We start from the raw sequence: 57,671 nt of genomic DNA on the forward strand, positions 1-57,671 counted from the left end.
ATATGATGAAAATGATTTAGAAATTGAATTCAAAAATGGATTTAATAAAATAAGATGTACCACTGAAGATCACAAAACACCTTTCGAAACGATTCAAAATTTTACATTTTGTAGCTTTAAAAGGCAGTCCGAATAAATTTATAAAGTTTTGATAGAAACATTTTAATTGATTGTCTTTAAGAAAGGAATATCATAAAATGTAAATTCTCATTTTTAATAAATTATAATTTTAGATTATAATATTGAATTGTTTATAGCTAAAGAATCTCAGTCTAAGCATTATAGAAAAGAAAGATTTGTAAAAATTCATTTTAGATTATTTTACGATTGATTCTATTGTAACAAGATTTTATTATTACTTTTTCTTTGCAAGACTTCCGCGCGGTGAATTACCTTCTAAAAGTACCGTTTCAGAATGAAGGAATAATGCCGCTTCAGCTGAATCTTTAACTTTGACAGCAGTTCGTTCTATCATTTCAGATTCAAAATCTTTCAAAATAGTATTTCTGAGTCCATCTATTTTCCATTGAGAGGAAGATTCACACTCCTTAGTAATGACTCTTGCCAATGCTAATGCATCAAGTAATGCTTGGTTTGCACCTTGTCCCTTGAATGGACTCATAGGATGTGCAGCATCGCCTATTAAAGCACTGTTTCCAGCATTAAGTAGTAAATCTGAATCGAGCAATTCTCTATCGTATGCAGGATAACCAGAGATTTGATTGACAGAAGTAGCTTTCAATATCTCAGGAATAGGAGCGTGCCATTGACATCTCAGTATTGCTTCTTCTTTTAGTGATTTTTGTCCTTTAGCACTTAAGTTTATCGCTTGATTTTCTGTCATTGGAAAGCTAAGCTGCCACATAACAGATTCTGAGTCGTAAGGCATTATATATATTCGTTCGCTTCCATTGGCAGTTTGAAATACAGTAGCAGAATCAAGTAACGAGCTATTTGTATCTTCGATTGCTGTTAAAGGACAAATTCCTAAAATCACAATACAGTTTAGATATCGTAGTGGAGTAGTTGTTTCTCCAATTAATAATTTCCGTACGGAACTTCTAATACCATCAGCACCAACAATTAAATTAGCTTTTGTATTTTTCACTACGCCGTCAACAAGGAAAGTTAATTCCATCGATTTATCTGGAGCTTCTTTGAAATCTATGAGTTGGTGATTCCATTTAATACTTTCTTGTATATCTAACTGTTCTAGTAAAGCCTTTCTAAGTGATTGACGAGCAATATGTATATTAGTTCTTTTTTTCGAATTTTTAACATCTCCGTCTAGCCATTTTCTAACTCCCCATTCCCCCAGAACATCACCATCCGTATTATGTACAATGTGCTTTGTCGAAATTACTCCTTCAGACAGCGACTTTATTCCTAACGCGTTTATTGTTTTACTAGCTTGCTGTAAAGTGAGGCCGTAACCCTGAGATCGCGAATCAAAATCTTTGTCGCGCTCATAGATTGTAAAAGGAATTCCTCTATGTAAACAAGCTACAGCTAATGCTGCTCCACCAATTCCACCACCAATTATTGCTATCTCTGGAAATTTATTTTTATCTTGAAGAGGATATTCTGAACTGGGAACAATACCAAGTCCTGAACAATTTGTGCAAGTATATAAATGTGCTTTGGGAATTTTTGGAAGTTGGGCAATTTCTTTACTTTTCTCAAACTGTTGCAAAGTTAATTTGTACTCGTATTGCATCTTCTTGCTGAGGCCATGGCTTTTTTTACCTTGTCCTTTACATTCCTTGCAAACATTCCATTTTGTTTCTTGCATTTTTTCCACTTCCACTAGAACTATTTCTGTAATAATTAAATATGATATTTGATACAGCAAATTTAATTCAAAAGTACAGTTAGATAGTATTAGAACGACTAAATTTGATATAAAGATAAACTTCACATAATTAATTGCTTCTAAATAAAAAAAGACAAAACAGATATTTTCTATTTTGTCTCTCTTGAAATCTAAAACTATTCGATTACAAAGTTATTCTTTATAAAGCCTCAAAACTTCAACGAGCTCTGGGATAGACTGTATATTTAGCTTTTCAAACAATCTATTTTTGTACGTGCTAATAGTTGATGAATGTAGATTTAACGTGTTCGAAAGTTCCTTTAAAGGTATTCCTTCCACTAATTTATTAGCAATTTGTAATTCTCTATTTGATAATAATTCAATAGGAGTACTATTTGTAGGACCATTTAAAGATTCTGAAATCATTGCATCTTTCACTTCTTCAGAAATATAACGTCCTGAAGTCAGCATAGCATTCAAAGCTTTCTCAATTTTAGCAGAGGAAGATTCTTTATTCAAATAACCATCAGCTCCCAATTTTAAATAGCGCAACGCGTAAATCAGTTCATCTTGGGAAGAGAAAACAAGTATTTTAATTTTTGGCTGTTTCAATTTTACATAATTGACAGCCTCTTGAAATGAGCCATTAGGCATATTAACATCTAATATAAGTAAATCATAAGAATCGTTAGAAATAGCAGTGTACAATGATTTATAATCATTTACTTCAGACAAGTGAGCGTGAGGTTTCAACTGTCTGATTACATGAAGTAATGCCATTCTTACAATTTCATGATCATCCGCAACTAGAATACGATCAATTTTTTGCATATTTTATTATTTATCGATTTGGGGTAGATAAATGGAAACTGTTGTTCCTTCGTCCATTTTGGACTTAATTACAATTTTACCATATAACAAAAATACAAAACTTTGAACGATTTTCAAACTTAAACCTGCACCGATTTCGCCCATCGTTCCTGCAAACACAGAACTTTCGAAAGAAAAGATCGAATCCATATTCTTTTCATTAATTCCAATGCCAAAGTCTGTTATCGATAAGATGAATTCTCTATCGCTTTTAGTAACATTTAGAATTATTTTGCTCTCCTTATTCGAATACTTAATGGCATTATCAACTAATTTGTTAAGTATAAAATGGATTAAAGTGCGATCAGTTATTAGTTCTAGACTACGATCACCTTCAAATTCAAAATTTAATTCTTTTGCAGTAATTTTGCTATCTTGCTCTTCCTGAAGTTGTTCAAACAAGTTGAAAGCATTAATATTTTCATTTTTAGGTTTGAAATTACCATACTGCGTTTTTAACCAATCACTAGTATCTTGAGCCGTATTGAAATTCTTTGTAGCGTCTTTTTTAATTTGAGGCAACATTTTAAAAAGATCTTCTTTACCAATAATATTATCGTCGTGAGCTTCGATTATCCATTTTAAATTGCCAAATATTTGCTTAGTATCATGAGAAATCAAAGAAATCCAACCTGTCAAAAGATTATTTTCGTTTTTAAGTTTTGTGTTTTCTAGTTGTAATTCTTCAATCGTATTGATCATTAGTGCTTTTTTATTAATTTTTAATTCGAAAAGGGGACTGCAAATTTAGTTATTTTTTACTCTTTACCAATCCACTTTTTTAACATCGTAGCTAAAGTTAATTTTAATAAGGGTTTAGCTAAAAAATCATTCATTCCTGCTTGGACACATTTTTCTTTTTCACCGGGTAAACTTCCTGCTGTCAAAGCAATTATAGGAATCTCGATATCTTTCTCTAAACTGCGTATTAATAAAGTTGCATCGATTCCATTCAATTGAGGCATTCTAATGTCCATTAAAATAAGATCTAAACTTTGTTTTTTAAACTGTTCAACCGCTTCTTCGCCATTAGAAGCTTCAATGATGTTACAATTGGGAATTAATTCTTTCAGATAACTTTTAGTTAAGAACATATTAACTGGATTGTCTTCAGCGACTAATATCGTTACTCCGTATTTTATAACATCAGATTGCTTTTCTTCAATCTCAATAGCTTCTTCCTCAATTTTACTATCATTTTTAAGTTTAGAAAGTACTTTGTACATTAAGTTCATTCTAATTGGCTTTACCAATCTATTATCTACTTCTAACTCTTCACAGGCTTCCTGAAGTGTTTCATCGTCAGAAGAACTGTAGAGTACAATAAAAGGAGCATTTTTATTTAAATCTTTAATTTTTCTGATCGTCTCAATACCATCCATGACAGGCATATGATAGTCCATGATAATTACGTCAAACTTGGTTTTTTCCATCATTGTAAGCACTGCTTGCAATCCGCTGTTAACTTCAGTAACTGCTATTCCTTTTATTTCTAACATTCGACGAAGAATCATTCTATTGTTGTCATTATCATCAACAATTAGAACGCTTTTTATTCCGTCAAGCTCCATCTTAAATTCTTCTTTTTCAGTGTCGAAATCAATGTCGAAAAAGAAATTACTTCCTTTGCCTTGTTCACTTTCTAACTCAAGCGCACTGTCAGACAATGCTAGAAGTTTGTTCGAAATTGTTAATCCTAATCCTGTTCCACCAAATCGCTTAGTAATACTTGCATCTTCTTGAGAAAAAGCATTAAATATTTCTTGCTGCTTATCAATATGAATTCCTATTCCAGTATCACGCACGCCAAATCGCATTTTTAATCTACTATCGCCTAAGTCGTCTAATACTTTAACGTATAGTTTTATTTCGCCTTTTTCAGTAAATTTAAGTGCATTACTCAAGAGGTTTACAAATATTTGCTTGAGTCTCATACCGTCTGCCCAAATATATCTTGGTGCCGTTTGGTCAATATCGATTAGCATTTCAAGACCTTTTTTATTGGCACTGTAAGAGACAATATTGAACGCTTCAGAGATTACTTCTTCTACATCAATTTTGTCGATGTCTAATTTCATATGGTTCTTTTCCATTTTCGAAAAATCCAATATGTCATTAATTATGCTGTACAGTGAAATACCAGATTGATTGATAATTTCTAAATATTGTCTCTGAGTGTCATCTAAATTAGTTCCTAAAGCAAGCTCTGTGAAACCAATTATTCCATTCAATGGTGTACGTATTTCGTGACTCATATTAGCAACAAACTCAGATTTAGCTAAATATGCTTCTTCGGCATCTTCCTTTGCTTTTCTAAGCTCTTCATCGATTCTCTTGCGTTCCGTAATATCAATTACGTTAGAGAAAATTTGCTTATTACCGTTCTGATCTTCATCTAGAGAACACATAAAATACCAAGTTGATTGCTCACCATCTTTTTTGATGATTTCCATTTCACCGGCTGCGTAACCTTGTTTTTTAATTTCACTTAAAAAGAATTCTATTCTATTATGTCTTATTGGATCGATAAGATCATAAAGCGATGACGTACTCATTTCTTCTTCTGAAAAACCTGAAGCAATTAATCCAGCCTTGTTTACTTCGATAAAATTTCCATCAAGGTCTAAAACACTTAATATTCCACTAATATTTTCAAATACTTTCCTGAATTTTAATTCACTTTTACGTAACAACTTTTCTTTTTGTACATATTCGGTAACATCTCGTCCTATAGTATATGCCACGTTTAAGTCAAGATCAGACGAGCAAGTCCATTCAATCCATTTAATTGTGTTGGATTTCGTAAGATAACGATTAGTGAAATTTTGAATACGTTCGCCCTTGTTAAGAGTGCTCATTGCATTTAAAGTTTCTTGTTTATCCTCGTCAAATACAAAATCTATAAAATTAGCTTCCATAAACTCTTCGCTTTCCCAACCAAGTGTTTTTTCGAAAGCTGGATTGATTTTTATAAATTTGCCGTCAAGGGAAAATATTCCAATTAAGTCATCTGCAAACTCAAATAAATGATCTTGATTAGTTAAACGCTGCTCTTTTTCTTTGATTCTAACCCAACGATTTAGCTGTTGGATTGATTTGTCAAGATAGATTTTGTTTTCTGGCGTAAGAATACGCTCTTTAGTATCAAAAATATTTAAACTCCCTATAATAACATTATGAGAATCCGTTATTGGAAAAGCAGTGCTGAACTTGACATCTAAAGCACTTGCTTCATGAGCAGTTTCTATTTCATAATCATCACTTGATATTTGATCGAATTGTTTATCAAACGGCCAAATTTTCTCTATTGAATCATCATTTGTTGCAATTACATACGATTTGTCATCGCTAAAAAGCGTCACAGTACATAAGGCTACGTCAGTCATACTAACGATTGAAAATATTAAAAAATCAAATGCTTCACCATAGCGGTTTTCAAATATGCTTAATTTATAGGTATTGTATTTTATAGTGGCGTTATGTGAATTTTTAATTTTTTCCATGACTTTAAATTTTTAATTACAAAGCTGTAAAGCTGTAAATTATATTAATACCGTATGTTTTCTTTTGCTGCTGAACTAACGACTGCGCTGACTCTGGTGATATTGTATAAATAACATTTAAATTCTTATCGATTGCAGGATTCCCTTTATCTATTAATTTTCTAGGAGTGGTAGTGAGTGTTTGTTTTTCTTTATTTCCTTCAACGCTAATTTGCAGTATAGATGAATTTAAAGTCGATTGAACACCATTAGAATTAAAGTAATTTGCAGCAGATTTTACATACAGTTCATATTTTTCATTATTAGAAACCCGTAACTGATTAGGAATAGTTTTGCTTTGTCCTTCATTATATTGCTGCATCGTATTGAATGTAAAATTCACCTCAGAGTTTCCTCCAGGAACCGAAATTTCTGATAATGCAGGAACTACTAATGTAACTTCAATTTCTTTTTCTGAATTAACTTTATTAGCACTTTTGGCATCAAGTACAATTTGAAAAGTATAAGTACCAGCTTCGAAAAAGTCATTTTTAAAATCTTCAGAACTAATTGTTAGATTTAGGTCGAAAACGCTTCTATTTCCACGCTCCACTTTAAAAGCACCCTCTGCAGAGTGATTAATAAACTTCTCAGTAATTAATTTGGAATTTATTTTTGGGTTGCTACTACCCAATTTTACTGTTGAAATAGTAAATTTTCCATCTTTTCCATCTAATGGTTTAAATGTAAATTCCTTTTTTCTACTTTTTGCTGCTAAAGTGAAATCAACCGTATGGCCAACTTCCATTGCACCAAGATTTACAGAAAGTTGTGAACCAGAACGGAAATCATTTAATGAGTTAATAGTAACATTTTTACTGTCAGCACCTGAAATCCACTTAATCTCTTCGGGAATGGAAATAAAAACATTAAAATTATCAGGACTAAATTGGATTGCATACCAACCGCTACGACCATAATCCTGCACTACTTCTAGTTTATATTGCCCTGCATGAAAGGTATTGGACTCAATTTGTAATGACGGTACTCGAAAACTAAAATTTATATCTCCTTGATTATACCGAGAGCCACTACTAGGTTGATACCATGTTTGAAAAGAATTTGTAAACCATTTATATCCCGGCAACACGTCCCCTGAATCAAATGGTGGGGTTTGGTTTCCAATCTGCGCTAGTTGCCATTGAAGAACAGATGTTGGTAATTTAAAATCACCAAAGGAAGTATGCTTAAAATTTTCACCTGAATCAGACCTGATTTTTGGATCTATTCCGCCCACTCGCCATGACTTATTACCTTGAGTATTCATTACATTTTGAACTGTTACAAACTCAGATCGATTAAAAATAGAGTTTCCTGGAATTGTGATTCTAACATCTTGCGCGCAAACAGACTCTGTACCTATCAATAAAAAAAATAGTGCGAAAAATAATGTATATAGTAGTTTCATATCGTACGATTTAAAATTTCTTGACTTTGATCTGTCTGTCTTTTTTCACGTAATTGAAAAGAAGCGTTTCAGAATAGTCAGCATTGTTTAATTGTATTGTTTGAGATGACTTAACATACTCGTATTTATTGTTTTCTATAAAAATACGGTAAGATCCATTTTTTAAATAGAATTCAAATTCATTATTTTGGTCGACCGCGGTGTACGTTTTTTGTCCTTTATCATCTTCTGCATAAACTACAATCCCACGAACATCTGATTCTAAATCATCATAAGTTTGCTTCACTTCAACCAGTTTACCTTTAACTTTATTATTCTTTCCTAATCCTATTTTTAAATTTACATTTTTACCAACTAAGATTTCAGGATCTTGCATCAAGCGAACTCCCACACTTTCATTCACTCGTAACTTATAAGTTCCTTTTGGCACATTTCTAAAACTTACTTTGCCATTTTTATCGGTTTTAGCAACATAACTATCCAACTTTATAATTTCTTCTGCCATTAAATTTTCTCCTTTATCTAATATACCATTTAAGTTTTTATCTTGAAAGAATTGTAAATTAATAGTGTGATAACTTCCCGAATCGCCATTCGAAAAATATTTTTTAATACCAACTTTATATTGATAATTATTCCCTTTAAAACTATTTGCAAGTAAAGATTGATAATTGGAATAGTTAGCATAACCTGTAGCGGCCCAACTTTCTGTTATTTTATATTCAATATTTGCGTTAGCGTTTTGATTTATATTATTGTAAAGTTCAGAATAATAAAGTCCTGCTGATAAATAGCCTTTGATTTTGTTTTGTAAAGCCGAAAAGTTATACGAGGAGTAAGCACTATAGTTTATAAAATTATCACTGCTTTCTGAAAAATAATTTAAATCATAAATGGTATTAGGATTAAACTGTGCTGTACCATTCAAAGAAAAGTTTTTAAAACTGTAGCTTAAAGTTGTTTTAAAACTAGAAAATTTATAAAGCGTTTTTAATGCTTCAGAGTAGGAGTACTCTGCCGTTAAATTAATTCGATGCGATTTAATTGCAGTACCAATATCTGTTCGAAATCGATATGATAGTATTCCTTCATTGATAAGGTTGTTAATATTCTTTTGTTTTTCTACTTGCGGGCTAAAAGTAAAATTCCAATTATTTTTGGAAATTTGATATCCTAACTTTAATCCATGCGTACTATAGAAATTATAGGAATCAAATAATACTTGTCCATTATTGTCTGTCACCACTTGATTGTAAAGATATTTTGGTTTAGACTGTGAATTTTGATATTGTAAAAATAAGCGCTTTTGTTCTGTAAATCGATATCCAATATTCTGATAGGTATTGACTGAACCTCTATTCATTCCTACATAATTACTTGACGCAAAATTAGAAAGCGAATTTAAATCCCAACGCTTATCTCTGTAGTCATAATTAATACTACTCATAAAACCAGCTTCTTTATTGTCGTTTAACGCACTTTGCTCATGACTTAGTCCGGTTTCAATTCTGAAATTATGATTTTCAGTAATTTGAAATCCAGAGCTATAGTGCATTATTTGCGAATCAATCGACAGTCTAGGATCGTGATCGAATAAATAAGATATTTTACCATTAAAGCTGTTGTAATCACCAAAGCTGTATTTTGCTCCGATAGTTTTTGAACTTTCAAATCCGGTAGTGTACGTACTATATATATTGTAGTTGTTGTCAACAGCTAAAACTTCTAAATTTCTTTTAGAACCTAAATTTGCTAAAATTTTAGCTCCACGACCAGAAACGGAGTAATCATAATCGTTGCCATAAATATTTCCTAATCTGATTGAGGACCCTTTACGTTCTATATCAAGATAGGTGTCATACAAGCTAAATTTATTTTCACTGTTGTAGTAATCAAACGCAGTATTAAAAGTGCCTCGAATTTCGTTTCCTAAATTAATTTGGGTATTTGCTCTCAATTGAGTGTAATCAAAACCACTGCTCAATTGATTATAAGCTAACTCCATGTAATTCTTGTCAGTGGCAACGTTTGAATTACGCATCAATTGTGTGCTATTAGATAAAACCATTATCTTAATGGTATTGACATTAATTACTTTGTTTTTGTTAACATCAGTGACTTTAACTTGTATGTTGTAATTTGGAAAATATACATTTTGCTGGCGCATTGACAGTTTTAATTCAACTGTTTTTTTTTCCTTCCCTTCTAAATTTAAAATTATTTGACGTTCTAAAAGTTTTAGACCCGCGAAGTCAGAATCAAATTGCAATTGTACGGATCGACTTGCATAACCCGTATTTTCGACAAATAATGAAATTGTAGATTCTGGAATCAAGGGATTAATGTAATTCTCTTGAGTGATTGGATATATAATTACATCTTCTTCCTCATTTATTTTTCTTTGAAAACTTGCTCCTATAGTTTTGCTCTTTTCATCATCTAAAGAATAAGAAAGTTCAAATTTAATTTCGTTGGAGCTCATCTTCATAAATGGAGTACTAGCGATAAACTTAACAAATATTTTTTCAGTTTCGCCAATGCCAATAACTGATGGAGTTTTAGGCATCAGTAAAATTCCAGGATAATTTGCACTAGCAATTAAACTGCTAATTTTCATTTTCGTTTTCGATAAATTTTTTATGTACAAAAAATTAGTGAAAGTTTTGCCTTGCGTGACTTTAACAGTGTCAGCTTCAAAATAAAACTTAACCTCATTATCTAAGGATTGCCCAAAGATATTTGTAGAAAACATAAATAGTATAAACAGTAGCAATGCAACCTTTCTTGATAGAAAAGATAATATGTTAATTGAAGATTTCAAAAATAAAACTTAAAATTCAAAAGATTTTTCACCAATTCGTAAATCATTCGAACCTGCCATTTTAACAATGATTACTCCTGCATATTTTCCTTTAATATTTTCTGGTAGCTTGTGTGTGATATTTTGATAAGTTCCTGGCATCATCGATAGATTTATCGGAGTCAACTTAATTTCTTCACCAGTATCCATGTTTGTTAGTTCTAACTCTACTGCAGCATCATTTACTACTGAACCGTCATTAAAAAGGCGGATTGCTACCGCTTGAGAATTATCAACCTGTTTTGGCATCGCTTCAATGCTAATGATATCTACGCTGACTGACTTGCTAGCGACAGGAGTGTAATAAACGTGAAGTCCAAATTCAAATAAGGCAATAATTCCTATTCCCTTATCTAATTTTAACTCATCTTTTTGCTTTCCTATTTGTGTGAAAAATAGCATAGAATTTGTCATTTCTACTGTCGATGCATTTGCTGGAATTTTCATTGTAACTAGCACTTCCTGCGTCGACTTAGCAGGTAAATTAATGTTTTTTTCAAGAGTAGAAATCCAAGCCGAATTGGTTTGCTTTAACATTCCTGGCTCAAAGTAGACTTTAGTTCCATCTTCTTCACGATTCCAGTCTTTTACATTTATATTGAAAATGTAATCATTTGCAGATCCGTTATGAATCACAACATTTTGAGTTACTGTTTCACCAGGATTCCCTGTAAAGAATAAGCGAGTAGGTGACATTGAAACTCCTTGAGAAAAGCCAATTAAAGCGAAACCTTGAATAAATATAAAAGTTAATGCAAATTTAAAGTAATTGTACATTTGGATTTGGGATTAAATTATTATTTAAAAAGTTTTATTAAGTAGGTGATAAAAACTTTTTGAAAGATGCGTTTTACAAAGCACTTGCAGTATAAGTAACCGTTTGAGTATAACTTCCTGCTGGTTTACCTAGTATATCAGTAGATGATGATTTTGCTTTTGGAATTATATAATCTAAATCTAATTGTAGTTTAAGTCCTAAAGCGGCTGAACCTACTAGAACTTGATCTGTTGTAGAAAGTATAATGGGAGTTGATTTCCCCATCAAAGTTGAAGACTCATTTCTTTGTATGGTGATAACATTAATTGGAATTTGGTTAATTCCATTTTCAAAATATTCTCCATTAGCTCTCACTTTAACATCAAAAGCTTTGCTGAAAGTAACTACTAAGCTTTTTGGTACAGTAGCTGTCTTTTGAGAATTGTAGTCTGAAACAGTTTCGTATCTAAAATCAACAGCACCACCATTTGCAGCGCTTTCTGAGTCAATTGATAGAACGTCTGCTAGTGTAATATTAACTTTAGTTGCTACTTCCTGCGCTTTAGCAAAAGATGTAGTTAAAAATAATGCACTAATAAATAATACACTTAAAGTTGAAGATTTAAATGGTAAAAGTAAAAACAAACTTTCTTGAAATCTTTGTAGGTAGGTTTTCAAAATGTTTTTCATAATAGGTTAGTAGTTTGTGGTGTTTCTACAAATTTCAATTATATTTTTCTTAAAAAATTTAATTGTAAAAATATAATCGTAGCAAAATAGACATTATTTAAATATTCTCCTAATTCAATATCATAAAACTATGAATGGTATTTGATTATAAAGCGGTTGCAGTAAACTTTACTCTTTGTGTATACGTTCCAGGTGCTTTACCTAAAAGTTCAGTTCGAGCTTTATTTGCGGGAATTGAGTAATCTATGTTTAAAGTCCTTTGAGCTCCTGGATTTGCATTTCCAACTAATATTTGTTCAGTGGTTGACAAAGTAATATCATTTAGCGTGCCAATCATAGATCCTCCGCTAACAGCTTTAACTTGTAAAACTCCCACCGGAATAGTGCCAGCTTCACTTATAAAATTTTCTCCTTCTGCTTTTACTTTTACATCGAAGTTATTTGAAGAAGTCACTACTAAACTATTTTCAATTGTTAGATTTTTATTACTATTATAATCGCTAGCAGTAAAATAATTGAAATTTACTACTCCGTCATTTGCTATGCTTCCATTGTCAATAGAAATAACTTCCGCCAAAATTATATTCACGGTTGTAGTTACTGAAGTCGCACTTGATTGTGCGATCAGATTAGTACTTCCTGAAATTAATGCTATTAAAAATAGTACAGCATTAAAGAATTGTTTTGTCATGAAATTTATTATTACTCTTCGTTTCTTTTGAGCACTGCAAATCTACGTTAGGGTTGAAGATATGTTTGTAGTCAAATATGTATAGTAAAGTAGTTTAATCACTACACAGCTTTTTACACATATTTATAAATCAAAAAAGCCCTCAACACTTTGTATAGTGTTGAGGGCTTTTGACAATTTTTATTTTTAATTACAAAGCTGTTGCAGTGTAAGTTACTTTTTGAGTGTAAGTTCCAGGTGCTTTTCCTAGTAACACTTGTGAAGCTTTTTCAGCTGAAATAGAATAGTCAATGCTCAGTGATTTTTTGGCTCCTTTATCAGCGATAGATACTAATTTCTGATTAATTGTACTTAAAGTTATTTCCTTAAAAGTTCCATTCATTGTTCCACCTTCAACTACTTTAATTTGCATTACATTCACTGGGATAGTATTAGTGCCATTATTGAAGTTAATACCATCAGCTTTAACATTTATATCAAAATTTCTTGATGAAGTTACAATTAAACTATTTGGTACTGTTACATTTTTAGCTGTGTTGTAATCTGTAGTTGATGTATAATTGAAATCTACAACACCTCCAGCCGCTACACTTCCTTCATCAATTGAAATAACTTCAGATAATTTTAAATTTACCGTAGTTGTTGCAGGAGCAGAATTAGTTCCTTTTTGAGCTTGTGCATTTGTAGTTCCGAAAACGAATGCTCCAAGAGCTAGTGCTGCAATAACGATTTGTTTTTTCATGATAATATAGATTTGGGATTTTATATCTTTTTTGTTTGTTCCTTTTGAACATTGCAAATGTACGTTGGCTTTACAAATGGCTTTGTAGTGGAATATGGAAATGCATGTAGTTTAATCACTACACAGCTTTTTGAACTATTTATAAATCAAAAAAGCCCTCAACACTTTATATCGTGTTGAGGGCTTTTGATATCTTTTAATTTGAATTACAAAGCTGTTGCCGTGTAAGTTACTTTTTGAGTGTAAGTTCCAGGTGCTTTTCCTAATAACACTTGTGAAGCTTTTTCAGCTGAAATAGAGTAATCAATACTTAAAGTTTTTTGAGCTCCTATCGTTGCTTTAGTTACTAGAACTTGATCAGCTGCAGATAATGTGATGGTATTAAAAGTTCCATCCATCGTTCCTCCAGATACTGCTTTAATTTGCATTACATTAACTGGAATAGAATTTGTTCCATTAACAAAGTTATCACCATCAGCCTTTACTTTTACATCAAAATTTCTTGATGAAGTTATTTTTAAACTATTTGCCACTGTTACATTTTTAGCTGTATTATAATCTGTAGTTGTTGCATAATTAAAATCTACAACACCTCCAGTTGCTACACTTCCCGCATCAATTGAAATAACTTCAGCTAATTTTAAATTTACTGCAGTTTTTACACCGTTAGAATTAGTTCCAGCTTGAGCTTGTACATTTGTAGTTCCGAAAACGAATGCTCCAAGAGCTAATACTGCAATAATTATTTGTTTTTTCATGATAATATAGATTTGGGATTTTATATCTTTTTTGTTTGTTCCTTTTGAACACTGCAAATCTACGTTGGCTTTACAAATGGCTTTGTAGTGGAAGATGGAAATGCATGTAGTTTAATCACTACACAGCTTTTTGAACTATTTATAAATCAAAAAAGCCCTCAACACTTTGTATCGTGTTGAGGGCTTTTGATATCTTTTATTTTGAATTACAAAGCTGTTGCCGTGTAAGTTACTTTTTGAGTGTAAGTTCCAGGTGCTTTTCCTAATAACACTTGTGAAGCTTTTTCAGCAGAAATAGAGTAATCAATACTTAAAGTTTTTTGAGCTCCTATCGTTGCTTTAGTTACTAGAACTTGATCAGCTGCAGATAATGTGATGGTATTAAAAGTTCCATCCATCGTTCCTCCAGATACTGCTTTAATTTGCATTACATTAACTGGAATAGAATTTGTTCCATTAATAAAATTATCACCATCAGCCTTTACTTTTACATCAAAATTTCTTGATGAAGTTATTTTTAAACTATTTGCTACTGTTACATTTTTAGCTGTATTATAATCTGTAGTTGTTGCATAATTGAAATCTACAACACCTCCAGTTGCTACACTTCCCGCATCAATTGAAATAACTTCAGCTAATATTAAATTTACTGTAGTTGTTGCAGGAGCAGAATTAGTTCCTTTTTGAGCTTGTGCATTTGTAGTTCCGAAAACGAATGCTCCAAGAGCTAGTGCTGCAATAACGATTTGTTTTTTCATGATAATATAGATTTGGGATTTTATATCTTTTTTGTTTGTTCCTTTTGAACACTGCAAATCTACGTTGGCTTTACAAATGGTTTTGTAGTGGAAGATGGAAATGCATGTAGTTTAATCACTACACAGCTTTTTGAACTATTTATAAATCAAAAAAGCCCTCAACACTTTGTATCGTGTTGAGGGCTTTTGATATCTTTTATTTTGAATTACAAAGCTGTTGCTGTGTAAGTTACTTTTTGAGTGTAAGTTCCAGGTGCTTTTCCTAATAACACTTGTGAAGCTTTTTCAGCTGAAATAGAGTAATCGATACTTAAAGTTTTTTGAGCTCCTATTGTTGCTTTAGTTACTAGAACTTGATCAGCTGCAGATAATGTGATGGTATTAAAAGTTCCATCCATCGTTCCTCCAGATACTGCCTTAATTTGCATTACATTGACTGGAATAGAATTTGTACCATTAACAAAGTTATCACCATCAGCCTTTATTTTTACATCAAAATTTCTTGATGAAGTTATTTTTAAACTATTTGCTACTGTTACATTTTTAGCTGTATTATAATCTGTAGTTGTTGCATAATTAAAATCTACAACACCTCCAGTTGCTACACTTCCAGCATCAATTGAAATAACTTCAGCTAATTTTAAATTTACTGTAGTTTTTACACCGTTAGAATTTGCACCAGCTTGAGCTTGTGCATTTGTAGTTCCGAAAACGAATGCTCCAAGAGCTAGTGCTGCAATAACGATTTGTTTTTTCATGATAATATAGATTTGGGATTTTATATCTTTTTTGTTTGTTCCTTTTGAACACTGCAAATCTACGTTGGCTTTGCAAATGGCTTTGTAGTGGAAGATGGAAATGCATGTAGTTTAATCACTACACAGCTTTTTGAAATATTTTTAAATCAAAAAAGCCCTCAACACTTTGTATCGTGTTGAGGGCTTTTGAAAAATATATTTAGGCATTTTTCTGCTTTACCTTAAATGAAAAACAGTTTGCTGCACTTCTCAAAAATTTATCCCTTAAGGTTTTAACTTTTAAAAAGCAATTGGTGCAGCAAGGCAACTATCAGGAATGTCAAAAGCTTTCACTAAAGCGACGGCTTCTGGTCGAATATCCCAACACAATTGATTGACCATTTTACGAACAGCTTTTGTTTTAACGGCTTCCATATAACCGTCTTCCAAATACCATCCTTTATTTTTTTCAATTTGTGAAAGCGCATATAGTTGGTATACTTTTACTAATATTGCCTTCACTTCTTTATCAGCAATTGTTTTGATAGCTAATTGAAATTGCTCTAAAACTATTCTTTCTAGATATGCTTGTGCTACATCAATCATTTGGTGCTGCACTACATTAAAAGCATCGTAAGGTTCAAGACCGTCATCAATAAGTTTCTTTAATCGTTTTGCGGCTGATGCCAGAGTTGTTTTTTCACGATACTGAAAAGCACTTAAATGAAAGTCTTCATCCATCAAATGTTCTGCATCTGTTTTGCGTGTTGCAATAGGATTTTTTTCAGAAATAGCAGTTTTTGCGTTTTGATAAACATATTGAATAATTCCCATTGCATCCATCTTTCCAAATGATTTTCTGAATTCTGATAAGCGGTTTTTAGCAACTAATTGCATCAAAACTGTATTATCACCTTCAAACGTGGTATATACTTCAGTATCATTTTTTAGAGCATCAATTCTGTTCTCTGATAGATAAGCTTTTCCACCGCACGCTTCTCTACATTCTTGTAAAATGGCAGTAGTACTCCAAGTAGAGTACGCTTTCATTCCCGCCGCCAATGCTTCAATCTCAGGCATCTCAATTTCAGTTCTGACCATGAAACGCTTCGTAACATATTTCAATGCAAAATGAGTAGCGTATGTTTTTGCTAGTAATGGTAGTAATCTTCTTTGATGAATTCGGTAATTTAATATTGGCACTTCTGAACCACCTTCTGGACCGAATTGTCTGCGTTTATCACTGTATCTGATTGCAATTGCTAATCCAGATTTGGCTGCAGCCAAAGCCGATCTAGGGATACCTATTCGACCACCAACTAAAGTACCAAGCATGGTAAAGAAGCGTCTATTATCACTAGGAATTGGACTTTCAAATTCTCCATTTTCGTTTACAGAAGCAAATCGGTCAAGCATATTCTCTTTTGGAATAACAACTTGATTAAAACTAATTGTTCCGTTGTCAACTCCGTTCAATCCCATTTTTAAACCACAATCATTAATAGTTACTCCTTTTAAGACAATACTATTGCTATCTCTAATAGGAACTATAAATGCATTAACTCCATAATCTGTTTCGCCAATAATTAATTTGGCAAAAACTGTCGCCATTTGGCCGTGAACAGCAGCATTACCTATATATTCTTTTTGAGCTTTTGGATGCGGAGTGTGAATTGTAAAAGTCTTTGTCTCATGATTGTATGTTGCAGTAGTTTCCATTCCTTTAACATTCGAACCGTGATTAGTTTCCGTCATTGCAAAACAACCAGGAAGTTTCAAAGAACCAATATCTCTTAAATACTTAGCATAATGTTTTTCTGTTCCCAAGGAGTGAACACTCATTCCCCACAATCCAAATTGAACTCCAAATTTAATTACTAAGCTTAAGTCATGATAACTTAAGGTTTCCATTATAGCAAAATAATCAGCAATATTATCGCCTCCACCATATTCAGTGGGATAGGCCATATTTCCTAAGTTTTCTTTTGCCAAAATTTTACACCATTCAAATACTTTTTCCCGATAAACGGCGGTATCGGTAGAGGTTTCGTAAGCAAATACCGGTTGGCTAATAATTGATTTTACCTTTTTTATTATAGGAGCTTGCTCGCCATCTAAAATTTCGGTTAATTTTTCTATTTCAAAACTAGAAGAAGCTGCTTGATTTGAAGTGAAGCTGTTTGATTCTTTACTGAAATCAGCAATAATTTCGTCACCTGAAAATCCTAAATCATTTTCAAGTTTTAGAAACTCAATATGATTATTTTTTATCGCTTGATTGTTATCAGAAAGTAAAATTGCTATCTCTGATGTTGATTTTACAGTTGGATTTAGGCTAAGGACTGCTTCTATTTCGGCTTTCCAACTGTTTAAAACAACTCGAGAGGGAGGATTTTTTGCATCTAATTTAGATAGCATTAATTCTTGATCTTTTTTAGACAACCAACTCTGTGATGTTATAAAATTCTTCAAAGTCGAGAATTCTTTTTCGGTCAATAGGTCGTCTGACCAAACGAGATAAAATAGTGGTATGAAAGCTTTTAATGTTGAATTTTCCATGGTGAACAAATTAAATGTAAATCTTAAGTTTGCTCAAGATAACAAAATATAATTTGCTTGAATTCATATTAACATCATTTTCACTTTCGATTAAGCAAAAAAATTAAGTGGTATTGATCTACATAAATAATTTGTAAAAAACACTTAATCTAATGTTAGCGCTCCTAAAATTTCTTCTGATAAAAACGGGCCGCCAGGATATCTAGCGGTATAATCTAAATTCATCCATATTTGGCCACGTTCGTCTACATGATAAAAGAGCTTTTTGTCGCGGCTTTCGTTTGGGAACAATATGTTTTTAATTAGAAAATTGACTTTTTCTAAGTCCGCGTGGGAACCTATTAAGATCTCAGGGTAGATGTGCCCTTTAGTATGTATCAAACGGGGAGTTCCACCAATTGCTCTAACACATGCGGCCATCAAGATGGAATGGTCATCACAATCACCAGAAAAATATAGTAGTGATTCAGTTGCAGTGGCAATATAATCGCCAGCTTTTGGGTCACTTACATAGTTCCATCTGCTATTAATTTCCTTAAAAACGGCAAAACACTGAATTATGGTGCGGTATTCAGAATAACCTTTTAGATCTTTAAAATATTTTGATGTTGCCATCACAGCAAAATTTCGAACTTTTGGATTTTGGTATTCTATTGCATTTATAATTTTTGATTTATTTGGAAAGGGCAGAAGTTTAGCTATAATAATATCCTGCGGATACGGATTATATGACATGCTATACATCATTGAATTATAATCGTCATATACATTATTAAATCCATAATTACCTATCGTTGAACCGTAACCCAAAACCAATAAGTAAACGATGATACAAGGAATAATAAATTTTCGTAATAGTCTAAGAATGATTTGAATAACCACAATCATTACTATAAAGAGAATAACACGATCAATGTTTAAAAACCAGTTTGGATTTATTAAATTTTGATGTAATATGATAAAAAGCGGGATGGCTATCAAAATATTCAATACAAAAATAATAACATCATCCCATGGTTTTTTGACCTGAAGTTTTTGTTTTATTTCTTGAAAATTGATGTTTTCGATTTTTATCATAAGCAATAATAAAAACAGTAATCTACACTGTTTTTACAATATCCTCAAAAGTACCTTTTTTATCTATAATTTTAAGTTGAAGAAGCTGATTTTGAACTTTGTTTAACATTTGTGATGTTAATGATTTTTGCGACCAATGCGTTAACGAAAGCCATTCTTGGATATCTTCTGTTTTCTGATTGTAATTTGATGCCAACGATTTATCAATACTTGGGATATCTTTAAACTCTTGAGTTGTCTGATTTATAACAGAAAGAATTTTTGAGATAATTGTTGGGTCAGTTTCTAAAACTTCATCACGAACTGCAATTACAAAGCATGGCCAAGGCGTAGGACAATCATCAATTCGTCGGAAAGTACCATTATCCACAAGCGGTTTAGTCATAAAACGTTCCCACATAAAATAATCTGCGGTTCCGCTTGTAAGTGCTTCGACTGCGCCATCGATAGTGTTTACAATTTCAAATTGTAAGTTTTCTGTTTTCCAATTTTGGTTATCCGCATTTACGTAAGCCATTAATTGCGATCCAGAACCCAAACGAGAAATAGCCACTTTTTTATTTTCTAAGTCAGCTAGCGTTTTATAATCAGATTTAGCATGCACGTGAATTCCCCAAATTAAAGGGCTTTCAACATACACCTGTACAATCTTGCTTTTATTTCCTGCAACAATATCTTTTACAATTCCTTCTGTTAGGATAACAGCGATATCAGTAGATCCATCGCGAAGCATTTGGCACATTTTTCCTGTTCCTTCAGGAACATCAGTCCATTGCAAATCAATATTTTCTTTTTCGAAATCTTCATTATCTATTGCTAAATGCCAAGGAAGATTAAAATGTTCTGGTACTCCAGCTATTTTTATTGTTTTCATAGTATTGCTTCATTTTTTAATTCAAACCAGTTCCATAACACTCCATTTTCGAGATAGTTCTCGGTGATTTTCATGCCAATCTTTTTTAAAATTGCATTGGAAGCAGCATTTTCAGAATGTGCTGCTGCCATAATTGAATTTAGTTTCATGGTATTGAAACCGTAATCAAGCCAAGCAAACGCAACTTCAGAAGCATATCCTTTTCCCCAAGCGCTTTCATTGAATCGGTAACCGATATCATAAAAGTTTATTCTATTGTTTAGTTTTTCAGTATTATATTTCAATCCAGCCCAACCAATTAATTTATTACTTTCTTTTTCAATAACTACAAATCTTCCAATTTTGTTCTTGACGTATTGAGTTCTAATCATATTAATATACTCGTTGACTTCATCAATAGAATTCATTGGTTTATTCCACAAATATTTATGAACGTTTGGATTACAATCCATCTCGAATAGTGCTTCTGCATCTGATAATTTCATTTCCCGAAGCAATAGTCGGTCCGTCTCAAGTATTAGATTCATATTTTTTAAAATTATTAGGATGTATTTAGCGATTTTTTAGCCCTGATCGCAACGGCATCCTTTTGTACTCCGGCTGAGGAGTGCAAAAGATACAGTGAAGAGCAGGAAATAGCTTCCAAAAAAAAATTTAAGCTTGCGCCAATTTGTCTAAAGTATAAGCAATCAATTCGTCGACTGCTTTGTATGGATCTTCACTAAATGTTCCCGAAGCACGATTAGCAATTATCGCATTTAAAGAAAGTGCATTATGTCCTAAAAGTGCTGAAAGTCCGTATATAGCGCCAGTTTCCATTTCGAGATTGGTGATTCTATTACCTTCAAAATGAAAATTATCCATTTTAGAATTTAAATTTTCGTCTTGGATATTCAAACGTAAAACGCGTCCTTGAGGACCATAGAAACCACCAGCAGTTGCTGTAATTCCCTTGTGCATTTTGTCGCTTTCAATCATTTTTTCTAACTTTTCAGAACAAGCGATAACATAAGGCTTTCCTTTTTTAGGGTCCCAATTCGTGTGTTTTACGAAAGCATCTTCCATATCGATATTAGAAACTTCATCAGTCAAATAGGAGCGGAGCATGTTATCTAATCCTAGACCAAACTTTGACATCACAAACGCATCAACTGGAATATCAGCTTGTAAAGATCCCGAAGTTCCAACTCTGATAATATTGAGAGAGGTTAATTTCTCTTTAGGCATTTTAGTTTCTAAATCGATATTTACTAACGCGTCTAATTCATTGATCACGATGTCTATATTGTCAGGGCCAATTCCAGTGGACATTACGGTGATTCTCTTACCTTTAAAAAGTCCCGTTTGAGTTTTAAATTCTCGTTTTTGAGTTGAAAATTCAATGCTATCAAAAAACTGAGTTATTTTTTCGACACGATTTTGATCACCTACAAAGATGATGTCGTGCGCGATATTTTCTGGTTTTAAATTCAAATGGTAAACAGTACCGTCTGGATTTAATATTAATTCTGATGATTTTATCATTGCTATTTAGGTTTAACCGCAAAGTTCACAATAGATTTCGCAAAGTTCACTAAGCTATTTAAATTTATTTTTTAAGAGAATACTAGATACTGTCCACTGAACAGGTGATTTAGCCCCCAACACGTTTTACTTTAAAGCCTTTATCTTTTAAAATCGTCATGATTTTATCACGATAATCTCCTTGTATGATTATGGAGTCGTCTTTAAAAGTACCTCCAACACTAAGTTTCGTTTTAATTTCTTTAGCTAAAATTTTGAAATCTTCTTCCGTTCCTTCATAACCTTCAATGATGGTTGTGGCTTTTCCTTTTCTCTTTTCGAATTTGCAAATCATAGGTTCTTTTTGAACATATAATTCATGTGCTGCTGCTTCAATAATTTCCTCAGGACCTGGTTCGTGATCTGGAAAAAGGTTTTTTAATTGGTCTTGTAAGTCCATGATAATTTAATAAAAAATTCAAAAAACAAATTCCAAATTCCAATATTTTGCGACGTTTAAATTAGTCTCATTTTCTTGGATTTTGGAATTTATGTATAATTATTGCTCTTCCCGGCGATTTAAGGTTTTACTTTTTAATTAACCCTAAATCTACTAAACGTTCATATAAATAAGCGCCTGCTGTAATATCTTCAAATTTCTTTGGATTTTCTGCATCGATGCAGTTTTCCAAACAATCTAATTTCATATCGCTAACAGGATGCATAAAAAATGGTATTGAATAACGTGAAGTTCCCCATAATTCTCTAGGTGGATTTACCACTTGATGAATTGTAGATTTTAATTTGTTATTAGTGTGACGTGATAACATATCACCAACATTAATAACCAATTCATCTGGTTCAGCAATTGCGTCAATCCATTCGCCTTCATGCGTTTGTACTTGCAAACCTTTTCCTTGTGCACCCATTAATAGGGTAATCAAATTAATATCTCCATGCGCTGCTGCACGAATTGCATTTGCAGGTTCAGATGTAATAGGCGGATAGTGAATAGGTCTTAGTATCGAATTTCCATCTTTAGCAAATTTGTCAAAATAGAATTCATCTAATCCTAAATGCAAAGCCAAAGCTCTCAATACATAAACACCTGTTTTTTCTAGCATTTGGTAAGCGTCTTTACCAACTACATTGAAACGAGGCAATTCCTTCACTTCTACATTTTCTGGATATTCAGCTGCGTATTTTGAATCTTTTGAGACGTATTGTCCAAAATGCCAAAACTCTTTTAAATCTCCTTCTTTGCGGCCTTTAGCATGTTCTGTTCCAAAAGAAACATAACCTCTTTGTCCACCAATTCCTGGAATTTCATAACTGTGTTTTGTTTGTAATGGTAAAGCGAAAAAATTTCTAATTTCACCATACAATTCATCAACAAGTTGGTCGTTTAAAAAATGCCCTTTGAGTGCTACAAAGCCAATGTCTTCAAAAGCACTTCCGATTTCATTTACAAATTTTTGTTTACGTTTCGGGTCATCCGAAAGGAAATCACGCAAGTCAACACTAGGAATGTTTTGCATATCTATTTTATTTAATAAATTACAAGAGATAAATCTTGTAAACACAAAGATAAAGAATAATTTTAATTCCAAATTTTTAAAACAATTATTAAAATAAAAAAATATAACAATTTATAGTGAAACTGTTATATTTTTTTATCTTTGAACTACACCAAAATATCGAAAAAATGACCTTTGACAGAAAAAATCTTACTGATAATCAATTATTAGATTTATACAAAAGAATACTGAAGCCTAGGCTAATAGAGGAAAAAATGTTAATTCTAATCCGACAAGGAAAGGTTTCCAAATGGTTTTCAGGAATAGGTCAGGAAGCGATATCTGTTGGAATTACAGCTGTTTTAGATACTGATGAATACATTCTTCCAATGCATCGAAATTTAGGTGTATTTACTGGTCGAAATATTCCTTTATACCGTCTTTTTTCGCAATGGCAAGGAAAAGCTAATGGTTTTACAAAAGGTCGGGATCGTAGTTTTCACTTCGGTACGCAGCAATATAAAATCATTGGAATGATTTCGCATTTAGGACCTCAATTAGGAGTTGCTGACGGAATTGCATTAGCTAATAAACTAAAGAAAAACGGCAAAATAACTGCTGTTTTTACAGGTGAAGGAGCGACAAGTGAAGGTGATTTTCATGAAGCATTAAACATTGCTTCGGTTTGGGAATTGCCAGTTATGTTTGTTATTGAAAATAATGGTTATGGATTATCTACTCCCACAAATGAACAATACCGTTGTGAAAATCTTGCTGATAAAGGAATTGGTTACGGAATGGAAAGTCATATTATCGACGGTAATAATATATTAGAAGTTTTTAATCTTTTGTCAGAGCTAAAGGCTTCGATGATTGAAAGACCACGTCCTGTTTTACTAGAGTTTAAAACTTTTAGAATGCGCGGACATGAAGAAGCGAGTGGTACTAAATATGTTCCACAAGAATTAATGGACATGTGGGCTATTAAAGATCCAGTAGATAATTATAGAAAGTTTTTAAAAGATAATGGTGTACTTTCTGAAGAGTTTGATTTGGCTTTAAGAAATGAAATTAAGAAAGAAATTGATGAAGGTTTAGCTATTGCCAATGCAGAACCAGAGATTGAAGCTACTTATAGTGATGAATTGAAAGATGTTTACAAACCGTATCAGCATGAGGAGTTTAGATATTCAGAAGAAAAAGAAAATATACGTTTTATAGATGCTATTTCTAATAGTTTAAGAGAGTCGATGAAACGCCATCCTAACTCTGTTATTATGGGACAAGACATCGCTGATTATGGTGGTGCCTTCAAAATTACAGATGGTTTTATGGACCAATTTGGAAAAGAAAGAGTTCGGAATACACCTATTTGTGAAAGTGCAATAGTCTCTGCAGGAATGGGATTATCTATAAATGGTTATAAAGCGATTGTCGAAATGCAATTTGCTGATTTTGTATCAACAGGTTTTAATCCAATAGTAAATTTATTGGCTAAATCGCATTACCGATGGTTAGAAAACGCAGATGTTGTAGTTAGAATGCCGTGCGGTGGAGGAACTCAAGCCGGACCATTTCATTCGCAAACAAATGAAGCTTGGTTTACAAAAACTCCAGGTTTAAAAGTAGTTTATCCGGCATTTCCTTACGATGCAAAAGGATTATTGAATACTTCCATTAACGATCCTAATCCTGTGATGTTTTTTGAACACAAACAGTTATATAGAAGCGTTTATCAAGAAGTTCCAAATGACTATTACACTATTCCACTTGGAAAAGCAGCTTTGTTAAAGGAAGGGAATGATGTAACAGTTATTTCTTTTGGTGCAGCTGTACATTGGGCATTAGATACTTTGACAAAAAATCCACAAATTTCTGCTGATTTATTAGATCTAAGAACGTTACAACCTTTAGATACCGAGGCTATTTTTGCATCAGTTAAAAAGACTGGAAGAGTAATTATATATCAAGAGGACAGCATGTTCGGAGGATTGGCTAGCGATATATCAGCGATGATTATGGAAAATTGCTTTAAGTACTTAGATGCTCCAGTAAAGCGCGTGGCAAGTTTAGACAGCCCAATACCATTTACAAAAGCCCTTGAAGATCAGTATTTGCCAAAAGGCAGATTCGAAAATGATCTTAAAGAGCTTTTAAAGTATTAATTAATATTGTAAATCGGGAAGTTTAGAATTTACATTCTAAAAATAACCTAATATCCAGTAAATAATTATAAAGAATATAATTGTTCCGAAGCATCCGCCACCTAATTTTTTGGCACCGTATCCTGCTATAATTGTTTTAAAAAATCCGTTCATAATTTTAATTTTTAAGGTTATTAGTATACTTATTGATCGTTAAAAAAGTTCCTATTCAATTTTTATTTTTTTGAAAAACCAAAACAAATTTTTTTGATTTGATGATAAAAATAGTATAATAATTTGGCAAATGTTTAACGATACTTTAATTTTGAAACTTAATTTAAAAATTATGAAACCTCTTAAAGAAAAGTTGCTGATTAAAGATGCAACTATTAATAAAGTTCAATTTGATACAGAATGGTTTTATAAATTAGAAGACATGCAGTTTTATTTAAAAGAAGATTTATCTGAAGTGGAATTCGTTTTTCTTCCTATGACAATTGATGGAGAGCACGAATATTTTAAGTGTGCTGCGTTTGATGATATTATCAGAGGTAGGAAAGAATTATAATGACAAAAAAAAGAGGAGCAATTAGTTCCTCTTTTTTCTTTATCTATTACTTAATTTTGCTTTCTCTTTTATAATAGCACTTATTTTTTTATTCTCAATTTTGCTTTCCAGCCATGAGATAATGTCTAGATATAAGAATGCTCTTTTCTCATACGTGTTTTTTTCCAACTCTATAAAACGCAATCTCATTTTTATAAACTCCTTTTTTATATCACTTGGATAAATAGAATTTAGATTTTTCATAAAACGCATTATTTCCTTTTGAACTTCGTGCAAATCATTCATTTTTAGAAGAAATTTGTACGTATTTTTCAACTGATTTTCTAAATAATAGTCATTGCCTAACTCGTAATGCGCAATTAAACTCAAAAGTCTTGCAAAGCACATTAAATCCTCACGCATCGATAAATTCTTATTGCTAATTATCTTTTCTAGATAAAAAATACACTCGATATACTTTTCATTTCCAAAGTAAATACTAGCGATCTTGTAAAAGAATAACATTTCGTGATGCTCATCTAGATGCTCACTATGTAAATTTAACTTATGTAGAATTTCTGGAATGAGGTATTCACTCTCTGAAAAGGTTCCTTCCAGAATATGATAATTTAATTTATTATTATATAAGTATAAGAATGATAAAGACGCAATGTTGTCATTCACTGGAAATTTAACATCTTTTATAGTTTCTTCTAATTTTAGCAAATACTCTTTAAACTTAGATTTATATTTAAGCATAAATAAGGACTCAAGTAGATAGTGATTTCCTTTGAGAAAGAAGACTGGGTTCAGCGAAATCATACTTGGATGATCGTAAAAAAGAGTAACCCATTTATAAGCATATTTATAACTACTTAAAAAATCTTGTACTAAGAAACTGCGCCAAAGATTAGCGTTGTAGGACCAATATTTCTCTCTGAAACCAAATTTATTTTCGTCTAATTTTGAGATATGTTTGTTAAAATAAGTATCAATATATTTATATTCCTCGTCTGTTTTTACGTAACCCGTTTTTAACATTATGCCGTAAAGCTGCAGCGATAAATTAGACAGTTTACTAGAAATCGTATTCTGGTAATTCAGTTCTTTAGCTTGTACTACTAATTCATCTGCACGGCCTTGGATACTTCGAGTGATATACTGTGATTCGATTAACTTTTCGAATTCTACAATTTCATAAGCCATCAATTTCTCATCATTTTCCAATGCAAGAATTTTAGTTTTATCTAGAATTTTCAGACTTTGCTTATACAAACCTTTGTTATATAGGATTGTTGCAAAATCTATTTGTTCACGAAGTTGATACCTCATGTTTTGACTAGGAATATTCAGTCTTATGCTTACTAGAATTTGTTTATATAAGTACGATTTGAGATTCGATAATTGTACTTTTTTTATAACTCCACTTTTTAAAATCAGTTTTTCATCATAGCCTTCAGATTTATCAAGAATATTAAAAAGCTCGATAAATTTAGTGTTAGAACTTGTTTCTAATCTACTCGCAAAAATCTTGAATTGCCTTTTCTCAGACTTAGAAAGGGATTTTATTAAAACAAATAAAAAATCTTTTTGATGGTTAGCCATTGTAAATTAAAGAAGTGTAATACATTTAAGATCAATACATTAAGTGTGTTATGTATGCTTTATAAATAGTATATTCGGTTAAAATGAGTTTTATAATCAAAGCCTTCAGATATAACTTTGTTATTAAGATGTGAAATTACATTAAATAAATGAAAATGAATAGAGAGAAAGTCCAAATTTTTGATACCACTTTGAGAGATGGAGAACAGGTCCCAGGATGTAAGTTAGATACCAATCAAAAACTAGTGATAGCAAATCGTTTAGACGAGATGGGTGTTGACATTATTGAAGCTGGTTTTCCAGTTTCTAGCCCAGGCGATTTTCTATCTGTTACAGAGATTAGTAAAATTGTAAAGAACGCAACAGTTTGTGGTTTAACCAGAGCTGTAAAAAATGATATAGATGTTGCTGCTCAAGCACTTAAATACGCAAAAAAACCAAGAATCCATACTGGAATTGGAACTTCAGAATCACATATTGTTCACAAACTAAATACCACTAGAGAGGATGTTATTGCTAGAGCAAAATATGCTGTCGCACATGCTAAATCATATGTTGAAGATGTAGAATTTTATGCTGAAGATGCAGGACGAACTGATAACGATTTTTTAGCGAGAGTTTGTGAAGAAGCTATTAAATCTGGTGCAACAGTTTTAAATATTCCAGATACTACGGGATATTGTTTACCTGAAGAATATGGCGCTAAAATAAAATATCTAAGAGAAAATGTTAAGGGAATAGAGAATGTTATTCTTTCTTGTCATTGTCATAATGATTTAGGAATGGCAACGGCTAACTCAATCGCTGGTGCTGTAAATGGAGCAAGACAAATTGAATGCACTATTAACGGAATAGGAGAAAGAGCTGGAAATACTGCGCTTGAAGAGGTAGTAATGATATTCAAACAACATCCGTATTTGAATTTATATACTGATATTGATTCAAAACAATTAAACGAAATGAGTCGTTTAGTTTCTGAAAGTATGGGAATGATTGTTCAACCTAATAAAGCAATTGTCGGCGCTAATGCGTTTGCTCATAGTTCTGGAATTCATCAAGATGGCGTTATAAAAAACAGATCAACTTATGAAATAATGGATCCTCTTGATGTAGGTGTAAATGAGTCTTCTATCGTGCTAACGGCTAGAAGTGGTAGAGCAGCTTTAGCATACAGAGCTAAAAAAGTAGGCTACGAACTTTCGAAAGTTCAATTAGATATTGTCTACATAGAATTTTTAAGATTTGCAGATATTAAGAAAGAGGTTGTGGACAACGACATTCATCAAATTATTGAGGTCTGTAAAATACAAGATGAGTTGATTATAAATTAATACAGTTTTCAAGATTTAAAAAGTAGCATTCGAATATAAAAATAAGCAATCTTATGAATTTAAAAATAGCAGTTCTTTCAGGAGACGGGATAGGTCCAGAAGTTATTTTACAAGCAAAAAAAGCATTAAATGCTATTGCTATTGTTTATGACCATGAGTTTGTATTTGAGGATGCTTTTATTGGGGCAATTGCTGTCGAAAAAACGGGGAATCCGCTACCAGAACAAACACTAAATTTATGCTTAAATACTGATGCAGTACTTTTTGGAACTGTAGGCGATGCAGAGCATGACAATGATATAAATAATAAATTAAATCCTATTCAAGGTTTACTAAAATTGCGCCAAGCACTAGGTTTGTACGCAAATATTCGACCTATTAAACCTTACAAAGACCTTCTTGATTTATCTCCCTTAAAAAGAAAAATTATTGAAGACACGGATTTTATAATTTTCAGAGAAATTTCTGGAGGTTCTTATTTTTGTGAGAAAAAGATAAATGATCAGGGAACTGTAGCTTCAGACTTATGTGAATATACGGAAGAAGAAATTATCAGAATCTCTCATTTGGCTTTCAAAGCTGCGCAAAAAAGAAAAAACAAAGTTACTCTTGTCGATAAAGCCAGCATTCTTGAAACTTCTCGATTATGGAGAAGAACAGCGACTGAAGTTGCAAAAAATTATCCTGATGTAGCGCTAGAATTCCTTTTAGTTGACAATGCCGCGATGCAAATAATAATTAATCCTAAGCAATTTGACGTTATACTGACTGAGAATTTATTTGGTGATATATTATCTGATGAAGCTAGTGTTATAACTGGCGCTATTGGTTTATTGCCATCTGCATCATTAGGAAATTCAAGTGTTTTATTCGAACCAATTCATGGCTCTTTTGCAGAAGCAAAAAGAAGAAACATCGCTAATCCCATCGCTTCTGTATTATCAGCAGCAATGCTTTTAGAACATTTTGGTCTTCATCTTGAATCTGAAAAAGTGTACGAAGCTGTTCATAAAGCAATCGAATTAAATGTGGTGACGGCAGACTTAAATCCTTATTCAAAATTTGGAACAAATGAGGTAGGAGATTTTATTTCAAATTACATTTTGAGTAAAGACGACTTGTATTTTAAAAGCGATAATGTATATATCGGACAATCAACGATTGTTTAAGATTAAATTGTTAAAAAAGTATATTAATAATTGAGATTTTCTTAAAAATTGAGATTTTGTTTTTTTTATTACTTAAGTAGTCCTACTTTCGCAGAGTAAATAAAAGATTAAAATGCAAAATTCAATTATTATTTCTCTAATTATTAATGTCGTTGTGGTAAACACAAGCGCAGGGGAAATGGTATAGATATAAATTAAAATATATTTAAAACCTCCCGTAAATTGGGAGGTTTTTTTTTGGAATAAATTAAAAATTAGACAAATAACAACACAATGGAATTAAACAAGTATAGTAAAACAATAACTCAAGACGTGACACAACCTGCTGCTCAAGCAATGCTCTACGGAATAGGTCTAACTGAAGATGATTTGAAGAAAGCACAAGTGGGAATTGTGAGCATGGGTTATGAAGGGAATACTTGTAATATGCATCTAAATGATCTTGCAAAAGATGTTAAAAAGGGAGTTTGGAATGCAGATTTAGTTGGTTTAATTTTTAATACTATTGGAGTCAGTGACGGGATTTCAAATGGGACAGAAGGAATGCGTTTCTCACTAGTTTCAAGAGACGTAATTGCTGATTCTATTGAAACTGTAATGGGTGCACAATGGTACGATAGTATGATTGCAATTCCAGGTTGCGATAAAAATATGCCAGGTGCAATAATCGCAATGGGTAGAGTAAATCGCCCTGCTATAATGGTTTACGGAGGAACAATTCATTCTGGGAAATGGAAAGGTGAATCTCTAAATATTGTTTCTGCTTTTGAAGCATTAGGAAAGAAATTTAATAATACTATAACCGACGAAGATTTTAAAGGCGTAGTTCAAAATGCTTGTCCAGGTGCTGGAGCTTGCGGTGGAATGTACACCGCTAATACAATGGCATCGGCAATTGAAGCATTAGGAATGAGTTTGCCATACAGTTCATCAAATCCTGCTTTAAGTGATGAGAAAAAACAAGAGTGCGTTGATGCTGGTCAAGCGATACGACTATTGTTAGAAAAAGATATCAAACCTATGGATATTATGACTCGCAAAGCTTTTGAAAATGCGATTATGATGGTAGCGGTTTTAGGTGGTTCAACAAATGCCGTAATGCATATTATAGCAATGGCGCATTCTGTAGATATCGAAATTACGTTAAAAGATTTCCAAGATATAAGTAATAAAACACCTGTTTTAGCTGATTTAAAGCCAAGTGGTAAATACATGATGGAAGATTTACATCAAGTAGGTGGCGTTCCAGCGGTGATGAAATATTTATTGAAAGAGGGTTTACTTCATGGCGAATGTTTAACGGTTACCGGAAAAACAGTAGCAGAAAATTTAGCATCGGTTCCTGATTTAAGTGATGGACAAGATGTGATTCACGAAATTCAGAAAGCTTTAAAACCGACAGGTAACATTCAGATTTTGTACGGAAATTTAGCTGAGGAAGGTTCAGTAGCTAAAATTAGTGGTAATGAAGGAGAATTTTTTGAAGGTGAAGCTATCGTTTTCGAAAGTGAATTTGAAGTTATTCCCGGAATTCAAAGTGGTTTAGTTCATCCAGGTAATGTAGTTGTTATCAGAAATTGTGGTCCAAAAGGTGGTCCAGGAATGCCAGAAATGTTAAAACCAACTTCTGCGATTATGGGCGCTGGACTCGGAAATTCAGTTGCTTTAATTACTGACGGTAGATTTTCTGGAGGTACACATGGTTTTGTTGTAGGACATATTACTCCAGAAGCTTTTGATGGTGGAGGAATAGCACTCGTCAAGAACGGAGATGTAATTACTATTGATGCTAAACACAACACAATAAATCTTAAAATTTCTGATGAAGAATTTGCTGCTCGAAAAGCACTTTGGGTCCAACCCGAATTAAAAGCAACAAAAGGGGTGTTGTTGAAATACGCGAGAGCAGTTTCAAGTGCCTCAACAGGATGTGTTACAGATAAGTAAGCAGAAGAAAAAAAAGAAATTTCAATACGATTTGAAAATACAAATATCAAATGAAAAATAATAAAATATCTGGTGCTGAAGCTGTAATAAGATGCTTGCTAGAAGAAGGGGTAGATTTGGTTTATGGTTATCCCGGTGGGGCGATTATGCCAGTTTACGATGAATTATATAAATTTCAAGGTCAATTGCACCACGTTTTAGTACGTCATGAACAAGGAGCAACACATGCTGCGCAAGGATTTGCAAGAGCAACTGGTAAAGTAGGAGTAGCAATTGCAACTTCAGGACCGGGAGCAACTAATCTAGTTACTGGAATTGCTGACGCTCAAATAGATTCCACACCAATGGTTTGTATTACGGGTCAAGTAGGAAAACATTTATTGGGTTCTGACGCTTTTCAAGAAACGGATATCATAGGAATCTCAACTCCTGTTACGAAATGGAATTATCAAATTACGGAAGCATCTGAAATTCCAGAAATAATGGCGAAAGCTTTTTATATAGCAAAATCAGGTCGTCCAGGTCCCGTGTTAATTGATATTACTAAAAATGCTCAATTCGATGAAATCGAGTTCAGCTATAAAAAATGTACAAGCATAAGAAGCTATAATCCGAAGCCAGTATTGAATCTTGAAAAAGTTCAAGAAGCGGCGGCAATAATAAATTCTGCAAAAAAACCTTTTATAATTTTTGGTCAAGGTATCATTCTTAGTGAAGCCGAAGCGGAATTAAAAGCATTAGTTGAAAAATCAGGAATTCCTGCTGCGTGGACTATTTTAGGTCTTTCAGCTTTGCCTACTGACCATCCACTTAATGTTGGAATGGTTGGAATGCATGGAAATTACGGCCCAAATGTTTTAACAAATGAATGCGATGTATTGATTGCATTAGGAATGCGTTTTGATGATCGCGTTACTGGAAATTTAGCTACTTACGCGAAACAAGCTAAAGTAATTCACCTTGAAATTGATCCTGCTGAAATTGATAAAAATGTAAAAACTACAGTAGCAGTTTTAGCTGACTTAAAAGAATCATTAACTGCATTACTTCCCTTAATCGAAAATAATGTGCACGAATCTTGGCACAATGAGTTTAAGGAGAAATATCAAATTGAATTAGATCAAGTTATCAATGAGGAGTTAGCTCCAACAAATGGTAAAGGTATTTCGATGGGAGAAACTATTGAAATGATTAATAAGCACTCAAAAGGTGATGCAATTATGGTTTCAGATGTGGGGCAACATCAAATGTTTGCTTGCCGTTATGCAAAATTTAATACTACAAAAAGTAATGTAACTTCAGGTGGTTTAGGGACAATGGGATTTGCTTTACCAGCAGCTATTGGCGCTAAAATGGGAATGCCTGATCGTGAAGTGGTCGCTATAATAGGAGATGGTGGTTTCCAAATGACAATTCAAGAACTGGGTACAATTTTCCAAACTAAAGTTCCTGTAAAAATTGTAGTGCTAAATAACGAGTTTTTAGGAATGGTTCGTCAGTGGCAACAACTGTTTTTTGATAAGCGTTACGCTTCTACAGAAATGACAAATCCTAATTTTATTGCTATCGCTGAAGGGTATTACATCAAAGCTAAAAAAGTCACTAAACGCGAAGATCTTGATGCCGCTGTCGCAGAAATGATGGCTTCTAAAGAATCTTATTTCTTAGAGGTAATGGTAGAAAAAGAAAATAACGTATTCCCAATGATTCCAACAGGAGCATCGGTTTCTGATATCCGATTAAGTTAATATTATGGAAAATAAAACATTCACCATTTCTGTTTATTCAGAAAACAATGTGGGCTTATTGAATAGAATATCTGGAATATTCTTGAAGCGCCATATCAATATCTTAAGTTTAAATGTATCTGAATCTGAAATAGAAAATGTTTCAAGATTTATCATTGTGGTTGATACTACTGAAAAATGGGTGCAAAACATAGTCGGACAAATAGAAAAGCAAATAGAGGTTATAAAAGCTTTTTATCATATTGATGAAGAAACTATTTTCTTGGAAAATGCTTTATTCAAAATAGAATCTAGTTTACTTTTTGACGAAAGAGAAATTCAAAATATAATTAAGGAAAGTCATTCAGAAATTGTGACTGTTGCGAGAGACTTTTTTGTGATTTCAATTTCAGGTCAACGAGCAGAAATAGAGGAATTATACAAAAAGTTGAAACCTTTTGGGATTATGCAGTTTGTTCGTTCTGGAAGAATTTCGGTATCGAAACAAAAAATGGAAATATCAACGATGTTAGAAGCATTAAAATAAAAATTAGACTTTCTCTTTTCGAATAAAGTCACTTCAAATAAAAATTAAAAAATCATTAAAAAGTATACAATGGCAAATTATTTCAATTCATTACCACTTAGATTACAATTAGAGCAATTAGGCGTTTGTAAATTTATGGACCAATCAGAATTTGTAGATGGAACAAAAGCTTTAGCAGGAAAAAAAGTAGTCATAGTTGGTTGTGGAGCTCAAGGTTTGAACCAAGGATTAAACATGAGAGATTCTGGATTAGATATATCTTACGCTTTAAGAGCAGATGCAATTTCAGAGAAAAGAGCTTCTTTTAAAAATGCTTTTGATAATGGATTCAAAGTTGGAACATACGAGGAATTAATTCCTTCAGCAGATTTAGTTTGTAATCTAACTCCAGATAAACAGCATACTGCTGTTGTTAATGCAATTATGCCATTAATGAAAAACGGTGCTACTCTAGCATATTCACATGGATTCAATATTGTGGAAGAAGGAATGCAAGTTCGCAAAGATATTACGGTAATTATGTGTGCGCCAAAATGTCCAGGTTCTGAAGTAAGAGAAGAATATAAAAGAGGTTTTGGAGTGCCAACTTTAATTGCAGTTCACCCAGAAAACGATCCTAACGGAGTTGGATTCGAACAAGCAAAAGCATACGCAGTTGCTACTGGAGGTCATAAAGCAGGAGTTTTAAATTCTTCATTTGTTGCTGAAGTAAAATCAGATTTAATGGGTGAACAAACTATTCTTTGTGGCATGTTACAAACAGGCTCTATATTATGTTTTGACAAAATGGTCGAAAAAGGAATTGAACCAGCTTATGCTTCTAAATTAATACAATTTGGTTGGGAGACAGTAACCGAAGCTTTGAAACATGGTGGAATAACTAATATGATGGATCGTTTGTCTAATCCTGCAAAAATTGAAGCGTACGAATTAGCAGATGAATTAAAAGATATTATGCGTCCATTGTTTCAAAAACACATGGATGATATTATTTCAGGTGAATTTTCAAAAAACATGATGATTGACTGGGCGAACGACGATATCAATCTATTAACGTGGAGAGCTGCAACTGCAGAAACTAATTTTGAAAAAACAGCGCCAACTACGGCAGATATTTCAGAGCAAGAGTATTTTGACAATGGAGTTTTAATGATTGCAATGGTAAAAGCAGGAGTAGAACTAGCTTTTGAAACGATGACTCAATCCGGAATTATTGAAGAATCAGCTTATTATGAATCTTTGCACGAGCTTCCTTTAATTGCAAATACTGTTGCGAGAAAGAAATTGTACGAAATGAATAGAATAATTTCTGATACAGCAGAATATGGTTGTTATTTATTTGACCACGCTTGTAAACCATTATTAACTGACTTTATGAAAACAGTTGATACTAATGTTATTGGTAAACCATTTTCAAAATCAAATGGAGTTGAGAATGCAGTATTGATTGCAGTGAATAAAAGCATCCGTCAACATCCAATTGAAGAAGTTGGTGAATGGTTGAGAGAATCGATGACTGCGATGAAGAAAATTGGATAATTTCCTTAGAAAGGAATTTTAAATATTTGTTTTAGGGATTAGCACTATCTCATTTAATTTAATATTATTTTGAATTAGTTAAAATTTATTAAAGGGTTAAAAATGAAGTAGATTGCTTTTACATTCACTTGACTTTATATGAGGATAGAGTTAAGTGAATTGATCCCTTATTTTTTAGAATAGTACATAATTAATGCAATAATTGAGTTTCTTTTATAGAATTTCAATTTTAAAATTTTTGGTAATAAGTGTTCTTGTTTTAAATTAAATTAGTGGTTAATTATGATTTAGATGATACTTACTGTTACTAAATACTAGGTTTTCAATTTTGTTATTAGAAAAACGGGAAGGAGTAAATCTTTCTCGTTTTTTTTATTTCTATTTTTTTCGAACAAACCTAAATTTTAGATGAATTAGCATAAAAACTATGATTTTTATTCATTATGTGTTTTTTTATGTGCTTATTAATAATGTAAATAGTTTTAAGAATACAGAGAGATTTAATACTTTTATAAAAAAAATTAAACATGAGCTACTATAAAATAGAAAATTTAGAACAGTATTTTAAACACTACAATAAATCAGTTCGTGAGCCTAGAAAATTCTGGGGTAAAATTGCACAAGAAAATTTCACTTGGTACCAGCAATGGGATAAAGTTGTAGAATTTGATATGGTAGAAGCCGATATCAAATGGTTTACCGGAGCAAAAGTAAACATCGTTAAAAACTGTATAGATAGACATTTAGCTAAAAAAGGAGATAAGACTGCAATAATTTTTGAACCTAATGATCCTTCGGAAGAGGCATTGCATATAACGTATAATGAATTACACGAGCGCGTATGTAAAATGGCAAATGTATTACGTGACCAAGGAATTAAAAAAGGAGATCGCGTTTGTATTTATTTACCAATGATTCCTGAATTAGCCATTACGACTTTAGCTTGCGCTAGAATAGGAGCAGTTCACTCTGTTGTATTTGCTGGATTTTCAGCATCAGCTATAGCCAGCCGTATCAACGATAGTGAGTGTAAAATGGTTATCACATCAGATGGTGGGTATAGGGGTAGTAAAACAATTGATCTAAAAGGAATAGTTGATGAAGCCTTAGAAAAATGTTCTTGCGTCGAAAATGTGTTAGTAGTAAAAAGAATAAACTCTGAAATTACTATGAAAGAAGGTCGTGACCAATGGTTACAACCACTTTTAGACTCAGCAACGGATAATAATGTTGCAGAAATAATGGATGCTGAAGATCCATTATTTATTCTTTACACTTCTGGCTCAACTGGAAAGCCAAAAGGAATGGTTCACACCACTGCAGGTTATATGGTTTACAGTGCTTACACCTTTAAAAATGTTTTTAACTACGAGGACAATGATATTTTCTGGTGTACGGCTGATATCGGTTGGATTACTGGGCATTCGTACATACTTTATGGACCATTATTGAATGGAGCGACAACAGTAATCTTTGAAGGTGTTCCTTCTTATCCTGATTTTAGCCGTTTTTGGGAAATAATCGAAAAACATAAAATCACACAGTTTTATACTGCTCCAACTGCTATTCGCGCTTTAGCGAAAGAGAATTTGGAGTACGTTCAAAAATATGAACTTAAGTCATTAAAAGTAATTGGTTCTGTAGGAGAGCCTATTAATGAAGAAGCTTGGCATTGGTACAACGACCATGTTGGAGGTAAAAGATGTCCTTTAGTAGATACTTGGTGGCAAACTGAAACTGGAGGAATTCTTATTTCACCACTAGCATTTGTTACACCCACAAAACCAACATACGCTTCTCTACCATTACCTGGAGTGCAGCCCGTTTTAATGGATGATAAACGCAACGAAATAGAAGGAAATCAAGTTACAGGAAGTTTATGTATTAAATTTCCATGGCCAGGAATCGCAAGAACTATTTGGGGAGATCATCAGCGTTATAAAGACACTTATTTCTCTGCTTTTCCAGGTAAATATTTTACAGGAGATGGCGCATTAAGAGATGAAGTGGGCTACTACCGAATTACTGGACGCGTAGATGATGTTGTAATTGTTTCTGGACATAATCTAGGAACTGCACCAATTGAGGATGCAATCAACGAACATCCAGCAGTTGCAGAAAGTGCTATTGTAGGTTTTCCTCATGATATAAAAGGAAATGCTCTTTATGGTTTTGTTATCTTAAAAGAGACTGGAGAGTATCGTGTAAGAGAGAATTTAACTAAGGAAATTAACCAACTTATTTCTGATCATATTGGTCCAATTGCTAAATTAGATAAAATTCAGTTTGTTTCTGGATTACCTAAAACGCGTTCTGGTAAGATTATGAGACGAATTCTTAGAAAAATTGCAGAGGGAGATTATTCTAATTTTGGTGATATTTCAACTTTATTAAATCCTGAAATTGTAGAAGAAATAAAAGAAGGTAAGATTTAAGAAAGAATAAAGTATTATTTAAAATTGAGGTTGGGAATCAGTGATATGATTTCCAACCTTTTTTTTGTCTGTTATCACAAAAAGATAAATAAGATAAAACGAAATGAAATGTAGTAGTCTATCAAAAGTGTTTAACACCACATTTTCAACAAAGTAAGTACCAATCGCAGCAAAAACATCATTAAATATCAAGGCTATTGCCCCAAAAAAATAGTAATATGCTTTTTTATTCGCAAATTTTCCTAAATATAAAACAGCAGTAATAGCTAAAAGTATAGTTACAAGTGCATTAAAAATTAATATAACATTCAGATAAAGGTCTCCTATTGCCGATATTAAAATATACATTATAGCTATTAAAAAAACAGCGTTTAAAGCTAGAATAAATAGTGTAAATCCGTTTGGAGGGGTATATAATTTTAAACTTTTTATTGACTTATACCCTAAACTGATTAATGATAGGTAACAAAAAATAGAGGCTAGCAAAGCTGCTCTAAATAACTGCACCGAATCTTCCCAAAATAAAATCAGCAATTCATTCAAATAAAATAGAACGACAAATAAAATATAGTTAGGAGTGAGTTTATTATAATTATTAACTAATGCGTAAACTAAGAATGAGGGTATGATAAGTGGTTTGATATAAACGACTAAATTTGAATCAAAAAAAATTCCCGCGCAAAAGTAGATTCCCAGAAAAATTACGGGGAAAATTAGTAAGGCACTTTTTATATTTTTAATTCTCATTAGTAAACAAATCTAGCATTTTAAATTTTTATTACAAAAAGTATTAAAAATTTAATACAGTTATTATGTTATTAGTCTGTTAAATTGCTAAATTTACGAGATATGGCACAAAAAACTATAGTGATTGTTGGTGGTGGATTAGCTGGGCTTACTGCAGCTATTCATCTTCGAAAGAAAAATTATACTGTTTTAGTGATTGAGAAAAATGACTTTCCTAAACATAAGGTGTGCGGAGAATATATCTCTAAAGAAGTTTTGCCATATTTAGAATATCTAGGTTTAGACATTGAGTCACTTCTTCCAAAACATATTGAAAAACTATCATTCTCTTTAGTCTCAGGAAAAACGATTAACACTGTATTACCATTAGGTGGAATAGGGATCAGTCGTTATGCATTAGATTTATATCTTTATAATTATGCGAGAAGCATTGGTTGTCAAGTGATTCAAGAGACTGTTTTAAATATTGATTTCTCAGATGATGTATTTAAAGTTACTACAAATACTGCTCATTATAGTGCGTCAATTGTTCTTGGTGCATTTGGAAAAAGATCAAACTTAGACATCAAATTAAAACGAAAATTTATTCAAAAACAGTCCAACTGGCTTGGCGTTAAAGCACATTACAAATTAGATTTTCCAGATGATGTTGTAGGACTGCATCATTTTAAAGGTGGATATTGCGGAGTTTCTAAGGTCGAAAATGATTTAGTAAACATTTGTTATTTAGCTAATTACGAGACCTTTAAAAGCTATAAATCTATCGATGATTATCAGGAAAACATCGTTTGCAAAAATCCGATTTTAAAAGAAATATTTAGAGCTGGAAGTATACAATTTGAAAAACCGTTAACGATCAGTCAAGTTTCTTTTGAAGAGAAAAAAAGTGTAGAAAATCATATTCTAATGATTGGTGATACAGCGGGATTAATTCATCCGCTTTGCGGTAACGGTATGGCTATGGCCATTCACAGCGCAAAATTAGCAGCAGAAAATTCAATTCAGTTTCTTGAAAATAGAATAAATAGGTCTACCTTAGAAAATAATTATAGGCTAGATTGGAACAAGAATTTTAAAAGTAGACTAAAAGTAGGACGTACATTAGGAAAATTACTGCAACATGAAAAGACAGCACAATTTGTACTTAAGTTTTTAATTTTATTTCCTTTTTTGTTACCAATGATCATAAAAAAAACGCATGGAAAACCAATTTAGATGGCAATAGATACGAGATATAGAACTGATGATCCAGAGATAATGGACGATTTTGCAATGGAGGGTGAAATTTTGAGAGATGCTTTAGATAAAATTGCCAAAATCAATCAGCTTTTAGGAGGAAACAAACTTACATTAGAAGGAGTGAAAGATTTACTTCCTGCAGATGCAAAAGATAGAGAAATTGTAATTGTAGATATAGGTTGTGGAAACGGTGATATGTTGCGTACTCTAGCTGAATTTGGTTTGGAAAAAAACATTAAATTTAAACTTTTAGGAATAGATGCAAATAAATTTACAATATCGCACGCAATAAAATTATCAGAAAACTACAAGAATATTAGTTATAGTTGTCAAGACATTTTCGATGAAGAATTCCGCGAAATGAAATATGATATTGTATTGTGCACATTGACTTTACATCATTTTAAAGATGACGAAATAGTTGACTTATTACAAACTTTTTATTCAAATGCAACTATAGGAATTGTTATAAACGATTTACAAAGAAGCGCTTTCGCTTACCGTTTATTTCAAGCTTTATGCTTTGTTTTTAATTTGAACGATATGTCAAGAGAAGATGGACTAACTTCGATTTTAAGAGGATTTAAAAAAGAAGAATTAGTAACTTTTTGTAAAAAATTAAATTTTACCCATTATAAAATTCATTGGAAATGGGCGTTTAGATACCAATGGATAATTTCAAAATTATGAGTGTAAAGATAAAAACAGTAACAAAACAGTTACCAAAATATTCTAGAAATACTGACGAGATCATTCCGTTTCTTGATGCGTGGTTAGAAGGTCAAGACGAGCGTTTCATTCGAAAAGTAAAAAAAATATTTGAAGGAGCCGCTGTAGATAAACGATATTCCATAATGGATCCAATCGAAGTATTTACCAAAACTTCTTTTGAAGAAAGAAATGATATTTATGTACGCGAAGTAATTGATTTAGGTGAAAAAGTATTAGAAAAAGCGCTAGCAAAGGCAAAATGGATGCCGGAAGATTTAGATTTCATAATCACGGTAAGCTGCACTGGAATTATGATTCCTTCGCTTGATGCCTACTTAATTAATAAATTAAAATTGCGCCAAGATATTGTACGCCTTCCTGTTACTGAGATGGGTTGTGCTGCAGGTGTTTCGGGGATTATTTATGCTAAAAACTTCTTGAAAGCAAATCCTGGTAAACGTGCTGCCGTAATTGCTGTCGAAAGTCCAACAGCAACTTTTCAATTAGATGATTACTCTATGGCTAATATAGTAAGCGCCGCTATTTTTGGTGATGGAGCTGCTTGTGTCTTGCTTTCTTCACATAAAGATGACGATGGTCCTGAAATAGTAGCTGAAGAAATGTATCATTTCTATGACAACATAGACATGATGGGTTTCAAACTTACTAATTCTGGTTTGCAGATGGTATTAGATATAGAGGTCCCTGAAACTATTTCTTCGCATTTTCCTGCAATAATTAATCCTTTTCTGGAAAAAAATCAATTAGATATTTCGCAAATTGATCACTTAATTTTTCATCCAGGTGGTAAAAAAATTGTGCAAACTGTCGAAGCTTTATTTTCTGACATGGGCAAAAATATAAATGATACTAAAGAAGTGCTTAGACTTTACGGCAATATGTCAAGCGCTACAGTTTTGTATGTTTTAGAGCGTATTATGGATGATAAACCAGAAAAAGGAACAAGAGGACTTATGTTGAGCTTTGGTCCAGGATTTTCAGCGCAACGTGTTTTACTGCAGTTTTAGAAAGAAAATTAGTTCGTACAGATTACAGAAAAAGTACTGAACTTAATTTTTGTAATCACATTATAAAAAATGAAATATTTAAAATGCTGAATTATCAAGATATTATTTCAAAATTACCGTATTCAAAACCATTTTTGTTTGTTGATGAAATAACTCATCTTGATGAAAATGGGGTGGAAGGGAATTACACTTTCGATGAAAACCTCGAATTTTATAAAGGACATTTTAAAGATAATCCCATAACCCCTGGAGTTATTTTAACCGAAACAATGGCTCAAATTGGTCTCGTTTGCTTGGGGATATTCATATTAAATAAAGAAGTAAGTAAAAGTAATTCAATTGCCTTAACATCAACTGATATTGAATTTTTAAAACCAGTATTTCCTAACGAAAAAGTAAGAGTAATTTCAGAAAAAGTATATTTTAGATTTGGAAAATTAAAATGTAAAGTAATAATGAAAAACCACAATAATGAAGTAGTTTGTACAGGAACAATTGCTGGAATGCTCGTTTAATTTGCATAATATTAAACCATTATTTTTATTATTCGATTAAAATTAATTTTAGATAGAACATTATTAATTTTTAAATTGTCTTTTAAACTGTATTCACAAATGAATAGAAGAGTAGTAATAACGGGACTAGGAGTAGTTGCACCAAATGGAGTAGGGCTTGACGCATTCACTGACGCCATAAAAAATGGTTTATCAGGAATAAAGCACGATTCTGAATTGGAGCGCTTGCAGTTTTCATGTCAGATATCAGGAAAACCTGAAATTTCTACAGAATTATCTTTGAATTATTTTTCAGAGTTAGAACTGCGCAATTTTAATTCGTCTGGGATTCTATACGGTGTTATTGCAGGAATTGATGCATGGAAAGATGCAGGTTTAGCTATAGAAAATAATAAAGAACCTGATTGGGATAGCGGAACTATATTTGGAACTGGAACTTCTGGAATTGATAAATTTCGAGAGAGCATTTATAAAATTGACGATCTCCAAACGAGACGTTTGGGAAGTACAGCCGTCGCGCAAACAATGAATAGTGGTGTTAGCGCTTATTTAGGTGGAAAATTAGGTTTGGGTAACCAAGTCACAACAAATTCTTCTGCTTGCACAACGGGTACCGAAAGTATCTTGATGGCATACGAAAGAATTAAATTAGGTCAAGCTAAACGAATAGTAGCAGGAAGTACTAGCGATTCTGGCCCTTATATCTGGGGTGGTTTTGATGCTATGCGAGTTTGTACTTTTAAACACAATCAATCGCCTGAAGAAGGTTCGAGACCCATGAGCGCAACTGCCTCTGGATTTGTTCCAGGAAGTGGCGCAGGAGCAATGGTTATCGAAGATTTAGAAAGCGCTTTGAAACGTGGCGCTACAATTTACGCTGAAATTTTAGGAGGAAATGTAAATTCTGGAGGTCAACGCGGACTCGGCACTATGACGGCGCCAAACCCAGTTGCAGTTAAAAAATGTATTAATGATGCGCTTTTAAACGCTGGAGTAAATGCTAATGAAATCGACGTGATTAATGGACATTTGACTGCGACCTCTAAGGATAGTTTAGAAATTCAAAACTGGAGTGAAGCATTAAATAGAAAAGGAAAACATTTTCCATACATAAATTCATTAAAATCAATGGTTGGCCACTGCTTATCAGGAGCTGGAAGTATTGAGAGTGTTGCTGCAGTATTGCAATTACATCAAGGTATTATTTTTCCAAATATCAATTGCGAAGACTTGAATCCCGATATCACTGCAATAATAGATGAATCGCAAATACCAATGAAGTTAATCCACAAAGATATTCAGATTGTGGCTAAAGCTAGTTTTGGTTTCGGAGACGTGAATGGCTGTGTGATTTTTAAAAAGTTTATAAAATAGAAATAGAAAATAAGGCTATAGTAATTAAAAATAAAACCTTTACTTTAGTGAAAAATCAGCAAATTAAAATGGATAAGCAAAAAGTTATAGATCAATTAAAAGAAATTGTAAAACCTTATATTCAAGATCAAACTGCGTTTGATGCATTAACAGAAGACACTGATTTCATAAGTGATTTGAAAATAAATTCAGCTAATTTAGTAGATGTCATTCTTGATATTGAAGAGAAATATAATATCGAAATTGACAACGATGCTATGGAGCGAATGATAAATGTTAAAGCAGCAATGGAAATTATTGCAAGTAAATTAGCAGAGAAAAATTAGAATTTTAATTTTTCAAATATGATTGGAAACGATATCGTTGATTTGGCTTTAGCCAAAAAGCAAAGCAATTGGCGCCGAAAAGGATATCTTGAAAAAATATTCACGCAGCAAGAACAGCATCATATAAATAACGCTCAAAATCCTGAGTTAATGGTTTGGAATTTATGGAGTAGGAAAGAGGCCGCGTATAAAATTTATAATAGAGAAACTGGTATTCGAGCCTTTATTCCTTTAAAGCTTGAATGTAGTTATGAATCTGAGAATATAGGAACTGTTTCTTGCAAAGGTTTTGAATATTTTACTAAAACGCTATTTTCAGAAGATTTTGTCTACACAATCGCAGTTAGTCAGCAGGATTTTTTTAACAAAATAGAACCTATCGAAATTGAAGATAAAATCATTAAGGTAGACGGTATTCCTTTTTTAGAGAACCAAAATTCATCATTTAAAAGAGTGGTTTCTATAACGCATCACGGCCGTTTTTGGAAAGGAATCGCATTGAAGTTTGAATACTGATTTTTTGCAAGTACTATTTTATTCCCAATCTCGATTTCAACTTCAAAAATAATAAAGCTGTCTTGTAAGCATCCTCTGCTGAAGAATTTCTTTCGCTTATAGGCACATTGTAAGTTTTACAAAGTTCGTCTAATGAAAACTGTCTGTCATTTATATCATGCAACTTCCTATGCATCACATCGATATCGAGTGCTTCATTTTTTAATCTTCCGCAACCCAAACGATCTAAGGCTGTATTGATTATTTCTACGTCAAAATCTACGTGATGTCCCACTAAAACTGCATTTCCTATGAATTCAATAAAGTTTTGAATTGCTTCCGGTTCCGGAAATTTTTTCATTTTACTTTCTACTAAAAATTCATTCAGAATTCCGTTGTCGTGAAAAAATTTATATTGCAATAAAACGGCCTCAAAACTATCTCCAATTCTAATACTGTCATCAACCACAGCAAAGGCACCTATTGATAAGATTACATCTTTTATAGCGCTCAAACCTGAAGTTTCAGTTGACAATACCACGTATCGAGATGATTTCTCATCAAATTTTGATAGGTAGCTCTTCCAAAATTCTGGATGTTCTTTGCTAATATTTTTTAACCAGTCTAACATAGTTATGAAAATTGAGTTAGTTTAAATTTACTTTTAATTAGTTCCTCTAATTCCCTCATTGGTGCTAATGCACTTTTTAGTTTGTCGCGATCAAGTTTAGATAATTCATCGAGATTAATGAATTGGCCTGAACTATCATTTTTCAAACCTTCTAATGTTCTAAATTTTGACAAAGTTAAAAATGCTTCTCCGCAATTCAAATAAATCTCTGCGTGTCGCGGATCATTGATCGCAAACTGCTTGAATCTTTGATATGTATTGTTTATTCCTCTAACTTCAAAATTTAAAGCAAAGAGACGAGCACCATCAACTAATGGCAATATCGCTCGAGTTTTTATATCAAATTTATTTTTATTTGGACCTTCATCTTCGACATTAAAGTTTTTGAAAAAACTAAGAGGAGAATTTTTTCTTAAGGCATCATTTCCTAGGAAGTCAAAAAATAAAATATTATTTTTTGCATTCTTATAAACGACATCGCTTATTGTATCTTCAATTTTTTGTTCACCAAAAGCGATTTCGTAATCAAAGAAAATACTACTTATTTCGTTACTATTTTCACCTGGAGTATTCATCCAATTGTCATACTGTTTAATCCAGTCCGTCAATGATTTACACCATTGCGTATTGCTTCCCATGTGTCCATTAGGACATAGGGTATAACCTATTTCTTCAAGAGTCGTCGTTGTTTTTTTACCTAATTTCAGGAAGTAATCTTTCACTTCGCGGTATTTATCGGCTGAAACATCTTCGAAAATAAGAATACTATCTTGATCGGTTAATAGTAGTTGCTCTTTACGACCTTGACTACCTATACTTAGCCATGCAAAGCGAGCAGGAGGTGAGCCTAAGTCTAAAATCGATAATTCTACAGAACGCTTGATGATAGCCAAATTGATTTCACTAGCAATATTAAAAATGTGTGAAACTGGAATATTTTTAGTTATCGAAGTCTGAATTAAATCGGTTAAACGATCTCTAATTTGCTTTAATTCTTTTGGAGCTTGACAACGTTTAATTTCTTTGATTAAAACACCTGGATTACTAGCTTGGGCAATTATTAAATCATTTTCGCTAATAATACCTTTTATATTTGATTTATCAGTACCGTCTTTAGTAACACATAAGTGCGTTACGTTATATTTTAACATCAATAATTGGGCTTCCGCCAAAGAGACATTTTCCATAACGGTAATAACTGGAGCCGACATTATTTTATCAACTGTGGTAGTAATTGGATAGCGACCAGTTGCTATCTTAGAACGCATGTCCGTATCGGTAATAATTCCTATAGGATTGTTGTTATCGCAAACTACGATATTGTTTTTCAAACTTTCCGTCATTATTTGTGCAACATCTTGAACGATCGCAGAACTATTGGTTTTTAATGGCGAAGTGTTGTACGATAAAGATTGAAAATATTGCATTTCTGATTTTTCTCCAGAATAGTAAACATTATCAGAAATTAATTTACCGATTAGGTTTTCTTTATCTTTTGGGTTGCGAGTATTGACTGCAAAGCTTTCTAATAAATAATTTAAAACATCAGAATTATTGGCTACGAAAGGACGAAAAATAGCAATAGGAATTGCATAGACGATGCTTTCTTCTCGCGCCTTAGCGGTCATCATGTAATTATTTTTGGCAAAAAAAGGACGTATTCCAAATATTTCTCCTTCGGTACATTTGTTTAATAATGTCTCTTCAGAATCAGCTATGACTGATAACGATATAATACCACTTGCAACAACGTAAAAACTATCATGCAAAACATCATTGACTTGAAATAATATTTTATGTTTTTCAAGATTTACAACACGTATGCTAGTGGCTATTTCAGATAATTCTTCAAAAGTCAAATGATTAAAAGGAGCGTATTCCTTTAAAAAATCAGCAATGTGTTCAGCAATAGTATTCATATCGTGTAAGTAAATAAGGTATGTTTTTGTAAAAATAACGAAATTAAAATTATATCACTATCATAACTCAAGCAAAATAGGTTAATTGTACAATGCTTAATTTTTTCCTAAAAAAATTGAGATTTATAAGTATTTGGAACAACATTATTTACTTTTATTTATCAAACTAAAACATTTTAAATCATGAAGTTAATCAGAAAATTACATTTTTCACTTATTGCACTGCTTATTGTAAATTTTATGAACGCACAAGCCAAACCAGCTAGTAGCAAAGAAGTTGCAACTGGAAAAATTAACGGTGCCGATATTACTATCAACTTTAGTAGTCCATCAGTGAAAGCGAGGGAAATTTGGGGCGGATTAGTTCCTTTTAATGAAGTATGGCGCGCTGGTGCAAATGAAGCTACAACTTTTGAAACTACTAAAGACATTATGGTAGAAGGATCAAAACTACCAGCTGGAAAGTATTCCTTTTTTGTTATTCCTAGCGCAAAAGAATGTATCATCATCTTTAACAAAGAAGCGAAACAATGGGGATCTGGAAAGTACAACGAAAAAGAAGATCAGCTGAGAGTTAAAGTTAAACCACAGGTTGCAAAATCATCAACAGAAAAGTTGGTATACACAATTGCAAAAAATAAAATGACACTTAGCTGGGAGAAATGGAATATTCCAGTAATGATAAAATAAACTGAGTTACTTTTATAGGCAAAGCACCGTCGAGAGACGGTGCTTTTTTTTGTTACTGCTATATGTACAGCAGGGTTTTAATGAATTCTATTTTACATAATATAAATTATAGTTCATTTGTATATAGCTCCAAAAAGAGTGAAAGTAGACCTAAAATAATGATATTGTCATCTTACAACTCTTGTTAGCTACTCGTCCTTTAAATCTGATAATATTAAATGCGTCGTTGGCTCGCCATAAACCAAAAGTCTGTCTATAAATTGCTGTAGGTGCAATTGATCAGTTAAGATGACTTTCATAAAAATATTGTGTGTTCCAGTAATTCTATGTATTTCAGCTATTTCGGGAAATACATTTAAGTGATCACAAAAAAGAATTAATTTTCCACTATACAATTTGAACATAATAAAAACTTCAAGACCAAAACCTAATTTCTTATTATCTAGCTGAATATTGTAACCCTTTATGACTTCTGAATCTTCAAGTTTTTGAACGCGTTCTCGAACGCTGGAAGGTGATAAACCAATTTGTTTGCCTATTTCAACAAATGATGCTCTAGAATTTAGCTTCAATTTATCTATTATCTTTAAATCTATAGTATCTACCATTATTAATGTTTATTTAGTGCAAAATTACTTTTTTTTAGCGGAAAATTGGTAGTAAAACCATTGATTAAATTTTAATAAAATCAACTGTAGAACTACTTTTGTAGTATGGATACAATGTTATTATTACTTATAATCGGGATTTTCTTTGGTTTTTTTGTTCAAACTATTAGCGGCTTTGCTGGTGCGTTAGTAGCTCTACCTTTTTTACTCTTTGTAATGCCATTAGCTGAAGCAGTTTGTTATATATCTATTTTTTATTCGATTGCTTCGCCAATTTATTTCTATAAAGAATGGAAAAATATGGACAAAGAATTACTAAAAAAACTAGCAATCACTTCGTTTATTGGTGTTTTAGTAGGATCTATAGTTTTATTATTTGGCGAACCCAATATCTTAAAAAAAGCATTGGGAATCTTTATTTTGCTCTTTGTTATAAACAATTTAATAAATAAAAATAATAAACGTTTTGGAGTTAAAGTTCAATTTATTTTAGGACTTTTTGGTGGATTCTTTTCTGGAGTTTTTTCAACGGGTGGTCCATTGTATGCAGTAATTATTAAAAGCGAAACCGCTACGGTACAAGCTTTTCGCGCTACGATGTTTGGAATATTAGGAATTGTTTCAATAATGCGTATTTCTGTATTAGCTTTTGAAGGAGTATTAACTAGAAGTGAGTTGATTAACTCTTTATACGTTCTTCCCTTCTTTATTCTAGCTTTAGTTTTGGGAAAGATGGTTTATCTCAAATTGAATGAAGAATTTTTGAAGAAATTCATTCTAGGTTTACTTTTTATTTCAGGCTTTATGCTCATCATTAAAAATTAGAATTCCTGAAAGAATAAGTTTTAACTTTCTATAAGGCTTTTAAGTTTCAATGACCGATTTAATTAATTTACCTTTGCAAAAAATTAAAACAGCTGCTTTGAACAATAATACCGCGATGTCCAGAAAGAGATATATTAAGTTAATCCTAATTTTAGGTTCGTTAACTGCATTAGGACCATTTTCAATTGATATGTATTTACCAGGATTTTCTGGAATTGCAAAGGATTTAAACACGACAGTTGCTAATGTGTCTATGACATTATCGAGTTATTTCATTGGTATATCTGCAGGACAATTATTATACGGACCATTATTAGATCGTTTTGGGAGAAAGAAACCTTTATTTATTGGACTATTAGTTTATATTTTAGCTTCTTTAGGCTGCGTTTTTGTTACTGATATTGATACTTTTATTGGTTTACGATTCATTCAAGCTGTGGGTAGTTGTGCTGCAACAGTCGCTTCAGTATCGATGGTGCGTGATTTATTTCCAGTTAAAGATATTCCAAAAGTATTCTCATTATTAATGTTAGTTGTTGGGCTCTCGCCAATGTTAGCGCCAACAATTGGTGGTTATGTAACTGCAGATTATGGTTGGCATACTGTATTTTTTATATTGATGTGCATGGGAATAGTTATTATGATTGCAGCGCAATTAATTTTACCAAACACCTATCTACCAGATACTTCAATTTCGTTAAAACCAAAACCAATTATTACTAATTTTATTAGTATTCTAAAAGAGCCTCAATTTTATACTTATGCTTTTGCAGGTGCAATTGCTTTCTCTGGTTTATTTACGTATGTCGCTGCCTCTCCTATCCTATTCATGGATATATTTAAAGTAGATGCAAAGACTTACGGTTGGATTTTTGCTTTTATGTCTTTAAGTTTTATAAGTGCTAGTCAATTGAATTCATTACTGTTACGCAAGTTTAATAGCGAGCAAATGATTTTTGGTGCATTAATTTCGCAAACGTTTATTGTATCGTTATTTCTACTTCTATCAGTAAATGATCTACTAGGTTTATATGGAACAATCACGATGTTGTTTTTATTTCTTGCGTGTTTAGGAATTTCTAATCCTAATACTGCTGGATTAACCCTTGCTCCTTTTGCTAGAAACGCTGGAAGTGCTTCTGCTTTAATGGGTGCCATACAATTAGGATTAGGTGCTTTTGTATCGTTCTTAGTTGGTGTTTTTGTACATAATTCTACAGTTCCTATGGTTGCTATAATGGCTGTTACGACTATTTTAGCTTTAATAATTCTAATTTTAGGTAGAAAGAAAATAAAAAAAACGATTGCTATTTCGTCAGATGACGAAATAGTAACCGTTCATTAATTAAATATGCTTCATCACTTCTTTTTCTGACGAAGTGAGTTCAAACTGATTCATCCCCTCATCTTCATGCCATTTACTGGGTAGACTTTTAGATTCAATTTTCTGCATGATGTTAGGATGTACATAATATGATCTGCATACTGTAGGTGTATTTCCTAATTCATCAGCCACCATTCGAATCAATGTATTACTGAATTTTCTTTTTTTAGTATCACCAATGGCTTCTAACGCATGAGGATATAATTCAACTGCTAAACGGCTTGCGACCCATGTTCTAAAATCTTTACTACTAAAACCTTTTCCCATGTGTGTGCGAATATACTCGTTCACATCTTCGCTATCTATCGCCTGGAAATTACCATCATCGTCCTTGTATCTAAATATTTCGTAACCGGGTAATTCAGAAGACTTTTTTATCAATTTTGCTAACTGCATGTCATCGACTTCAATATGCCGCATTTGATTACTTTTTCCTTTGTATTCAAAGACTACATGGTTTTTTTCAAAAGTGATGTGCTTTCTGCGTAATGTTGTAAGTCCAAAAGTTCCGTTTTGATTGGCATATTGCTTATTACCGATTCGGATTCCAGTTTCGTCTAAAAGTAAAACAATCAGCGCTAGAATTTTATCCTTACTCCATTCTTTAGTGGCAATATCTTCTAATATTTTTTGTCGAAATTTACTCAATGCTTTTCCAAAGCTTTTCATCTTTGCAAATTTCTCTTCTTGTTTCGCTTTTTCAAATGTAGAGTGATAAATGTACTGCTTCCTGCCTTTTGCATCTCTACCAATGGCTTGAATGTGTCCATCATCCCATTTGCATATATAAACATCGCTCCACATTGGCGGAATTATTAGTCGGCGAAATCTACTTAATAATACGGTATCGGTGATTTTATTTCCTTCTTCATCAAAATATTGATAGCCTTTACCTCTCTTTCGCTTATGAATCGACATGGCTTCATCACCTACATGTTTTATCTCTTTGGTAGTTTCTTTATCTTTCATAATACGTTTAAGTTTAATATTTTAAAGATAAAGTAAAAGTCAATTTTCGTGTTTTAGAATTAGATGAGATTTTTATATAATCTTTCGAATAAAAAAACCGTTACTAAACTCTTCCAAGTTTAATAACGGTTTTAATTTTAATTCTAAAAGAAATCTATTAAATATCTATTCTTACTTTAGTAGTTTACCGACAACCCTACTCCAAATCCCATATCGCTGTCGTAATGCGTTCTAATACCCATGTTTTTGTTTATGATGTATCGTAAATCAGCCATATATTCTTTGTCTGTATTAATCATAAAACCAGCTCGTAATCTTTTTGAAACTGGAATATCCTCTCTCATTAATTGGAAACGAACATCTCCATTGTGATATACTTCTGCTTGAAAAATAACCAGCATTGGTAAAGTGTAATCAAACCCTAAGCTAACTAAACTGCGATTGTCCTTAGTATTGGATTGATTGAATAAATTAGTTTCTTGCTGGTCCATTCCCATTTTTCGATAGCGATAATCAAATCCAACAAATGGCATAAACCATTGATTCTTTCCAATGTATCGTCCCACATGAGTTTCTACTTCATAACCATGCATTTTATTATATCCTAAACGCCATTCTGTTCCGAAACTCCAGCGCGTATTTTGTATCATTGCCATTCCGTCGTTTCCATTGGTAGCAAAATCATTTTGAGCCATGAAATGAGTTTCATTACTCTCAGCTTGCAATTTTTTATAGGCTGCAGCTTTATTTGGTAGATATGGATTTGGTTCTGAATTTTCATAACTAAAAACGCGATTCATTCCAGACATCATGTGATATAAAATGTGACAATGGAAGAACCAATCACCATCTGCATTTGCAGCAAATTCAATGACGTCTGTTTCCATTGGCATAATATCCAATACATTTTTCAAAGGGGAATATTCTCCTTGACCATTTATAACTCTAAAATCATGTCCGTGCAAATGCATAGGATGACGCATCATTGAATTATTGTATAAAGTAATACGAACGATCTCCCCTTTTTTAATTAAAATTTTATCCACCTCAGATAAAACTTTATTATCCATGCTCCACACATAACGATTCATGTTTCCAGTAAGTTCAAACCTAATTTCGCGCACAGGAGCATTTTTATCAAGAGAAGTTTTAGTTGGTGATTTTAACATTGAATAATTCAGCGTTACAATATCAGAATTCATCGCACTCATATTGTGTTTTGAATGATCCATATTTCCATCCATTTTCATTCCGCTCTCTTGTTTTGCTTCATTTGAAGATTTAGCAGATGATTTTGAATGATCCATATTTCCATCCATTTTCATTCCACTTTCCTGTTTAGCTTCATTTGAAGATTTAGCAGATGATTTTGAATGATCCATATTTCCGTCCATTTTCATCGGATCGCTACCTCCAGCTTTCGGCTTTTTAGTAACTCCTGAAATTTCTGGATACATAACTGTATTCATATCCATTTTTTGCAACGACATATCCATTCCCATATCATTCATTGAACCATCCATGTTCATCATGTCGTTCATCATTTTCATGCCTTCAAAATATTTCAATTTCGGCATCGGACTAACTAATTGTTTGATCCCTTTACCAATATAAATAGAAGTTGATTTAGTCCTATCTTCTGGAGTAGCTACAAACTCGTACGACGTGTCATCCGCAGGAATGGTAACCACAACATCGTAGGTCTCTGAAACTCCAATAATCAATCGATCTACTTCAACCGGATCTACATCATTACCGTCGTTAGCCACTACTGTCATTTTCCCGCCAGCATAATTCAACCAAAAATAGGATGATGCACCACCATTGGAAATTCGTAATCTTACTTTGTCTCCGCCTTTAAATTGCGTTAGCTGACTTTCGTTTTGACCATTTATTAAGAATTTGTCATAATAAACATCACTCACATCCATGGCTAACATGCGTTTCCACTCGTTAGTTAGTTTCGTTTTAAAATGTCCTGCTTTTATTGCTTCTGCGTAACTCTGAGTAGTTCCTTTTTTAATCGCAAAATAATCGGAAGCATTGTGTAACAATCGATGTACGTTTTTAGGATTTAAATCCGTCCATTCACTCAAAATTACAGGAACTTGTGGTAAGTCATCAATTCCTTTTCTGAACGTTTTATCGTCGGCTTTTTTCTTTAAAATTAACGAACCGTACATTCCTATTTGTTCTTGCATTCCACTATGACTGTGATACCAGTGTGTACCATTTTGCACAATTGGAAAACGATACGTAAAAGTTTCACCAGGTTCAATTGGCATTTGTGTTAAGTACGGAACACCATCTTCTTTGTTTGGCAAATATAATCCGTGCCAGTGTAATGAAGTACTTTCTTTCAATTGGTTATGAACTACAATTTCAGCAATATCGCCTTCTGTAAAAGTTAGCGTTGGCATTGGAATCTGTCCATTTACCGCAATTGCTCTTTTTTCTTTTCCAGAAAAATTCACTAAAGTATCTTTTACATAAAGATCATAATGGACGACTTTTTGAGCCAAAAGCATATTTGAAATAAAGAGTACAAAAACAACAGCGATTATAGTATTATTTTTCATTTTCTAATCTTTTAATCATTAGTTTCATTTGTTCAATTTCTTTTTTTTGTGCAGCGATGATATCATCTGCTAATTTTTTAACTTCTGGATCTTTAATATCTGCTCTTTCACTTGTCAAAATTGCGATTGAATGATGTGGAATCATTGCTCTCATCCAAAGCGTATCGCCAACGATTGGTTTTTGAACGCGAACAAGAAACAAAGCAGAACTAAATAAAATAATGCTTCCTAATATTATCAGCATGTTTTTTTTCTTGTTGCGATACATTCCCATCATAAAAAATAACATTATTAATGACATGGCTGAAATTCCTAAGCAAGTCATGTAAAATCGTGTCAGACTAAAGTATACATGGTCTACTGAGTACGTATTTAAATACATCGTAACATACATTGCAAGAAAGGAGAGTCCTAACATTGAAATGAATTTTGTATACATGTTTTGCTTTTTGTGTTTCTCTAAATTTTCCATCTTACTATAGTCTTTAAGTTAAATATTGATTGATCTATTCGAATAAATCAACTTTGAAAAATGATATTGAAATCATTATTTCTATTGTAAATCTTTTGTGGAAATTTGCTCCAAATCCATTCCACATTTAGGACATTTATCGCCTTTACTTCCAATAACTTCTGGATGCATTGGACAAGAATATGATATATTAGTATCCATCTTTTTATCACTATTGTGAATCATCGTTGAATCATTGTTCATCATTGTTGAATCATTCATCATGTGTGATTCTTTATTACTATTGTCTTCGATAGTTTGCTGTTTACAAGAAGTTATGATTAAAAACAAACCTAGTAGTAAACTAAAATTTAATATTTTCATTTTGTAGAGTTTTAAGTAGATGCTAAAGACGTTTATATTTAGCAAAAAATATTATATATTTTATAAAAATTATTTCATAATTCACGTGCTAATTTTTCAAATTGAAAAAAGTATAGTATAAATTAAAGTAAATTCCATCTGAAGAGGAACGCGTCATAGAATTAATTAATTCTTTTCTATATCCTAAATCCAAACGGGCTTGACTATTAAAAATAAATTGAATAACTGGTACTGCATCTAAATAGGATTTACCATTTTCATTTATAGTTTGACCAACAAATTCTAACATTAAATTAATATTCGTTTGTTTCAAACTGGTATATTTTTTTGGATACATTAATTTACCAAAAGACAAGGTATAGTTCGTCGCAGTACTTCCAAAATTAGCTGGAAATCTATGGTTTGAAGTATTATCGAATGCCTTCTCAAAACTTACCGATGAACTGATCGCTACTTTTTTAATCAATTTTGTGGCAACAATACCAGTTTCAAAACCGGTATTGTTACCCATAATCTCAATTTGCTCTTGATTTACTGTAGAGTTGTTAAAACTATAGCGACCAAAAGCAGCCATTCGGAAATGACTATTGATATCATCCTCAGAATAGAAGCGATACTTAGCATAAACGCTCCCTCCTTCTGCTACAAAATTATTATCAGCATTGCTTGCAAACGCTGACGCTCTTACCATTAGATTCTTATTAACTCCATAGCTTACCTCCGGCATGAGATAATAATTGTATGCTGAAGTACCTTCTTTTTTTAAAAAAGATTGCAGCACATTTACACCTAACGAGTTAGCAGGAATATTACTTGCTGGATCTGTCATCAAAAATAATTCCTGACTCGTCCCTTTTTGGAAAATGAATAGGACAACTAGTACTAGAAACTTCTTCATTATTTTACAATTTTAATATGGAAATCTTTTTCATTGTTCATAGCATACGTTGTGCTATTCTTGTAAGACTTAGATAGTTTTTTAAACTCTTTATCAGTTACGTAACCTTTATCTAAAACTTGTATTTGAACTTCCTTGTTCTTGCTTTCTTTACCGTCTACAACAACGAAAGAGTTTTTCTTTAAAGTTTCAGCATCAACTGTGACAATTAAAGAGCCAATGAAAAAACCTGCTTTTTCCACTTTTTCTTTGAAGATCGAAGGTGATAGTGAATTATTATCTGCTAACGAAACAATGAAAGTGTTTGAATTCAAGTCGATTTCAACATTCTTAACTTCTGGCATTGATTTTAATTGTTTGTTTATTGCATTAGAGCACATAGAGCACGTTAATCCCGTTGCTACAATCTCTGCTTTTGAAATTTGTGCATTACTTACCGCCGAAAACATCACCATTAAAACTATTAGAGCGCTGTATTTTATATTTACTATTTTCATTTTATTTATTTATTAAATTTATTATTTCTTGATCTGTTGGGTTTTTCATTATTAATATTCCTTCGCTATCAAATAGGAATTTTGAAGGCAACTCTTCTACTCCAAAAGTTACTGCTGCGTTAGCATCAAATCCTTTTGGATCAATTAATTGCAAAAAATTTATCTTGTCTTTTTCAATCGCTTTTTTCCATTTAGTAGCGTCTGTATCAATTGAAATTCCAATAATTTCTATTTTATTTGAATCTAAATCTTTATGCATTTGCACTAGCTTTTTATTCCCCACTCTGCATGGTCCGCACCAGGAAGCCCAAAAATCAATTAATACATACCTAACTTTAAATTCATTTATGTTAATTGTTACATCTTTGCTGCTTTGCAATTCAATTGATGGAATTGCGTCTCCAATTTTTACCTGAGCAAATGAAGTAAAACTAAAAGCTACTAATAAAAAGACGATTAGTTTTGTCCTAATATCCATTATAATTTTTTTTTAATAAAAAACAAAGCCCAAATTTCACAAATGGACTTTGCCCTGTTTATTTAATTGTTTCTACCGTTTTACCGCAAGTCATCATCATCGAACCGTAATATGGATTCTTAACTGCATTTTCTTTGCTCAACCAGTTAGCACCTTTTCCTTTGTTTGCCATTGGACAAAACTGGTAGTAAACTGGGTTTTCTGTTTTTGAAACCTTGATTAATTCATACATGTTTTTTGACAAGTTGATGAAACGTTCTCTTTGGTGTGCAGTATCTTTAGTGTCAGCAATATGTTTCGCATCTTCTTTTAAATTGGTAAAAACTTTCATCCACACCATGTGCACATCCATTTCTAATTTATCCATTTGTACCGCTTCTAAATTAGTGAGTAACGTTTTAGATTTTGCAGCAGCCATTGATCCGTCTGTATGTACTAACGCATCCTTTACAGCAAAATAGTTATCAAAAACTACTGAAAGTTGGTTCTCTTCTTTCATTGTTGTATTTTTCATTTCCATATTATTTGAGTGATTTTCATGATTCATAGTAGTTGCAGGTCCTTTTACTGCAATTTTACTATCTCTCTCATATTGACAACAACCTGGTAATTCATTATAAACATTGTCTGGCGCAAGAAAACTATCGCTATCATATCCTGCTAAAGCAATGCGCTTTAAAACTTCGTCTTGATTTGTTTTTTTAGCATCATACGTTATAGAAGCCATTTTGCTATCTTTATTCCAATCAACAGTAGCAACGTTTTTTAGATTACCT

At 32.4% G+C, this 57,671-nt stretch carries 53 protein-coding genes (2 of these 53 cut by a window edge); 20 read left to right on the plus strand and 33 right to left on the minus strand.

What is annotated here, in order from left to right; genetic code table 11:
* A protein-coding gene (locus RCH19_RS06060; protein WP_343022463.1) for a class I SAM-dependent methyltransferase crosses the window boundary here: on the plus strand, window positions 1–136 show its 3' end. 482 nt of this gene lie to the left of the window's left edge; only the last 136 of its 618 coding nucleotides appear in the window; the start codon falls outside the window, past its left edge; the stop codon is at window positions 134–136.
* Window positions 137–355: 219 nt separating this feature from the next.
* Here the strand turns inward: RCH19_RS06060 and RCH19_RS06065 are convergent, their stop codons facing one another.
* The 20 genes from RCH19_RS06065 to RCH19_RS06160 all read right to left on the minus strand — a co-directional run bounded on the left by RCH19_RS06065 (window position 356) and on the right by RCH19_RS06160 (window position 23,177).
* Complete coding sequence (locus RCH19_RS06065) at window positions 356–1,792, minus strand: FAD-dependent monooxygenase (RefSeq protein ID WP_343022464.1); 1,437 nt, start codon at window positions 1,790–1,792, stop codon at window positions 356–358.
* Window positions 1,793–2,005: 213 nt separating this feature from the next.
* Window positions 2,006–2,644, minus strand: coding sequence for a response regulator transcription factor (locus RCH19_RS06070; RefSeq protein ID WP_343022465.1), 639 nt, complete (start codon window positions 2,642–2,644; stop codon window positions 2,006–2,008).
* A 6-nt stretch (window positions 2,645–2,650) separates the two neighbouring features.
* Window positions 2,651–3,385 carry a sensor histidine kinase gene (locus RCH19_RS06075; RefSeq protein WP_343022466.1) on the minus strand — a complete coding sequence of 245 codons (735 nt, stop codon included), beginning with the start codon at window positions 3,383–3,385 and terminating at the stop codon, window positions 2,651–2,653.
* Between the two features lie 56 nt (window positions 3,386–3,441).
* Window positions 3,442–6,186 carry a response regulator gene (locus RCH19_RS06080; protein WP_343022467.1) on the minus strand — a complete coding sequence of 915 codons (2,745 nt, stop codon included), beginning with the start codon at window positions 6,184–6,186 and terminating at the stop codon, window positions 3,442–3,444.
* 16 nt (window positions 6,187–6,202) lie between these two features.
* Window positions 6,203–7,633: a hypothetical protein gene (locus RCH19_RS06085; protein ID WP_343022468.1), complete on the minus strand. Its 1,431-nt coding sequence runs from the start codon at window positions 7,631–7,633 to the stop codon at window positions 6,203–6,205.
* 10 nt (window positions 7,634–7,643) lie between these two features.
* A complete protein-coding gene (locus tag RCH19_RS06090) occupies window positions 7,644–10,250 on the minus strand; it encodes a carboxypeptidase-like regulatory domain-containing protein (RefSeq protein WP_343022469.1) in 2,607 nt (868 codons plus the stop codon).
* A 213-nt stretch (window positions 10,251–10,463) separates the two neighbouring features.
* A complete protein-coding gene (locus tag RCH19_RS06095; protein WP_343022470.1) occupies window positions 10,464–11,270 on the minus strand; it encodes a hypothetical protein in 807 nt (268 codons plus the stop codon).
* A gap of 73 nt (window positions 11,271–11,343) precedes the next feature.
* On the minus strand, window positions 11,344–11,940 hold the full coding sequence (locus tag RCH19_RS06100) for a peptidoglycan-binding protein LysM (RefSeq protein WP_343022471.1): 597 nt from the start codon (window positions 11,938–11,940) through the stop codon (window positions 11,344–11,346).
* A 145-nt stretch (window positions 11,941–12,085) separates the two neighbouring features.
* Window positions 12,086–12,631: a peptidoglycan-binding protein LysM gene (locus RCH19_RS06105; RefSeq protein ID WP_343022472.1), complete on the minus strand. Its 546-nt coding sequence runs from the start codon at window positions 12,629–12,631 to the stop codon at window positions 12,086–12,088.
* Window positions 12,632–12,821: 190 nt separating this feature from the next.
* Complete coding sequence (locus RCH19_RS06110; RefSeq protein WP_343022473.1) at window positions 12,822–13,373, minus strand: peptidoglycan-binding protein LysM; 552 nt, start codon at window positions 13,371–13,373, stop codon at window positions 12,822–12,824.
* 206 nt (window positions 13,374–13,579) lie between these two features.
* Window positions 13,580–14,131, minus strand: a complete 552-nt coding sequence (locus tag RCH19_RS06115) for a peptidoglycan-binding protein LysM (RefSeq protein WP_343022474.1) — start codon at window positions 14,129–14,131, stop codon at window positions 13,580–13,582.
* Between the two features lie 206 nt (window positions 14,132–14,337).
* A complete protein-coding gene (locus RCH19_RS06120) occupies window positions 14,338–14,889 on the minus strand; it encodes a peptidoglycan-binding protein LysM (protein WP_343022475.1) in 552 nt (183 codons plus the stop codon).
* 206 nt (window positions 14,890–15,095) lie between these two features.
* Complete coding sequence (locus RCH19_RS06125) at window positions 15,096–15,647, minus strand: peptidoglycan-binding protein LysM (protein WP_343022476.1); 552 nt, start codon at window positions 15,645–15,647, stop codon at window positions 15,096–15,098.
* A gap of 279 nt (window positions 15,648–15,926) precedes the next feature.
* Entirely contained in the window at window positions 15,927–18,185 is a 2,259-nt protein-coding gene (locus tag RCH19_RS06130) for an acyl-CoA dehydrogenase (RefSeq protein ID WP_343022477.1), read from the minus strand.
* Between the two features lie 144 nt (window positions 18,186–18,329).
* Window positions 18,330–19,262, minus strand: a complete 933-nt coding sequence (locus RCH19_RS06135) for a transglutaminase (RefSeq protein ID WP_343022478.1) — start codon at window positions 19,260–19,262, stop codon at window positions 18,330–18,332.
* Between the two features lie 22 nt (window positions 19,263–19,284).
* Window positions 19,285–20,136, minus strand: coding sequence for a substrate-binding domain-containing protein (locus RCH19_RS06140; RefSeq protein WP_343022479.1), 852 nt, complete (start codon window positions 20,134–20,136; stop codon window positions 19,285–19,287).
* Entirely contained in the window at window positions 20,133–20,663 is a 531-nt protein-coding gene (locus RCH19_RS06145) for a GNAT family N-acetyltransferase (RefSeq protein WP_343022480.1), read from the minus strand. Before RCH19_RS06145 ends, RCH19_RS06140 begins: the two co-directional genes overlap by 4 nt.
* 127 nt (window positions 20,664–20,790) lie before the next feature.
* Complete coding sequence (locus RCH19_RS06150) at window positions 20,791–21,660, minus strand: nucleoside phosphorylase (RefSeq protein ID WP_343022481.1); 870 nt, start codon at window positions 21,658–21,660, stop codon at window positions 20,791–20,793.
* Between the two features lie 109 nt (window positions 21,661–21,769).
* Window positions 21,770–22,099, minus strand: coding sequence for a translation initiation factor (locus RCH19_RS06155; protein WP_343022482.1), 330 nt, complete (start codon window positions 22,097–22,099; stop codon window positions 21,770–21,772).
* Window positions 22,100–22,226: 127 nt separating this feature from the next.
* Window positions 22,227–23,177 carry a 2-oxoglutarate and iron-dependent oxygenase domain-containing protein gene (locus RCH19_RS06160; RefSeq protein ID WP_343022483.1) on the minus strand — a complete coding sequence of 317 codons (951 nt, stop codon included), beginning with the start codon at window positions 23,175–23,177 and terminating at the stop codon, window positions 22,227–22,229.
* A gap of 167 nt (window positions 23,178–23,344) precedes the next feature.
* Between RCH19_RS06160 and RCH19_RS06165 the strand changes: the two genes are divergently transcribed.
* Window positions 23,345–25,321, plus strand: coding sequence for a dehydrogenase E1 component subunit alpha/beta (locus tag RCH19_RS06165; protein WP_343022484.1), 1,977 nt, complete (start codon window positions 23,345–23,347; stop codon window positions 25,319–25,321).
* Window positions 25,322–25,646: 325 nt separating this feature from the next.
* A complete protein-coding gene (locus tag RCH19_RS06170) occupies window positions 25,647–25,868 on the plus strand; it encodes a hypothetical protein (RefSeq protein ID WP_343022485.1) in 222 nt (73 codons plus the stop codon).
* A gap of 39 nt (window positions 25,869–25,907) precedes the next feature.
* Here RCH19_RS06170 and RCH19_RS06175 read toward each other — a convergent pair whose 3' ends face one another.
* Entirely contained in the window at window positions 25,908–27,452 is a 1,545-nt protein-coding gene (locus RCH19_RS06175) for a hypothetical protein (protein ID WP_343022486.1), read from the minus strand.
* 155 nt (window positions 27,453–27,607) lie between these two features.
* Between RCH19_RS06175 and RCH19_RS06180 the strand changes: the two genes are divergently transcribed.
* The 7 genes from RCH19_RS06180 (at window position 27,608) to acs (ending at window position 38,147) form a co-directional block, all read left to right on the plus strand.
* Window positions 27,608–28,783: a 2-isopropylmalate synthase gene (locus tag RCH19_RS06180; protein ID WP_121925675.1), complete on the plus strand. Its 1,176-nt coding sequence runs from the start codon at window positions 27,608–27,610 to the stop codon at window positions 28,781–28,783.
* Between the two features lie 53 nt (window positions 28,784–28,836).
* Entirely contained in the window at window positions 28,837–29,952 is a 1,116-nt protein-coding gene (gene leuB / locus RCH19_RS06185) for a 3-isopropylmalate dehydrogenase (RefSeq protein ID WP_343022487.1), read from the plus strand.
* Window positions 29,953–30,225: 273 nt separating this feature from the next.
* A complete protein-coding gene (ilvD, locus tag RCH19_RS06190; protein ID WP_343022488.1) occupies window positions 30,226–31,899 on the plus strand; it encodes a dihydroxy-acid dehydratase in 1,674 nt (557 codons plus the stop codon).
* Between the two features lie 50 nt (window positions 31,900–31,949).
* Window positions 31,950–33,647: a biosynthetic-type acetolactate synthase large subunit gene (gene ilvB, locus RCH19_RS06195; RefSeq protein WP_121925241.1), complete on the plus strand. Its 1,698-nt coding sequence runs from the start codon at window positions 31,950–31,952 to the stop codon at window positions 33,645–33,647.
* A gap of 4 nt (window positions 33,648–33,651) precedes the next feature.
* On the plus strand, window positions 33,652–34,173 hold the full coding sequence (gene ilvN, locus RCH19_RS06200) for an acetolactate synthase small subunit (RefSeq protein ID WP_121925240.1): 522 nt from the start codon (window positions 33,652–33,654) through the stop codon (window positions 34,171–34,173).
* 69 nt (window positions 34,174–34,242) lie between these two features.
* Complete coding sequence (gene ilvC, locus RCH19_RS06205; protein WP_343022489.1) at window positions 34,243–35,712, plus strand: ketol-acid reductoisomerase; 1,470 nt, start codon at window positions 34,243–34,245, stop codon at window positions 35,710–35,712.
* Between the two features lie 527 nt (window positions 35,713–36,239).
* Window positions 36,240–38,147 carry an acetate--CoA ligase gene (acs, locus tag RCH19_RS06210; protein WP_121925238.1) on the plus strand — a complete coding sequence of 636 codons (1,908 nt, stop codon included), beginning with the start codon at window positions 36,240–36,242 and terminating at the stop codon, window positions 38,145–38,147.
* A gap of 18 nt (window positions 38,148–38,165) precedes the next feature.
* On the opposite strand, the gene RCH19_RS06215 is transcribed toward acs, so the two are convergent.
* Entirely contained in the window at window positions 38,166–38,894 is a 729-nt protein-coding gene (locus RCH19_RS06215; RefSeq protein WP_343022490.1) for a hypothetical protein, read from the minus strand.
* A 102-nt stretch (window positions 38,895–38,996) separates the two neighbouring features.
* Here RCH19_RS06215 and RCH19_RS06220 point away from each other — a divergent pair, with 102 nt between their 5' ends.
* From RCH19_RS06220 to RCH19_RS06250, 7 genes are all read left to right on the plus strand, one after another.
* Window positions 38,997–40,109, plus strand: a complete 1,113-nt coding sequence (locus RCH19_RS06220; RefSeq protein WP_343022491.1) for an NAD(P)/FAD-dependent oxidoreductase — start codon at window positions 38,997–38,999, stop codon at window positions 40,107–40,109.
* Window positions 40,110–40,823, plus strand: a complete 714-nt coding sequence (locus RCH19_RS06225) for a methyltransferase domain-containing protein (RefSeq protein ID WP_343022492.1) — start codon at window positions 40,110–40,112, stop codon at window positions 40,821–40,823.
* A complete protein-coding gene (locus RCH19_RS06230) occupies window positions 40,820–41,872 on the plus strand; it encodes a type III polyketide synthase (RefSeq protein WP_343022493.1) in 1,053 nt (350 codons plus the stop codon). Before RCH19_RS06225 ends, RCH19_RS06230 begins: the two co-directional genes overlap by 4 nt.
* 86 nt (window positions 41,873–41,958) lie before the next feature.
* The gene (locus tag RCH19_RS06235) at window positions 41,959–42,387 is read left to right on the plus strand and encodes a 3-hydroxyacyl-ACP dehydratase FabZ family protein (protein WP_343022509.1); all 429 of its coding nucleotides are present in this window, start codon (window positions 41,959–41,961) and stop codon (window positions 42,385–42,387) included.
* Between the two features lie 99 nt (window positions 42,388–42,486).
* Window positions 42,487–43,761, plus strand: a complete 1,275-nt coding sequence (locus tag RCH19_RS06240) for a beta-ketoacyl-[acyl-carrier-protein] synthase family protein (protein WP_343022494.1) — start codon at window positions 42,487–42,489, stop codon at window positions 43,759–43,761.
* 68 nt (window positions 43,762–43,829) lie between these two features.
* Window positions 43,830–44,087, plus strand: a complete 258-nt coding sequence (locus RCH19_RS06245; protein WP_343022510.1) for a phosphopantetheine-binding protein — start codon at window positions 43,830–43,832, stop codon at window positions 44,085–44,087.
* Window positions 44,088–44,105: 18 nt separating this feature from the next.
* On the plus strand, window positions 44,106–44,603 hold the full coding sequence (locus tag RCH19_RS06250) for a 4'-phosphopantetheinyl transferase superfamily protein (RefSeq protein ID WP_343022495.1): 498 nt from the start codon (window positions 44,106–44,108) through the stop codon (window positions 44,601–44,603).
* A gap of 13 nt (window positions 44,604–44,616) precedes the next feature.
* On the opposite strand, the gene RCH19_RS06255 is transcribed toward RCH19_RS06250, so the two are convergent.
* Together RCH19_RS06255 and RCH19_RS06260 are read right to left on the minus strand one after the other, a co-directional pair.
* Entirely contained in the window at window positions 44,617–45,213 is a 597-nt protein-coding gene (locus RCH19_RS06255; protein ID WP_121925231.1) for a 3'-5' exonuclease, read from the minus strand.
* Window positions 45,214–45,215: 2 nt separating this feature from the next.
* Window positions 45,216–47,132: a DUF294 nucleotidyltransferase-like domain-containing protein gene (locus RCH19_RS06260; protein WP_343022496.1), complete on the minus strand. Its 1,917-nt coding sequence runs from the start codon at window positions 47,130–47,132 to the stop codon at window positions 45,216–45,218.
* Window positions 47,133–47,315: 183 nt separating this feature from the next.
* On the opposite strand from RCH19_RS06260, the gene RCH19_RS06265 reads away from it, so the two are divergent.
* Entirely contained in the window at window positions 47,316–47,822 is a 507-nt protein-coding gene (locus tag RCH19_RS06265; RefSeq protein ID WP_343022497.1) for a DUF2911 domain-containing protein, read from the plus strand.
* 188 nt (window positions 47,823–48,010) lie between these two features.
* Here RCH19_RS06265 and RCH19_RS06270 read toward each other — a convergent pair whose 3' ends face one another.
* Window positions 48,011–48,430 carry an Lrp/AsnC family transcriptional regulator gene (locus RCH19_RS06270; protein WP_343022498.1) on the minus strand — a complete coding sequence of 140 codons (420 nt, stop codon included), beginning with the start codon at window positions 48,428–48,430 and terminating at the stop codon, window positions 48,011–48,013.
* Window positions 48,431–48,535: 105 nt separating this feature from the next.
* On the opposite strand from RCH19_RS06270, the gene RCH19_RS06275 reads away from it, so the two are divergent.
* Both RCH19_RS06275 and RCH19_RS06280 read left to right on the plus strand, forming a co-directional pair.
* On the plus strand, window positions 48,536–49,255 hold the full coding sequence (locus RCH19_RS06275; RefSeq protein WP_343022499.1) for a sulfite exporter TauE/SafE family protein: 720 nt from the start codon (window positions 48,536–48,538) through the stop codon (window positions 49,253–49,255).
* Window positions 49,256–49,370: 115 nt separating this feature from the next.
* Window positions 49,371–50,600 (plus strand): multidrug effflux MFS transporter, encoded by a 1,230-nt coding sequence (locus tag RCH19_RS06280; RefSeq protein WP_343022511.1) that lies wholly within the window; start codon window positions 49,371–49,373, stop codon window positions 50,598–50,600.
* Here RCH19_RS06280 and RCH19_RS06285 read toward each other — a convergent pair whose 3' ends face one another.
* From RCH19_RS06285 to RCH19_RS06320, 8 genes are all read right to left on the minus strand, one after another.
* Window positions 50,601–51,608 (minus strand): DNA topoisomerase IB, encoded by a 1,008-nt coding sequence (locus tag RCH19_RS06285; RefSeq protein WP_343022500.1) that lies wholly within the window; start codon window positions 51,606–51,608, stop codon window positions 50,601–50,603.
* 176 nt (window positions 51,609–51,784) lie between these two features.
* The gene (locus tag RCH19_RS06290; protein WP_343022501.1) at window positions 51,785–54,187 is read right to left on the minus strand and encodes a multicopper oxidase domain-containing protein; all 2,403 of its coding nucleotides are present in this window, start codon (window positions 54,185–54,187) and stop codon (window positions 51,785–51,787) included.
* Window positions 54,177–54,659, minus strand: a complete 483-nt coding sequence (locus RCH19_RS06295) for a DUF305 domain-containing protein (protein WP_343022502.1) — start codon at window positions 54,657–54,659, stop codon at window positions 54,177–54,179. The genes RCH19_RS06290 and RCH19_RS06295 overlap by 11 nt, the downstream gene beginning before the upstream one ends.
* Before the next feature lie 81 nt (window positions 54,660–54,740).
* Window positions 54,741–55,022, minus strand: a complete 282-nt coding sequence (locus tag RCH19_RS06300) for a heavy metal-binding domain-containing protein (RefSeq protein ID WP_248428833.1) — start codon at window positions 55,020–55,022, stop codon at window positions 54,741–54,743.
* A gap of 88 nt (window positions 55,023–55,110) precedes the next feature.
* Window positions 55,111–55,920, minus strand: coding sequence for a hypothetical protein (locus tag RCH19_RS06305; protein WP_343022503.1), 810 nt, complete (start codon window positions 55,918–55,920; stop codon window positions 55,111–55,113).
* Complete coding sequence (locus RCH19_RS06310; protein WP_343022504.1) at window positions 55,920–56,417, minus strand: heavy metal-associated domain-containing protein; 498 nt, start codon at window positions 56,415–56,417, stop codon at window positions 55,920–55,922. The genes RCH19_RS06305 and RCH19_RS06310 overlap by 1 nt, the downstream gene beginning before the upstream one ends.
* 1 nt (window position 56,418) lies before the next feature.
* Window positions 56,419–56,895, minus strand: a complete 477-nt coding sequence (locus tag RCH19_RS06315; protein ID WP_343022505.1) for a TlpA disulfide reductase family protein — start codon at window positions 56,893–56,895, stop codon at window positions 56,419–56,421.
* Between the two features lie 58 nt (window positions 56,896–56,953).
* A protein-coding gene (locus RCH19_RS06320) for a DUF3347 domain-containing protein (protein WP_343022506.1) crosses the window boundary here: on the minus strand, window positions 56,954–57,671 show its 3' portion. It continues 146 nt past the right edge of the window; 718 of the gene's 864 nt are visible here — the last part of the coding sequence; its start codon lies off the right edge, out of view — the gene reads right to left on this strand; the stop codon is at window positions 56,954–56,956.

This window comes from Flavobacterium sp. PL12 (genome assembly GCF_039123485.1).
Taxonomy (GTDB): Bacteria; Bacteroidota; Bacteroidia; order Flavobacteriales; family Flavobacteriaceae; genus Flavobacterium; species Flavobacterium weaverense.

What these genes read in the sequence shown, in the direction of transcription:
- RCH19_RS06255 (WP_121925231.1), bottom strand. Translation starts at nt 45,213, where the DNA reads ATGTTAGACTGGTTAAAAAATATTAGCAAAGAACATCCAGAATTTTGG.
- RCH19_RS06095 (WP_343022470.1), bottom strand. Translation starts at nt 11,270, where the DNA reads ATGTACAATTACTTTAAATTTGCATTAACTTTTATATTTATTCAAGGT.
- RCH19_RS06220 (WP_343022491.1), top strand. Translation starts at nt 38,997, where the DNA reads ATGGCACAAAAAACTATAGTGATTGTTGGTGGTGGATTAGCTGGGCTT.
- RCH19_RS06170 (WP_343022485.1), top strand. Translation starts at nt 25,647, where the DNA reads ATGAAACCTCTTAAAGAAAAGTTGCTGATTAAAGATGCAACTATTAAT.
- RCH19_RS06290 (WP_343022501.1), bottom strand. Translation starts at nt 54,187, where the DNA reads ATGAAAAATAATACTATAATCGCTGTTGTTTTTGTACTCTTTATTTCA.
- RCH19_RS06260 (WP_343022496.1), bottom strand. Translation starts at nt 47,132, where the DNA reads ATGAATACTATTGCTGAACACATTGCTGATTTTTTAAAGGAATACGCT.
- RCH19_RS06250 (WP_343022495.1), top strand. Translation starts at nt 44,106, where the DNA reads ATGATTGGAAACGATATCGTTGATTTGGCTTTAGCCAAAAAGCAAAGC.
- RCH19_RS06230 (WP_343022493.1), top strand. Translation starts at nt 40,820, where the DNA reads ATGAGTGTAAAGATAAAAACAGTAACAAAACAGTTACCAAAATATTCT.
- acs (WP_121925238.1), top strand. Translation starts at nt 36,240, where the DNA reads ATGAGCTACTATAAAATAGAAAATTTAGAACAGTATTTTAAACACTAC.
- ilvD (WP_343022488.1), top strand. Translation starts at nt 30,226, where the DNA reads ATGGAATTAAACAAGTATAGTAAAACAATAACTCAAGACGTGACACAA.
- RCH19_RS06130 (WP_343022477.1), bottom strand. Translation starts at nt 18,185, where the DNA reads ATGGAAAATTCAACATTAAAAGCTTTCATACCACTATTTTATCTCGTT.
- RCH19_RS06305 (WP_343022503.1), bottom strand. Translation starts at nt 55,920, where the DNA reads ATGAAGAAGTTTCTAGTACTAGTTGTCCTATTCATTTTCCAAAAAGGG.
- RCH19_RS06225 (WP_343022492.1), top strand. Translation starts at nt 40,110, where the DNA reads ATGGCAATAGATACGAGATATAGAACTGATGATCCAGAGATAATGGAC.
- RCH19_RS06085 (WP_343022468.1), bottom strand. Translation starts at nt 7,633, where the DNA reads ATGAAACTACTATATACATTATTTTTCGCACTATTTTTTTTATTGATA.
- ilvN (WP_121925240.1), top strand. Translation starts at nt 33,652, where the DNA reads ATGGAAAATAAAACATTCACCATTTCTGTTTATTCAGAAAACAATGTG.
- RCH19_RS06155 (WP_343022482.1), bottom strand. Translation starts at nt 22,099, where the DNA reads ATGGACTTACAAGACCAATTAAAAAACCTTTTTCCAGATCACGAACCA.
- ilvB (WP_121925241.1), top strand. Translation starts at nt 31,950, where the DNA reads ATGAAAAATAATAAAATATCTGGTGCTGAAGCTGTAATAAGATGCTTG.
- RCH19_RS06100 (WP_343022471.1), bottom strand. Translation starts at nt 11,940, where the DNA reads ATGAAAAACATTTTGAAAACCTACCTACAAAGATTTCAAGAAAGTTTG.
- RCH19_RS06285 (WP_343022500.1), bottom strand. Translation starts at nt 51,608, where the DNA reads ATGAAAGATAAAGAAACTACCAAAGAGATAAAACATGTAGGTGATGAA.
- RCH19_RS06295 (WP_343022502.1), bottom strand. Translation starts at nt 54,659, where the DNA reads ATGGAAAATTTAGAGAAACACAAAAAGCAAAACATGTATACAAAATTC.
- RCH19_RS06240 (WP_343022494.1), top strand. Translation starts at nt 42,487, where the DNA reads ATGAATAGAAGAGTAGTAATAACGGGACTAGGAGTAGTTGCACCAAAT.
- RCH19_RS06315 (WP_343022505.1), bottom strand. Translation starts at nt 56,895, where the DNA reads ATGGATATTAGGACAAAACTAATCGTCTTTTTATTAGTAGCTTTTAGT.
- RCH19_RS06115 (WP_343022474.1), bottom strand. Translation starts at nt 14,131, where the DNA reads ATGAAAAAACAAATAATTATTGCAGTATTAGCTCTTGGAGCATTCGTT.
- leuB (WP_343022487.1), top strand. Translation starts at nt 28,837, where the DNA reads ATGAATTTAAAAATAGCAGTTCTTTCAGGAGACGGGATAGGTCCAGAA.
- RCH19_RS06270 (WP_343022498.1), bottom strand. Translation starts at nt 48,430, where the DNA reads ATGGTAGATACTATAGATTTAAAGATAATAGATAAATTGAAGCTAAAT.
- RCH19_RS06275 (WP_343022499.1), top strand. Translation starts at nt 48,536, where the DNA reads ATGGATACAATGTTATTATTACTTATAATCGGGATTTTCTTTGGTTTT.
- RCH19_RS06215 (WP_343022490.1), bottom strand. Translation starts at nt 38,894, where the DNA reads ATGAGAATTAAAAATATAAAAAGTGCCTTACTAATTTTCCCCGTAATT.
- RCH19_RS06080 (WP_343022467.1), bottom strand. Translation starts at nt 6,186, where the DNA reads ATGGAAAAAATTAAAAATTCACATAACGCCACTATAAAATACAATACC.
- RCH19_RS06160 (WP_343022483.1), bottom strand. Translation starts at nt 23,177, where the DNA reads ATGCAAAACATTCCTAGTGTTGACTTGCGTGATTTCCTTTCGGATGAC.
- RCH19_RS06065 (WP_343022464.1), bottom strand. Translation starts at nt 1,792, where the DNA reads ATGCAAGAAACAAAATGGAATGTTTGCAAGGAATGTAAAGGACAAGGT.
- RCH19_RS06165 (WP_343022484.1), top strand. Translation starts at nt 23,345, where the DNA reads ATGACCTTTGACAGAAAAAATCTTACTGATAATCAATTATTAGATTTA.
- RCH19_RS06125 (WP_343022476.1), bottom strand. Translation starts at nt 15,647, where the DNA reads ATGAAAAAACAAATCGTTATTGCAGCACTAGCTCTTGGAGCATTCGTT.
- ilvC (WP_343022489.1), top strand. Translation starts at nt 34,243, where the DNA reads ATGGCAAATTATTTCAATTCATTACCACTTAGATTACAATTAGAGCAA.
- RCH19_RS06175 (WP_343022486.1), bottom strand. Translation starts at nt 27,452, where the DNA reads ATGGCTAACCATCAAAAAGATTTTTTATTTGTTTTAATAAAATCCCTT.
- RCH19_RS06140 (WP_343022479.1), bottom strand. Translation starts at nt 20,136, where the DNA reads ATGAAAACAATAAAAATAGCTGGAGTACCAGAACATTTTAATCTTCCT.
- RCH19_RS06120 (WP_343022475.1), bottom strand. Translation starts at nt 14,889, where the DNA reads ATGAAAAAACAAATCGTTATTGCAGCACTAGCTCTTGGAGCATTCGTT.
- RCH19_RS06110 (WP_343022473.1), bottom strand. Translation starts at nt 13,373, where the DNA reads ATGAAAAAACAAATCGTTATTGCAGCACTAGCTCTTGGAGCATTCGTT.
- RCH19_RS06150 (WP_343022481.1), bottom strand. Translation starts at nt 21,660, where the DNA reads ATGATAAAATCATCAGAATTAATATTAAATCCAGACGGTACTGTTTAC.
- RCH19_RS06310 (WP_343022504.1), bottom strand. Translation starts at nt 56,417, where the DNA reads ATGAAAATAGTAAATATAAAATACAGCGCTCTAATAGTTTTAATGGTG.
- RCH19_RS06245 (WP_343022510.1), top strand. Translation starts at nt 43,830, where the DNA reads ATGGATAAGCAAAAAGTTATAGATCAATTAAAAGAAATTGTAAAACCT.
- RCH19_RS06180 (WP_121925675.1), top strand. Translation starts at nt 27,608, where the DNA reads ATGAATAGAGAGAAAGTCCAAATTTTTGATACCACTTTGAGAGATGGA.
- RCH19_RS06265 (WP_343022497.1), top strand. Translation starts at nt 47,316, where the DNA reads ATGAAGTTAATCAGAAAATTACATTTTTCACTTATTGCACTGCTTATT.
- RCH19_RS06075 (WP_343022466.1), bottom strand. Translation starts at nt 3,385, where the DNA reads ATGATCAATACGATTGAAGAATTACAACTAGAAAACACAAAACTTAAA.
- RCH19_RS06135 (WP_343022478.1), bottom strand. Translation starts at nt 19,262, where the DNA reads ATGATAAAAATCGAAAACATCAATTTTCAAGAAATAAAACAAAAACTT.
- RCH19_RS06070 (WP_343022465.1), bottom strand. Translation starts at nt 2,644, where the DNA reads ATGCAAAAAATTGATCGTATTCTAGTTGCGGATGATCATGAAATTGTA.
- RCH19_RS06280 (WP_343022511.1), top strand. Translation starts at nt 49,371, where the DNA reads ATGTCCAGAAAGAGATATATTAAGTTAATCCTAATTTTAGGTTCGTTA.
- RCH19_RS06145 (WP_343022480.1), bottom strand. Translation starts at nt 20,663, where the DNA reads ATGAATCTAATACTTGAGACGGACCGACTATTGCTTCGGGAAATGAAA.
- RCH19_RS06300 (WP_248428833.1), bottom strand. Translation starts at nt 55,022, where the DNA reads ATGAAAATATTAAATTTTAGTTTACTACTAGGTTTGTTTTTAATCATA.
- RCH19_RS06105 (WP_343022472.1), bottom strand. Translation starts at nt 12,631, where the DNA reads ATGACAAAACAATTCTTTAATGCTGTACTATTTTTAATAGCATTAATT.
- RCH19_RS06090 (WP_343022469.1), bottom strand. Translation starts at nt 10,250, where the DNA reads ATGAAAATTAGCAGTTTAATTGCTAGTGCAAATTATCCTGGAATTTTA.